This is a genomic window from Photorhabdus sp. RM96S (assembly GCF_042879335.1).
Lineage (GTDB): Bacteria > Pseudomonadota > Gammaproteobacteria > Enterobacterales > Enterobacteriaceae > Photorhabdus > Photorhabdus kayaii.
This window is the reverse complement of sequence record NZ_JBHFKT010000021.1, coordinates 1-56,168: the sequence shown is the minus strand read 5'-3', so window position 1 is coordinate 56,168 and position 56,168 is coordinate 1. Positions and strand designations below refer to the sequence as shown.

The 56,168-nt window shown below is 41.1% G+C and carries 64 protein-coding genes, 1 tRNA gene, 3 pseudogenes and 1 riboswitch (1 of these 69 running past the window's edge); of the genes and pseudogenes, 50 read left to right on the top strand and 18 right to left on the bottom strand.

Annotated features, from left to right (window positions below; genetic code table 11):
- On the bottom strand, positions 1-151 hold the 5' end (the start) of the coding sequence (locus ACGF49_RS14185; protein WP_112877528.1) for a Dabb family protein. It extends 215 nt beyond the left edge of the window; the window shows 151 of its 366 coding nt (coding positions 1-151); its start codon is at positions 149-151; the stop codon falls past the left edge of the window.
- A 670-nt stretch (positions 152-821) separates the two neighbouring features.
- Here ACGF49_RS14185 and ACGF49_RS14180 point away from each other — a divergent pair.
- The 18 genes from ACGF49_RS14180 to ACGF49_RS14095 all read left to right on the top strand — a co-directional run bounded on the left by ACGF49_RS14180 (position 822) and on the right by ACGF49_RS14095 (position 14,966).
- Positions 822-897: transfer RNA gene (locus ACGF49_RS14180), tRNA-Thr, on the top strand.
- A 1,285-nt stretch (positions 898-2,182) separates the two neighbouring features.
- Complete coding sequence (locus ACGF49_RS14175; RefSeq protein ID WP_113042570.1) at positions 2,183-2,602, top strand: antiterminator Q family protein; 420 nt, start codon at positions 2,183-2,185, stop codon at positions 2,600-2,602.
- Positions 2,603-2,752: 150 nt separating this feature from the next.
- Complete coding sequence (locus tag ACGF49_RS14170; protein WP_158536565.1) at positions 2,753-2,908, top strand: hypothetical protein; 156 nt, start codon at positions 2,753-2,755, stop codon at positions 2,906-2,908.
- A gap of 225 nt (positions 2,909-3,133) precedes the next feature.
- Positions 3,134-3,697 carry a hypothetical protein gene (locus ACGF49_RS14165; protein ID WP_387491526.1) on the top strand — a complete coding sequence of 188 codons (564 nt, stop codon included), beginning with the start codon at positions 3,134-3,136 and terminating at the stop codon, positions 3,695-3,697.
- Positions 3,698-3,700: 3 nt separating this feature from the next.
- Positions 3,701-5,170, top strand: a complete 1,470-nt coding sequence (locus ACGF49_RS14160; RefSeq protein ID WP_011147253.1) for a DUF3383 domain-containing protein — start codon at positions 3,701-3,703, stop codon at positions 5,168-5,170.
- A gap of 9 nt (positions 5,171-5,179) precedes the next feature.
- The gene (locus tag ACGF49_RS14155; protein WP_011147252.1) at positions 5,180-5,620 is read left to right on the top strand and encodes a DUF3277 family protein; all 441 of its coding nucleotides are present in this window, start codon (positions 5,180-5,182) and stop codon (positions 5,618-5,620) included.
- Between the two features lie 113 nt (positions 5,621-5,733).
- A complete protein-coding gene (locus ACGF49_RS14150; protein ID WP_228900499.1) occupies positions 5,734-6,144 on the top strand; it encodes a phage tail assembly chaperone in 411 nt (136 codons plus the stop codon).
- Between the two features lie 77 nt (positions 6,145-6,221).
- Positions 6,222-6,347, top strand: coding sequence for a DUF6889 family protein (locus ACGF49_RS14145; protein ID WP_255417038.1), 126 nt, complete (start codon positions 6,222-6,224; stop codon positions 6,345-6,347).
- The gene (locus ACGF49_RS14140) at positions 6,337-8,106 is read left to right on the top strand and encodes a hypothetical protein (protein ID WP_387491521.1); all 1,770 of its coding nucleotides are present in this window, start codon (positions 6,337-6,339) and stop codon (positions 8,104-8,106) included. The genes ACGF49_RS14145 and ACGF49_RS14140 overlap by 11 nt, the downstream gene beginning before the upstream one ends.
- Before the next feature lie 2 nt (positions 8,107-8,108).
- The gene (locus ACGF49_RS14135) at positions 8,109-8,714 is read left to right on the top strand and encodes a phage baseplate protein (RefSeq protein ID WP_387491518.1); all 606 of its coding nucleotides are present in this window, start codon (positions 8,109-8,111) and stop codon (positions 8,712-8,714) included.
- On the top strand, positions 8,699-9,004 hold the full coding sequence (locus ACGF49_RS14130) for a phage baseplate plug protein (protein ID WP_011147248.1): 306 nt from the start codon (positions 8,699-8,701) through the stop codon (positions 9,002-9,004). The genes ACGF49_RS14135 and ACGF49_RS14130 overlap by 16 nt, the downstream gene beginning before the upstream one ends.
- An 89-nt stretch (positions 9,005-9,093) precedes the next feature.
- Complete coding sequence (locus tag ACGF49_RS14125) at positions 9,094-10,050, top strand: phage protein (protein ID WP_387491515.1); 957 nt, start codon at positions 9,094-9,096, stop codon at positions 10,048-10,050.
- Positions 10,047-10,802, top strand: a complete 756-nt coding sequence (locus ACGF49_RS14120) for a phage baseplate assembly protein V (protein ID WP_113042577.1) — start codon at positions 10,047-10,049, stop codon at positions 10,800-10,802. The genes ACGF49_RS14125 and ACGF49_RS14120 overlap by 4 nt, the downstream gene beginning before the upstream one ends.
- Positions 10,799-11,146, top strand: coding sequence for a hypothetical protein (locus ACGF49_RS14115; protein WP_113042579.1), 348 nt, complete (start codon positions 10,799-10,801; stop codon positions 11,144-11,146). The genes ACGF49_RS14120 and ACGF49_RS14115 overlap by 4 nt, the downstream gene beginning before the upstream one ends.
- Positions 11,139-12,332: a baseplate J/gp47 family protein gene (locus tag ACGF49_RS14110; RefSeq protein WP_113042580.1), complete on the top strand. Its 1,194-nt coding sequence runs from the start codon at positions 11,139-11,141 to the stop codon at positions 12,330-12,332. Before ACGF49_RS14115 ends, ACGF49_RS14110 begins: the two co-directional genes overlap by 8 nt.
- A gap of 8 nt (positions 12,333-12,340) precedes the next feature.
- Positions 12,341-12,901 carry a DUF2612 domain-containing protein gene (locus tag ACGF49_RS14105; RefSeq protein WP_113042590.1) on the top strand — a complete coding sequence of 187 codons (561 nt, stop codon included), beginning with the start codon at positions 12,341-12,343 and terminating at the stop codon, positions 12,899-12,901.
- 2 nt (positions 12,902-12,903) lie between these two features.
- Complete coding sequence (locus ACGF49_RS14100; protein ID WP_387491510.1) at positions 12,904-14,340, top strand: phage tail protein; 1,437 nt, start codon at positions 12,904-12,906, stop codon at positions 14,338-14,340.
- On the top strand, positions 14,340-14,966 hold the full coding sequence (locus tag ACGF49_RS14095; RefSeq protein ID WP_113041981.1) for a tail fiber assembly protein: 627 nt from the start codon (positions 14,340-14,342) through the stop codon (positions 14,964-14,966). The genes ACGF49_RS14100 and ACGF49_RS14095 overlap by 1 nt, the downstream gene beginning before the upstream one ends.
- Before the next feature lie 44 nt (positions 14,967-15,010).
- On the opposite strand, the gene ACGF49_RS14090 is transcribed toward ACGF49_RS14095, so the two are convergent.
- Positions 15,011-15,433 (bottom strand): tail fiber assembly protein, encoded by a 423-nt coding sequence (locus tag ACGF49_RS14090; RefSeq protein WP_011147240.1) that lies wholly within the window; start codon positions 15,431-15,433, stop codon positions 15,011-15,013.
- A gap of 2 nt (positions 15,434-15,435) precedes the next feature.
- Positions 15,436-16,296 carry a pyocin knob domain-containing protein gene (locus tag ACGF49_RS14085; protein WP_113041980.1) on the bottom strand — a complete coding sequence of 287 codons (861 nt, stop codon included), beginning with the start codon at positions 16,294-16,296 and terminating at the stop codon, positions 15,436-15,438.
- A 500-nt stretch (positions 16,297-16,796) separates the two neighbouring features.
- Here ACGF49_RS14085 and ACGF49_RS14080 point away from each other — a divergent pair, with 500 nt between their 5' ends.
- From ACGF49_RS14080 to ACGF49_RS14070, 3 genes are all read left to right on the top strand, one after another.
- Complete coding sequence (locus ACGF49_RS14080; protein WP_228901333.1) at positions 16,797-17,150, top strand: type II toxin-antitoxin system HicB family antitoxin; 354 nt, start codon at positions 16,797-16,799, stop codon at positions 17,148-17,150.
- An 835-nt stretch (positions 17,151-17,985) separates the two neighbouring features.
- A complete protein-coding gene (locus ACGF49_RS14075) occupies positions 17,986-18,963 on the top strand; it encodes a glycosyltransferase family 2 protein (RefSeq protein ID WP_113041979.1) in 978 nt (325 codons plus the stop codon).
- 259 nt (positions 18,964-19,222) lie between these two features.
- Positions 19,223-19,381 (top strand): hypothetical protein, encoded by a 159-nt coding sequence (locus tag ACGF49_RS14070; RefSeq protein WP_158536537.1) that lies wholly within the window; start codon positions 19,223-19,225, stop codon positions 19,379-19,381.
- A 111-nt stretch (positions 19,382-19,492) separates the two neighbouring features.
- On the opposite strand, the gene ACGF49_RS14065 is transcribed toward ACGF49_RS14070, so the two are convergent.
- Entirely contained in the window at positions 19,493-19,621 is a 129-nt protein-coding gene (locus tag ACGF49_RS14065) for a hypothetical protein (protein ID WP_350388554.1), read from the bottom strand.
- 628 nt (positions 19,622-20,249) lie between these two features.
- On the opposite strand from ACGF49_RS14065, the gene ACGF49_RS14060 reads away from it, so the two are divergent.
- From ACGF49_RS14060 to ACGF49_RS14050, 3 genes are all read left to right on the top strand, one after another.
- Positions 20,250-21,332 carry a glycosyltransferase gene (locus ACGF49_RS14060; RefSeq protein WP_113041978.1) on the top strand — a complete coding sequence of 361 codons (1,083 nt, stop codon included), beginning with the start codon at positions 20,250-20,252 and terminating at the stop codon, positions 21,330-21,332.
- A gap of 304 nt (positions 21,333-21,636) precedes the next feature.
- A complete protein-coding gene (locus tag ACGF49_RS14055) occupies positions 21,637-22,410 on the top strand; it encodes a glycosyltransferase family 25 protein (protein WP_387491502.1) in 774 nt (257 codons plus the stop codon).
- Positions 22,411-22,569: 159 nt separating this feature from the next.
- Positions 22,570-23,340, top strand: a complete 771-nt coding sequence (locus ACGF49_RS14050; protein WP_011147237.1) for a glycosyltransferase family 2 protein — start codon at positions 22,570-22,572, stop codon at positions 23,338-23,340.
- Positions 23,341-23,790: 450 nt separating this feature from the next.
- Here ACGF49_RS14050 and ACGF49_RS14045 read toward each other — a convergent pair whose 3' ends face one another.
- Both ACGF49_RS14045 and ACGF49_RS14040 read right to left on the bottom strand, forming a co-directional pair.
- The gene (locus ACGF49_RS14045; RefSeq protein WP_113041977.1) at positions 23,791-24,219 is read right to left on the bottom strand and encodes a type II toxin-antitoxin system HicB family antitoxin; all 429 of its coding nucleotides are present in this window, start codon (positions 24,217-24,219) and stop codon (positions 23,791-23,793) included.
- A gap of 24 nt (positions 24,220-24,243) precedes the next feature.
- A pseudogene (locus tag ACGF49_RS14040) lies at positions 24,244-24,398 on the bottom strand (type II toxin-antitoxin system HicA family toxin).
- A gap of 269 nt (positions 24,399-24,667) precedes the next feature.
- On the opposite strand from ACGF49_RS14040, the gene ACGF49_RS14035 reads away from it, so the two are divergent.
- On the top strand, positions 24,668-25,240 hold the full coding sequence (locus ACGF49_RS14035; protein WP_113041976.1) for a phage baseplate protein: 573 nt from the start codon (positions 24,668-24,670) through the stop codon (positions 25,238-25,240).
- Between the two features lie 70 nt (positions 25,241-25,310).
- Here ACGF49_RS14035 and ACGF49_RS14030 read toward each other — a convergent pair whose 3' ends face one another.
- The 5 genes from ACGF49_RS14030 to ACGF49_RS14010 form a co-directional block, all read right to left on the bottom strand.
- Entirely contained in the window at positions 25,311-26,267 is a 957-nt protein-coding gene (locus ACGF49_RS14030) for a glycosyltransferase (RefSeq protein WP_113041975.1), read from the bottom strand.
- Between the two features lie 546 nt (positions 26,268-26,813).
- On the bottom strand, positions 26,814-27,440 hold the full coding sequence (locus ACGF49_RS14025; RefSeq protein WP_113041974.1) for a tail fiber assembly protein: 627 nt from the start codon (positions 27,438-27,440) through the stop codon (positions 26,814-26,816).
- Complete coding sequence (locus tag ACGF49_RS14020) at positions 27,440-28,258, bottom strand: phage tail protein (protein ID WP_387491495.1); 819 nt, start codon at positions 28,256-28,258, stop codon at positions 27,440-27,442. Before ACGF49_RS14020 ends, ACGF49_RS14025 begins: the two co-directional genes overlap by 1 nt.
- A gap of 464 nt (positions 28,259-28,722) precedes the next feature.
- Positions 28,723-29,295, bottom strand: coding sequence for a hypothetical protein (locus tag ACGF49_RS14015; protein WP_165577952.1), 573 nt, complete (start codon positions 29,293-29,295; stop codon positions 28,723-28,725).
- A gap of 325 nt (positions 29,296-29,620) precedes the next feature.
- Entirely contained in the window at positions 29,621-29,794 is a 174-nt protein-coding gene (locus ACGF49_RS14010) for a hypothetical protein (protein ID WP_158536536.1), read from the bottom strand.
- A gap of 86 nt (positions 29,795-29,880) precedes the next feature.
- Here ACGF49_RS14010 and ACGF49_RS14005 point away from each other — a divergent pair.
- A pseudogene (locus tag ACGF49_RS14005) lies at positions 29,881-30,042 on the top strand (IS4/IS5 family transposase); the annotation flags it as partial.
- Between the two features lie 85 nt (positions 30,043-30,127).
- Here ACGF49_RS14005 and ACGF49_RS14000 read toward each other — a convergent pair.
- Entirely contained in the window at positions 30,128-30,418 is a 291-nt protein-coding gene (locus ACGF49_RS14000) for a HigA family addiction module antitoxin (RefSeq protein WP_011147221.1), read from the bottom strand.
- Positions 30,415-30,696 (bottom strand): type II toxin-antitoxin system RelE/ParE family toxin, encoded by a 282-nt coding sequence (locus ACGF49_RS13995; protein ID WP_109791673.1) that lies wholly within the window; start codon positions 30,694-30,696, stop codon positions 30,415-30,417. The genes ACGF49_RS14000 and ACGF49_RS13995 overlap by 4 nt, the downstream gene beginning before the upstream one ends.
- Before the next feature lie 212 nt (positions 30,697-30,908).
- Here ACGF49_RS13995 and ACGF49_RS13990 point away from each other — a divergent pair, with 212 nt between their 5' ends.
- Positions 30,909-31,088, top strand: coding sequence for a hypothetical protein (locus tag ACGF49_RS13990; RefSeq protein ID WP_191214754.1), 180 nt, complete (start codon positions 30,909-30,911; stop codon positions 31,086-31,088).
- Between the two features lie 431 nt (positions 31,089-31,519).
- Here ACGF49_RS13990 and ACGF49_RS13985 read toward each other — a convergent pair whose 3' ends face one another.
- On the bottom strand, positions 31,520-33,046 hold the full coding sequence (locus ACGF49_RS13985; RefSeq protein WP_387491488.1) for a trypsin: 1,527 nt from the start codon (positions 33,044-33,046) through the stop codon (positions 31,520-31,522).
- A gap of 421 nt (positions 33,047-33,467) precedes the next feature.
- Positions 33,468-34,064: a molecular chaperone gene (locus ACGF49_RS13980; protein WP_113041970.1), complete on the bottom strand. Its 597-nt coding sequence runs from the start codon at positions 34,062-34,064 to the stop codon at positions 33,468-33,470.
- Between the two features lie 469 nt (positions 34,065-34,533).
- Positions 34,534-34,721: riboswitch (cobalamin riboswitch) on the top strand.
- 100 nt (positions 34,722-34,821) lie between these two features.
- Between ACGF49_RS13980 and ACGF49_RS13975 the strand changes: the two genes are divergently transcribed.
- The 22 genes from ACGF49_RS13975 (at position 34,822) to ACGF49_RS13870 (ending at position 52,667) form a co-directional block, all read left to right on the top strand.
- Positions 34,822-36,204 (top strand): cobyrinate a,c-diamide synthase, encoded by a 1,383-nt coding sequence (locus tag ACGF49_RS13975; RefSeq protein ID WP_113041969.1) that lies wholly within the window; start codon positions 34,822-34,824, stop codon positions 36,202-36,204.
- Positions 36,201-37,160 carry an adenosylcobinamide-phosphate synthase CbiB gene (gene cbiB / locus ACGF49_RS13970; protein ID WP_113041968.1) on the top strand — a complete coding sequence of 320 codons (960 nt, stop codon included), beginning with the start codon at positions 36,201-36,203 and terminating at the stop codon, positions 37,158-37,160. The genes ACGF49_RS13975 and cbiB overlap by 4 nt, the downstream gene beginning before the upstream one ends.
- A 14-nt stretch (positions 37,161-37,174) precedes the next feature.
- On the top strand, positions 37,175-37,807 hold the full coding sequence (locus ACGF49_RS13965) for a cobalt-precorrin-8 methylmutase (RefSeq protein ID WP_113041967.1): 633 nt from the start codon (positions 37,175-37,177) through the stop codon (positions 37,805-37,807).
- Positions 37,804-38,940, top strand: a complete 1,137-nt coding sequence (gene cbiD, locus ACGF49_RS13960) for a cobalt-precorrin-5B (C(1))-methyltransferase CbiD (RefSeq protein WP_113041966.1) — start codon at positions 37,804-37,806, stop codon at positions 38,938-38,940. Before ACGF49_RS13965 ends, cbiD begins: the two co-directional genes overlap by 4 nt.
- The gene (locus ACGF49_RS13955) at positions 38,937-39,539 is read left to right on the top strand and encodes a cobalt-precorrin-7 (C(5))-methyltransferase (protein ID WP_262977544.1); all 603 of its coding nucleotides are present in this window, start codon (positions 38,937-38,939) and stop codon (positions 39,537-39,539) included. Before cbiD ends, ACGF49_RS13955 begins: the two co-directional genes overlap by 4 nt.
- Positions 39,529-40,098, top strand: a complete 570-nt coding sequence (locus tag ACGF49_RS13950) for a decarboxylating cobalt-precorrin-6B (C(15))-methyltransferase (RefSeq protein WP_113041964.1) — start codon at positions 39,529-39,531, stop codon at positions 40,096-40,098. Before ACGF49_RS13955 ends, ACGF49_RS13950 begins: the two co-directional genes overlap by 11 nt.
- A complete protein-coding gene (locus ACGF49_RS13945) occupies positions 40,091-40,864 on the top strand; it encodes a cobalt-precorrin-4 methyltransferase (protein ID WP_165577944.1) in 774 nt (257 codons plus the stop codon). The genes ACGF49_RS13950 and ACGF49_RS13945 overlap by 8 nt, the downstream gene beginning before the upstream one ends.
- The gene (cbiG, locus tag ACGF49_RS13940) at positions 40,845-41,906 is read left to right on the top strand and encodes a cobalt-precorrin 5A hydrolase (protein ID WP_011147211.1); all 1,062 of its coding nucleotides are present in this window, start codon (positions 40,845-40,847) and stop codon (positions 41,904-41,906) included. Before ACGF49_RS13945 ends, cbiG begins: the two co-directional genes overlap by 20 nt.
- Positions 41,900-42,625 carry a precorrin-3B C(17)-methyltransferase gene (locus ACGF49_RS13935; protein WP_113041961.1) on the top strand — a complete coding sequence of 242 codons (726 nt, stop codon included), beginning with the start codon at positions 41,900-41,902 and terminating at the stop codon, positions 42,623-42,625. The genes cbiG and ACGF49_RS13935 overlap by 7 nt, the downstream gene beginning before the upstream one ends.
- The gene (locus tag ACGF49_RS13930; RefSeq protein ID WP_113041960.1) at positions 42,622-43,407 is read left to right on the top strand and encodes a cobalt-precorrin-6A reductase; all 786 of its coding nucleotides are present in this window, start codon (positions 42,622-42,624) and stop codon (positions 43,405-43,407) included. The genes ACGF49_RS13935 and ACGF49_RS13930 overlap by 4 nt, the downstream gene beginning before the upstream one ends.
- A gap of 13 nt (positions 43,408-43,420) precedes the next feature.
- Positions 43,421-44,215, top strand: coding sequence for a sirohydrochlorin cobaltochelatase (locus ACGF49_RS13925; RefSeq protein WP_113041959.1), 795 nt, complete (start codon positions 43,421-43,423; stop codon positions 44,213-44,215).
- A complete protein-coding gene (locus ACGF49_RS13920) occupies positions 44,215-44,928 on the top strand; it encodes a cobalt-factor II C(20)-methyltransferase (RefSeq protein ID WP_113041958.1) in 714 nt (237 codons plus the stop codon). The genes ACGF49_RS13925 and ACGF49_RS13920 overlap by 1 nt, the downstream gene beginning before the upstream one ends.
- A gap of 103 nt (positions 44,929-45,031) precedes the next feature.
- Positions 45,032-46,570 carry a cobyric acid synthase gene (locus tag ACGF49_RS13915; RefSeq protein WP_113041987.1) on the top strand — a complete coding sequence of 513 codons (1,539 nt, stop codon included), beginning with the start codon at positions 45,032-45,034 and terminating at the stop codon, positions 46,568-46,570.
- Positions 46,567-47,112, top strand: a complete 546-nt coding sequence (gene cobU / locus ACGF49_RS13910; RefSeq protein WP_113041957.1) for a bifunctional adenosylcobinamide kinase/adenosylcobinamide-phosphate guanylyltransferase — start codon at positions 46,567-46,569, stop codon at positions 47,110-47,112. The genes ACGF49_RS13915 and cobU overlap by 4 nt, the downstream gene beginning before the upstream one ends.
- The gene (cobS, locus tag ACGF49_RS13905; RefSeq protein ID WP_387491477.1) at positions 47,109-47,855 is read left to right on the top strand and encodes an adenosylcobinamide-GDP ribazoletransferase; all 747 of its coding nucleotides are present in this window, start codon (positions 47,109-47,111) and stop codon (positions 47,853-47,855) included. The genes cobU and cobS overlap by 4 nt, the downstream gene beginning before the upstream one ends.
- Positions 47,852-48,127, top strand: coding sequence for a hypothetical protein (locus ACGF49_RS13900; protein WP_228901306.1), 276 nt, complete (start codon positions 47,852-47,854; stop codon positions 48,125-48,127). Before cobS ends, ACGF49_RS13900 begins: the two co-directional genes overlap by 4 nt.
- Positions 48,128-48,527: 400 nt before the next feature.
- Entirely contained in the window at positions 48,528-49,148 is a 621-nt protein-coding gene (locus ACGF49_RS13895; protein WP_387491473.1) for an adenosylcobalamin/alpha-ribazole phosphatase, read from the top strand.
- 4 nt (positions 49,149-49,152) lie between these two features.
- Positions 49,153-50,202, top strand: a complete 1,050-nt coding sequence (cobT, locus tag ACGF49_RS13890; RefSeq protein WP_228901302.1) for a nicotinate-nucleotide--dimethylbenzimidazole phosphoribosyltransferase — start codon at positions 49,153-49,155, stop codon at positions 50,200-50,202.
- A gap of 352 nt (positions 50,203-50,554) precedes the next feature.
- Positions 50,555-50,869 (top strand): hypothetical protein, encoded by a 315-nt coding sequence (locus ACGF49_RS13885; protein ID WP_113041953.1) that lies wholly within the window; start codon positions 50,555-50,557, stop codon positions 50,867-50,869.
- Between the two features lie 400 nt (positions 50,870-51,269).
- Positions 51,270-51,443, top strand: a complete 174-nt coding sequence (locus tag ACGF49_RS13880) for a hypothetical protein (RefSeq protein ID WP_158536534.1) — start codon at positions 51,270-51,272, stop codon at positions 51,441-51,443.
- Positions 51,413-51,874, top strand: a complete 462-nt coding sequence (locus ACGF49_RS13875) for an Hcp family type VI secretion system effector (RefSeq protein ID WP_113041952.1) — start codon at positions 51,413-51,415, stop codon at positions 51,872-51,874. The genes ACGF49_RS13880 and ACGF49_RS13875 overlap by 31 nt, the downstream gene beginning before the upstream one ends.
- Before the next feature lie 7 nt (positions 51,875-51,881).
- Positions 51,882-52,667, top strand: coding sequence for a DUF4225 domain-containing protein (locus ACGF49_RS13870; protein ID WP_113041951.1), 786 nt, complete (start codon positions 51,882-51,884; stop codon positions 52,665-52,667).
- Here the strand turns inward: ACGF49_RS13870 and ACGF49_RS13865 are convergent.
- Positions 52,655-53,059, bottom strand: coding sequence for a hypothetical protein (locus tag ACGF49_RS13865; protein ID WP_113041950.1), 405 nt, complete (start codon positions 53,057-53,059; stop codon positions 52,655-52,657). The two genes, ACGF49_RS13870 and ACGF49_RS13865, sit on opposite strands and share 13 nt — an antisense overlap.
- 1,201 nt (positions 53,060-54,260) lie before the next feature.
- Positions 54,261-54,617, bottom strand: coding sequence for a hypothetical protein (locus tag ACGF49_RS13860; RefSeq protein WP_387491467.1), 357 nt, complete (start codon positions 54,615-54,617; stop codon positions 54,261-54,263).
- A gap of 689 nt (positions 54,618-55,306) precedes the next feature.
- Here ACGF49_RS13860 and ACGF49_RS13855 point away from each other — a divergent pair.
- The gene (locus ACGF49_RS13855) at positions 55,307-55,957 is read left to right on the top strand and encodes a hypothetical protein (RefSeq protein ID WP_387491464.1); all 651 of its coding nucleotides are present in this window, start codon (positions 55,307-55,309) and stop codon (positions 55,955-55,957) included.
- A gap of 105 nt (positions 55,958-56,062) precedes the next feature.
- On the opposite strand, the pseudogene ACGF49_RS13850 reads toward ACGF49_RS13855, so the two are convergent.
- Positions 56,063-56,168 (bottom strand): annotated as a pseudogene (locus ACGF49_RS13850) (IS5/IS1182 family transposase); the annotation flags it as partial.

Here is a 56,168-nt window from a genome sequence, read left to right as displayed (position 1 = left end):
GACCACAAAACCATCCTTTTATTTCACTTATCTCATTTATATGATTTAACGTCACCTTCTCTGCTAATATAGCCTTTTCACTATCCCAGCTTATTCCATCCTTGAAGGTAAATAAGACTTGATGTGCAATTAAGTTATTTTTGCCCAACATAATTTACCTCATAATTAATGATTTTAAGTTATAATAACATGTAGAAACGATCTGATTTATACCTAATATTAGCGCATGCCTGATTTAGTTTTTTTGATTTGCGTCTAATTTAAATAGCACATTGCATTTATAGCAGTCAACTATTTCCCTATGGTAATAATTTAAAAAAGAGTGGGAATATTGTGGTTCTGACAATGATAAGAAAGCTGTTATGGCTTGCCTTTGGCTTATAAAAAACAAGCTCAATTTGATTGCGCTTACGCCTTGAAAATATGTTTTGTCGTCTTGTGTTCTATCGTATTTTGAGTATTTGTTTTTTAACATGTTAACCGATCCTTATATTGTTTGGAGATAGGTTATTTTGGATACTTTATCTTCCACTGCCACCAGGCGATCAGGCTATTTTACGATCAATGGCTATTTTCTAATAGGTAACAGAGATAATAAAACATTTCGTTGTCATTTCTGATTTGTCAGTAAATAGCCAGTTTTTTGATGTTGAAAATAACTCGCTCATTGGCTGTATCATTCAAGCCATGGTATGTCGTTGAGCATGTCACTCATGATGAGTGTTTTGGTGATATTTTTAAATCATCTATCATTTATGCTTGATTGTTTGCAATGGGTTGTAATATACTGCGCTCGCTTTCGGGGGCTAGCCCTGAAACACGCCGGCTTAGCTCAGTTGGTAGAGCAACTGACTTGTAATCAGTAGGTCACCAGTTCGACTCCGGTAGCCGGCACCAAATCAAATAGGAAGCCGTTATCTTTTCAGAAGATGACGGCTTTTTTCTTGCTTGATAGTAGATGCTGCTGTTTATACCCGTCATCTTTCAAGTTGCCTCTTTGTTGGCTGCGCTCGCTCACCCCGGTCACATCGTTATCTATGCTCCCGGGGATTCACTCCCTTGCCGTCGCGATGCATCTTGAAATCCATAGGGTATATATATCCAGTTAATTCTGCTATTTTCCAGTACAATTTCCCGCAAAAACGAGTTTTTGAATTCATGGCATGGTTAGATTTACTGTCAGGCTGGTCGAAATAAAACCATGTAACTAGAAATATAGGATGGCAAATTTTTAGATAATACGGATTTATTTTCACTAGTAAAAACTAACAGAGAAAAATATTAGCATTTGGGATATCTGTTTTCCAGACATGAAAAAATATTTGCTATAGATGTGTATCCATCTATTCGTCTGGCGAGAGCTGAAAATAAAATGGGATAGGGTGAGTAGGAAATAGCATAGGTTTAAAAATCACATTGGTTAGAAGCGGATATATCTGACAGTGTTAAAATTTTTCACGTAGATATTTACCTGATAATCGGTAATTTATCGTTAGCAACATTAATTCTGTGGATATCTTAAATGTTTTGCCTGACCTGCTGGCGATATTTCGAATAGGGTTGTTGCGATCTCACATTTGTACCAGTTTCGTTGTCCATCACCCTGTAAACAGGCCGATTTCTGTGTCTTCGGCATAAGTGTGGATACCATTCTTAATCGGCATTTTATGACGGATTTCAACGTCGATCAAAAATATTTTTTACACTCAAATATCCATGAGATAAAAAATTTGTGCTATTTTTTATTTAATGAATTTTTTATCTCATAATAAAAAGGGGGTGTTATGTTGCTTGAAAACTTTTGATAAATAATAAAGAACATGCGTGTTGCTTTAGATGCTAAGCGTTTTAAAGGAAGGTACATTAGAGGATTAAATGAAGATTATAAATTTGTATAATAAATACGTAGATGAGGAAGAGAAGCACTTTATGATCATCCGTATTAATAACGATATTTATGTGTTTTCCTCTGAAACTAAGCTTGGTCAAGAATAGGGGTTATTTACTATTTGTATTTAATAGACTAAGTAAACAGGTGTATTTAAACGATGTAGTTACGTAACAGAGAAACACAAAAATAGAGAATGAGAAATTTGTTATAATGCCGAATGCATGGATGCATGAGACCATCATGAAAATAATTTTTACTACTATTTGTTACTAAAAGTTAAGGTCAAAATATATGCGCAATATTCAACAAGTTTTAGAGTGTTGGGGCGGTTGGGTTGATGATGCCACTGGTATTAATTGGCCACCGATCGCTGCTGGATTTAAAGGTCTGATTGCGTCAACTCGTTCATTACGTCCTTCCTGCTGTGATAACGATGGCTTGATCATTGATGCTTGTATCGCAAAGTTGCAGACGGTAGGTAAATCTGAAGAAATTGAAGTTTTATTTATGTACTACGCTTTAAGGCTTTCCAAACGGTCCATCGCGCGTTTAATTAAAGTACCTGATATTGAAGTACGTTCCCGGTTGCAAAAGGGAGAAAGTTTTGTCCAGGGATGTTTGGCTATGCTTGATATTAAGTTAGAAATGGATGATGAAATACAAAAACACAAAAAGCTTGCGCGTACGCAAAAAGCTATGGTAGTGTACTAATCAGTTAAAGTTGCGAATAAGCCCCGATAGAAATGAGCTATAGAAATAAACTATAGAAATATCGGGGCTTTTTTCATTCCGATATTGCAGGTAATGGGGGAAATTAGGATTTAAGCCATCAAATTCAATTTAAAAAATTCCTGTTATCCAATGAACTCTATTTATACCCTATGGATTTCAAGATGCATCGCGGCGGCAAGGGAGCGAATCCCCGGGAGCATAGCAAACTATGTGACCGGGGTGAGTGAGTGCAGCCAACAAAGAGGCAACTTGAAAGATGACGGGTATAGTACGAGTGAACTTTAAGTATCTTCTATTGTACTCTGATAAATAAGTGAAAATTTAAATCATTATTGTTGAAGGCCGCACTGTGTTGCGGCCTTTTTCGTATTTGCCGTCGCGAATCGCTTACGCATATTTTTTACCATTTTCGCGGTCGGTATCCCTATTAAATCAATCATAACTCGGTGTTGGGAACTAAGCCTTCAGCAAAGCTTGGTTTACCCATGGCGCATGGTGAGTTATTGCTGTTTGATGGAGGTATTTTTGATGAGCAACGGTAGTGATAAAGCGGGTTGGTTAACACCTACCACGCCTGGGCCTGAGTACGATGATGAGCTGGAAAATATATTAAGTCGTTGGCTAGGAGGTGTTTCTGGTTTGCCTGACGATAACGTGCGTTCTCGATGGATATCAGCACACCTGCCCCAGTTACCGGTAGATGATGACAGGTGTGATTTTGACATTACGGATTTTATTTCGGATGCCTCGCCTGCTTTTGAGAACCAGACTGATGAAGGAACCAAATTATGGCGTCATGAGGAAATTGTGTGCTTGATTTCCTTTTATGGCCCGAACAGCCAGCGGTACGGTGCCCGTTTTCGTGATGGCGTGGCGGTCAGTCAGAACAATGACGAATTAGAACGTTTCGGTCTTTCAGTCGACAAACTCAGCTGGCTGACTTCGTTACCGGAACTTATCAATAACCAGAGGGGGCGTCGTTATGACATGACGATCACCTTGCGGCGAAAAGTGGTGCGTGAATACGGTGTTAAATCACTGGTGGAAGCGCCTGTCAAATTCTTAGGAGATTAAATTATGCAGGGTTTACCTGTTTCAAACATTATCAATGTCACGTTGAATATGGCTCCTCATGCGGCTCAATCCCGGAACTTTGGGGCGTTACTGATCATCGGTGCAAGTAACGTGATCAACCCTCATGAACGTTTACGCCGGTATTCGGATATCGATGGTGTCGGTGCTGATTTTGGGCTGAGTTCACCAGAGTATCAGGCCGCGGCGCTTTATTATTCCCAGTCACCCCGTCCGGTTGATTTATATATTGGTCGGTGGGCTAAGGACAATGTGGTCTCCTCTTTACAAGGGGCGGTATTGACTAAACAGCAGCAAATGATGAGCAAATTTATTGCTGTCACCGATGGCTCTTTTAAATTGACGATTAACGGTAAAGAAACGGTATACAGCGGCGTCGATTTGAGTAAAGAGGCCAATCTTAATGGTGTGGCCCAACGGATAGCAGATAAGTTAAAAGATTGTTCAGTCGCATATGATAGTTCTTCCTCGCGTTTCGCTATTATGCCGAATTCTGTCGATGCGGTTGGCTATGTTTCACCGGCAACGACGGGAACTTATATTGGTGATTTATTAAAGCTGGACGAAATATCGGGTGCTACCGCTATCGAATCTACCAAAGCAGAAACCATTGCTGAGGCGGTGGCGGCACTGGGATCGGTATCCAGTGGCTGGTATGGGTTGGTTATCGCTGATGACTCTCTGACGGATAAAGATATTCTCTCTGTTGCTGATTACATTGAATCCGCATCTGTTCCCCGCATCTATGGACATACAGCGCAAAAAGCGGATGTCTTGGATGCTGATGTTAAAACTGATATCGGCTCAAAATTAAAAGAGAGAAACTATCAACGCACACTTTGGCAATATTCAACCGGTAAATCCTACACGGTTGCTTCGCTGTTGGGCCGTATGTTTACCGTCAATTTCAACGGCAATAACACCACTATCACCTTGAAATTTAAACAAGAGCCCGCGGTAACCGCAGAAAACCTCACTGCAACGCAAGCCAATGTGTTGAAAAGGATGAATGGCAACGTTTTTGTTAAATACAGCAATGATACGGCCATTATTCAGGAAGGTGTCATGGTGAATGGGGATTTCATTGATGAGCGCCACGGTCTGGATTGGTTGCAGAACTACGTTCAGAACAATCTTTATAACCTGCTTTACACCAGTACCAGCAAGATCCCACAGACTGATGAAGGTGTCACACGATTAATCACCAATGTTGAACAGTCACTGGCGCAAGCGGCGACAAATGGATTAATCGCTCATGGTGTATGGGGTGGCGATCCGATTGGTGCGTTGGATACGGGGGCAACATTAACCAAAGGTTACTACGTTTACGCACCGCCAATTGCGACACAGGCACAGGCTGATAGAGAAGCACGAAAAGCACCGGTTATTCAGTGTGCAATCAAATTAGCCGGTGCTGTCCACTACGCTGATGTCATCATTAATGTAAACAGATAAGGGTTGAAAATGGCTACATATTCTTTTCTTGATGTTTCCGCTTCTATTACCGGAGTTGGCGGCTCTTTTGATCTTGGTAACGGTGCCGCGCTCTCTGATGAGGGAATTACCGTCACCATGTCGGAGAGTAAAAACACCATGACCACCGGTGCAGACGGAGAAGTCATGCATTCATTGCATGCAACCAAGTCTGGAACTATCACCGTTAATTTACTTAAGACGAGCCCGGTAAACGCTAAATTGAACGCGATGCTCAGCACACAATCGCTTTCATCGGCGGCATGGGGTAATAACGTGATTGTTATTCGCAATAAACAAAGTAATGACATTGCTGTTGCTCGCTCTGTCGCCTTTCAGAAACAACCGGATTTGCAGAATAACAAAGCAGGCGGTACCGTTTCTTGGGTATTTGATTGCGGAAAAATCGACATCATGTTAGGCACATTCTAACCAGCTTACTTCACAACCATTTAAATCACCTTTAAATTTGCCGCAGCATTTGCCTCTATTTTTACGTCGGACTTATGCTGCGGTAGTTTGAGCGAGCTTGAGGATAAGTGATCATGGAATTTGAAATTGATGGCAAAAAATATCGCAGTGGTAAATTGAACGCTTTTCAGCAACAAGATTTAGCGGTGGCTTTGGCTCCGGCTATTCCGGCACTTGGACCGCTGATGAAAAAGATGGTGACAGCTAAAAGTGATGATGGAGTGACGGGCTTTGAAGAAGTGCTCCCTTATTTGGTGGAATCCATCAATGCATTAGGAAAATCCAACCGACATGAAATTAATGATATTTGCTTATCAGTGGTTTCTCGTGAACAGAATGGTATCTGGAACCGGATTTATGAACCTGATGGACAGGTATTGATGTTCGATGACATCAACGGCTTCGAACTGTTGAAAATTGTCGGATTTATTATTCGAGACGCATTGGGAAATTTTTTTCCCGCCCCATTAGAGAGTGCAGTGTAATCTCAGGACAAGCCAATTTAAATTTTGAAACCCTCCCGAAAGGGCGTGATTATCTGTTACGCCCGGTCATTGCGGGCATGTGCCGTTATGAATCATTGAAAAACAGCGTTCTTGATCTGGCTGATATTGCATTGATGAATGATGCCCTTGATGTTAAATCGGAAAATGAGGCCATGATAGAGAGGTGGCGAAATGAGCAATGACGTTGAAACAACTAAAGATTTCCTGATATCGCTGAGGTTTGATGTTGATGAAGTGGAACAGCGTAAATTTATGGCTGTTATCACCGAAGTCACGTCTGGCATTCTCAAAATGAGGGCGGAAATTGAAAACGCAACATCAGTTGTGGCCAGTTTTATCACCCAAATAGCTGGCGGATTGGATAAGTTATATGGGAAGTTGAAAGAAACAGACGCAGTGGTTGAAAAAATTAAATCTATCAATGAGGAAAGCGTCCGTCGGGCTGTGGGAAGTGTAGAGAGATTTCTGCCGAGCATTAATGTTCAATCCCATGATACAAATGGTCGCCATTTTAATACTGCCTCCTTGGTCGCATCGATGGATGAGCAGTTATTAAAAGCAACAACGGATTGTGCTAATCAAAATACCAGCATACTTGATAGTGATGACATATTTAATGCTATTGAGGAATTAGTTAAATGGTTAGACAAAGGAGAAATTTCTGCGAAAGGTTTATTGGCGACATTGAATGAATTATGGAAATTTACAGGAAGAAAAATTGTCCTGGGTGTATTATTTGATTTTAATAGTCGGTTAAATGCCTTACAGGAAGAAGCAAAGAAAAATCACGAAACAGTGGCTGAAACATTATCACGGCGGAAAAGAGAGTATGACAAAAATAAAAAACCACTTATAACATATGATCAACTCGATAATTGGATGTCAACACATGGGATTTATATTGCTTCTGGCTTGACTCCATTTTTCAGTAAAGATAAATATGAAAAATACCAAGAACAAATTGATGGTAAGAAAACGATAATCCACAAAGAATATAGCCAAAAAGTTGCTGATATTTCCAGTAAAGTATCAGAACGATCAAATAAAACGAAAAAGAAGCGCAAGACTAAGCGATTAAATAAAGATCATCTTAAGGCTGGTATTGTTGAACATCACGATGCGCCTAAGGAATTAAATACTCCAGTTAATCAACCAACGAATATTTTTAATAGTGAGCTTACAGCAGCAAAGCTAAAAAAATTAAAATCTTCGCGAGGAGTACGGAATAACAATCCATTAAATATGAACTTTGTACATCAGACCGGGGCGGTGCTTGAAGATAACCCAAAGCCCAGATTTGCTCAGTATCCAGATGCTTATAGTGGATTAAGAGCTACTGCTCATCAGTTGACGCGTTATTTTCGTGGTAAAACCACAGGAAAAAAGCTACAGACTATTGCAAGTATTGTCCCGACATGGGCACCAAAGAAAGATCATAATAAAACCAAACAGTACATTGCCAACGTGTCTAAAATGATGGGAGTTTCTAAGGATACGTTCCTTGATCTCACTGATCCTGATGTGATGCAACGGCTGATTGATAGCATGATGATAGAGGAAAGTGGTGGTAATCCCTATTCACCAGAATTTATCAGGAAGGCGATTATGGCAGAGCTACAGCCAGCGAATAAAGCGCCAAAGCAGGCTGGACATTTAAATCATGTAGCTCACTCTTTGCAGAATATTTCCATTGATCACCGAATGATCAATGGCGCGGTAACCAATATCAACGGTATGATGAATCATCAGGGATTGACTCCCTTTTTATTACATCGTGCGCCAATATTTGCCGGCAATAATATGCCGGGAATAGGAGAGGTCAATTATCATATTGAAGTCAACGGTGTTGAATCCCCCAGAGAAGCAGCAAGACTGACTGGAGAAACGGTAGAACGTACTCACAGTATGCTGCTTCGAAATATGCAAACACAGGTGAAATAACAATGGATATATTATCAGTCATGTTTTCTCAGCAAAAGAGAAAAATAGGTGTTATTGTACCGAGTGTCGTTATTTCAGAAACCCATACCGATGTATCGAATATCACCGATCATCCGGTCCAGCAGGGGGTGACATTCAGTGATCATGCTTATGACAGCCCATCGGAAGTAAGAATGGATTTAGGTTTTGCCGGTGGAGGTTCGCTGCTTGATATTATTGATACGACAAAAGTATTTGATATTTATACCGGGCTGAGCCTTGGAACCAGTCCGCGTGATATATATCAACAGTTACTTGACCTGAGGGCATCACATAAACCGTTTGATGTCGTAACGGGAAAGCGCTTATATAAAAATATGTTGATTAAAGATATCAGTGTCACAACAGATAGAACCAGTGAAAATGTTTTATCGGTGGCTTTAAACCTGCGTGAAATTGTTATTGTTGAAACATCACCGAATAAGGCCGCGCCGGCGGAAAATATGAAAAATCCTGAAGATACAGCACCTGTAGTTAATATGGGAGCTAAAGTCACGGTGAAGCCATCAATGCCAAAAATTATTCTTGATTTTATTATAGAGCGAGGTAAGAAATGGCTAGGGTTGTAGAAATTCCTTTATCACCTCAAAATCAGCAATTCGATATTCAGCTCAATGGCATTAACTATAAAATGAGATTAATGTGGCGTGATATCGCGGGTTGGATTTTGGATATTATGACGCCGGACAGTGAATTTATCGTTACAGGTTTGCCGTTGGTTTTTGGGATTGACTTACTGGAACAATATCGCCATCTTGGTTTTAACGGCTCATTAATTTTTTATGGTGATATAAATCAGGAGAAACCTTTCAGGAATAATCTTGGTAAAGAGGACAGGTTATACTTTGTAATAAGTTAACTTGATGAGAGTAAGGAAAAATATTTTTAATAATTTATTACATACGCCGCTTAATTGCGGTTCTTTTATTTCTATTAATTAGGTGAATTATGTCAAAACAATGGATAAGAGAATGCCACCTTATCGTTGTAGACAAAGATGGCGAAAAAGTAAATTTATCAGACCTGAAAATCACATTTAACATTAGCAGAACGGAATCTTCCAATCCTGCTAGCGGTATTTTTACTATATATAACCTCAATAACGAAACCAGTAATAAATTACGTAAAAATGAATTTAAAAAAATTAAATTTGTGGCGGGTTACAAGGAGAACTCAGGACAAATATTCTCAGGCCAAATTCAGTACACGTATGTAAAAAGAGACAACGCAACGGATACTTGTGTTGTGATTCATGCAGCGGACGGGGATGAAGCACACAATTACGCGACTGTGAATACCACCATTGCGGCTGGATATTCGCAAGCAGATTTAGATCATTTGCTAATGCGTGATATTGCCAAATATGGCATTACCGCCGGTCTACGCCCTGAATTCAGTAAATCAGCATCACCCAGGGGAAAAGTACTTTTTGGCATGCACCGCAATGAAGTTTCTAATTTGGCAAAACAATGTGATGCTAATTGGCGCTATGAAGATAACAAACTACATATTGTACCCAAAAATAAATACTTAACTGAAGCCATTGTCCTGACTTCAAAGACAGGTCTTATTGGTATGCCTGAACAAACTATTGGTTCAGGTATTAACGTTACATGCTTAATTAACCCGAATATCCGCCCCGGGACATTAATCCGACTGGATAACCGCTCAATCAAACCAGTTGATCCGGCGACTAAACAAGCTGCTCAATCTGGCGATCATAAGGATGCAAAAGCACAACCGGCAACGTTGGACGCTGATGGTGATTACATTGTCTTCAATGTGGAGTACTCCGGCGATACCCGCGAAACGGAGTGGTACATGACAATAATGTGTATCGCCAAGAGCGATCATACTTTGCTGAATCAATCAACTCACAATAAGGATAAGGCAGAGAGCGAATGATAAATACTGACGAACGACTCAATAGACCCGAAGCGGTCTTTTTTGCTATGCAAGAAGTCATTAGCGCCGGATTGTATGTCTCCTTGCCTTGCATTATTCAATCATTTAATGCTGATGCGGTAACCATCACCGCGCAACCGGCCATCAGATGGAAAATCAGGCAAAGAGACGGGGAACTGGAATCGGTATCCTTGCCACTATTAGTGGATGTGCCGGTTATATTCCCAAGGGGAGGTGGCGTGACGTTAACCTTCCCGGTAAGAGCCGGTGATGAATGCTTAGTCGTATTTGCTGATCGTTGCATCGATTATTGGTGGCAATCTGGCGGTGTACAAGAGCCGGTGGACCCCAGGCAGCATAACCTGTCCGATGGATTTGCGCTTATTGGCCCGCAATCTCAGCAACAAAAAATAGCGAATATCAGCACTCACACCGCGCAACTGAGAAGTGATGATGGCGCGGCGTATATTGAACTTGATCCCAGCAGCCATAACGTCACGATTATCACACCGGCAAAACTTATCGCGACAGCCAATGGCGGTACTGAAATCACTTCACCTGACATCATCCTAAACGGCAACGTCACCATTAACGGCAACTTATCACAGGGCATGGGCGTTGGTGGTGGCACCGCAACCCTGCAAGGCCCGGTCACGGTGAGTCATGATGTGACAGCGGCAGGGATTAGCCTTAAAAACCATGTACATAGTGGTGTGCAATCAGGTGGCGGTAAGACGGGGAAACCTCAATGAGATACAGAAGAGAAATTGACAACGACTATGTATTTGGGCGTGGAGAGGCGGGTTTTCTTATCAACTCACCGGAAGCCGTCGCACAAGCGGTGAAAACGCGCCTGATGTTGCACAGTGGCGAATGGTTTCTTGATAACCGAGAGGGGACAGATTACGACGACGTGTTGGGTAAAGGCACATCGAGTTTTTATGACCTGATTATTAGACAGCGAATACTGCAAACGCCGGGTGTAGAGAACATTACCCAATACCGTAGTGAAAGAAACCCGGAAACAAGAAAAATCACCATTACAGCCACGATAGACACGATTTATGGACAGACAGGAGTAACTGCTGATGTATGAAAGTATTATCAACACCATGTTACCTGCTATTGATAAAAACGGGATCAATGCTCCTGATTATCAAACCATCTTGAATAGCTGGAAGACGATATTCAGGGATATTTATGGGGACGATATTTACATTGAATCTGACAGTAAAGACGGTGTTTTTTTATCGCTGATAGCCTACGTTATTCACGGTTGTAACAACGCAACCATTGCTTCCTATAACTCATTTAGCCCGACAACGGCGGTGGGCGAAGGGCTTTCCCGCAATGTCAAAATCAACGGCATCACCAGAAAAAGCGCCAGCAACTCAACAGTGGATATTTTGGTTACTGGTCGAGCAGGCACGGTTATCCGCAACGCTTCTGTCCGGGATGATGCGGGCAACGCTTGGTCACTACCGGATGAAGTGATTATAGATACACACGGGCAGGCTATTGTGACCGCGCTTTGTCAAAAATCGGGTGCGATTGGCGCATTGCCCCACACGGTTAACCAAATTGCTACGCCAACATTGGGCTGGCAAACCGTGACAAACCCGGTTGCGGCGACACTTGGTCGGGGAATTGAAACCGATGTAGAACTGCGAATACGGCAAGCGGTTTCCGTTGCGCTGCCTTCGAGAACCATTATAGATGGACTGATGGGGGCCATTGCCAACCTGCATGGAGTTTCACGTTACCGGGGATATGACAACGACTCGGACAAAACGGATGAGAATGGCATACCTGCCCACAGCATATCGCTTGTCATTGATGGTGGAGACTCGAAAGAGATTGCCCGGACTATCCTGGTGAAGAAAACGCCGGGCATACCGACATTTGGCACCACCTCTGAAACGATTACCGATGATTATGGCAATAAAAAAACGATAAACTTCTATCGCCCTACACTGGTGCCAATTTACGTTGAAATACACATAAAACCCTTTATCGGATATACATCAGATATTGGCAATAATATTCGTAATGAAATATCTAACTATATAAAATCCCTTTATATTGGAGATGGAGTATATGTGACTCGTTTATTTGTACCGGCAAACTTATGCAATAAAAACGGTGGACAGACATATGAAGTATTATCTGTGATAGTGGGAAAATCAGCATCAACGACAGGAACGGCGAACATAGACATAGCATTTAATGAAGCGCCGACGTGCTCACCTGAAAATATTAAAATAGTAACGGTGCTTGAATGAACAGATATATGAAACTAATTCCTGCATATCACATGGAAGGTAAAAAATATGTCAGGATGCTTGAAGCTGTGACTGATATTTTCAACCAGAATGCGCTGACAACAGATTTACTGATTAGCCGTTTTGACCTTGATAAAGCGGTGGGCAAACAGCTTGACATTATTGGAGAATGGGTAGGAAGAAATCGAATGATCCAAACTCCAATTGAATCCTATTACTTCTCCTTTGATATTACTGACTTAGGATTTGATAGTGGTCAATGGAAAGGGCGGTTTGACAGTGATAAAAGTTATATCAAACTGGATGATGATAATTATCGGGTTGTCATTAAAGCTAAAATAGGCGCAAATAACTGGGATGGAACGGCTGAGTCATTTAATAACATCCTGAGTTTTATTCATTCAAATAATGGCCTATCGGTATCTTTTGAAGATAACTTGGATATGTCATTCACAGTAACGATTAAAGGAAAATCAATCAGTACAATTACTAAAGAAATCATCCATCAGGGTTATCTCTCGCTTAAACCTATGGGGATAACGGTTAATTACCATATAGTGGAGGGTTAGAAATGGCTAAAAATGATTTTAAAGCATTTGCCATTGGTGAAAACGCGAATACTTTGTCACAAGAAGAATATGAAAGTTCAGATTTTATTGGGGAGGGTTTTAAATCGGGAATAGCGAGGAGTGAGCGCTTAAATAAAGTTTGGCGCCAATCTTCGGTTATAGCCGCGGTGATAGGGAAATATATTGCGGAAAAAACCGGGGAAGACGTTATGGATGATGGAGACCTGGAGAAACTCGTAGCGCAATTGGATTTAGCATTAAAACATAAAATTACTACGGAAATCCCTGCTGCTTCACTGACGCAGAAAGGCATATCGCAACTCAACAGCGCGACAAATTCTGACAGAGAAGATCAAGCGGCGACACCGAAGTCGGTCCACGATGTTAGAAAAATCGCTGAGAGCAAATTGAGTGGTGTTTCTGATGCCTCATTGACTCAGAAGGGGATTGTACAACTGAGTAATGCAACAAATAGCACAAATGAAACCTTAGCGGCGACGCCAAAGGCAATTAAAGAAGCATATGATTTTGCAAATACAGCAAACGTAGCAGCTAAAAATGCTCATGATGAAGCAAACAGGGCTACAGATAATGCTAATAGCAGATTGGCAAAAAACCAAAATGGAGCAGATATCCCTAATAAAAGTGAGTTTATAAAAAACCTTGGTTTAACAGAAACCGTGGCATTGGCAAAAAGTGCTGTGCCGAACAGCCGGAGAATTAATGGCAAGGCGTTGAGTGGGGATGTCAGTTTGAATGCCGGGGATGTGGGGGCTTTACCGATTTCGAGTACATTAAGCGCTCAAACAGGCACCTTAAGAATAAACAATGGATCGAATTGGCCGAATATCGAATTCAGAGCAGCAAACAAGCATTTTATCGGTATTGAAGGAACAGCTGGAAATCGTTTGACAATATACGCTAATGATGAAAACAGCAATCGCAAATATACTTTAGCAACACCAGAAAAATCCGGCACGTTAGCAACACTTGATGATATCAACATATCTGTCGGCTCACCCATCCCATGGCCGTTACCAAATGTGCCTGCTGGCTATCTCGCATGCAACGGTCAATCATTTAATAAATCACTATATCCACAATTAGCTATAGCTTATCCATCAGGTGTGCTGCCTGATTTGCGCGGTGAATTTATTCGTGGCTGGGATGATGGGCGCGGTGTAGATCGTGGTCGTGGGGTTTTAACTCATCAGGGGGATGCAATTCGTAATATTACTGGTTATACCCCAGGTACAATTTTACGTGGAAATAATAATTATGGAGGATGTTTTTCTCTTTCAGGCGAAAAGGCTCCAGGAAATGAATATACAGATGTCTGGCAAAAACAGGTTCTCTTTGATGTTTCACGAGTTGTCCCTGTTGCTTCAGAGAACAGACCTCGCAACATTGCATTTAACTACATAGTGAGAGCAGCATAATGGATACACAAAAATACTCTTTAGAATATGAGATTGCCATATTGGGTAAAGATGGATTAGCAGAAAAAGCGGGCTGGCTGACAATCTACCATGCAGCGCCTAATTCAAGGGAATTTATTGGCACGACACCAGAATATCTGATGAAGGGAGTTGGCATACCGGCGAGTTCCTATATAGATGCCCCGACACTTCCTGACTCCGATTCTCTGGCTGTCAGGCGCACAGCAGACGGAGATCACTGGGAAATTGTCTCCGATTACCGGGGAAAAACAGCTTACAACACACAAACTCGCTTACCGCAAGAAATTACTGATCTGGGTGAACTACCCAAAACCCTGACATTCGAACAACCTGCTACTCATTTTGATAAATGGGATGGCTCAAAGTGGGTGGCGGATAAAGCGGCAATAAAGGACAGTGAGATTGAGCAGGCAGAACAACTACGCGGCACACTGTGTACACAAGCTAATGAAACCATTACGTTACTCCAATATGCCGTTGATACGGAATTGGCTTCGGAAGAGGAACAGGCATTGTTACTTGAATGGAAAAAATATCTGGTATTGCTGAACCGTGTTGACACTTCATTGGTCCCTGATATTAAGTGGCCTGAGATGCCAGAATGACAACAATAAGGGCTGCTTATGCAGCCCGATAACAAAAATACATATCAGTATGGTTTTTTAGGCCAGTTAATGTCCGGTGCTAATGTGACATCAATACGACTTAGTGATATTTGGTATTTTTTCCAAGCTACTAATTGTGCTTTTTCCTCATCATTTGCCATATTTAGATCAATAGCATCTTGTAATGGTGCGATTTGGTTTGTTGCTTCAGCTATTAATTGCTGTTTTTGAAATTTAGCCTGTTGCTGTAATTCTTCTTTTGTGGGGGGAGGAATATCTGCCCATTCTGGTAAGCCATTTTTACCCGCTATTCGGTATTTACCCTCTGGTGGAATACTGCCAGCAAACTCAATGAAAATAGCCTCATTAACTTCCACTGCATCATTTGGAAATGAACCTGCATTGATATAGTCTTGTTTCCATTCGGCTGGATAAAATGCGTTAGTTGTTGCACTGTAATAATACATAATTAATACCCCACTGCGAACCAATAATAACCTACACTAATACCAGTATTAGCATAGTCATTAGTCAATTTGAATGAAGATGGACTTAGAACAGCGGAGTAACCATTAGCTATACCACCACTGGCCCCTAGTCGATTCACTGTCAACATTACATTCACACATGCATTAGAGAACCTAACTGGTAGCTGAACTGTGATAATCTCTAGAGGCTCTAGAACTCGAGTTACGCCCCACTGATAAATCACTCCAGTATCGCCACATTTCCACCAACCATTTGTAGACTTTAAGGCCATATTTTTGCTGCCATATCGCCCATCACATTCACCTGTGGTATATGCGCCTAGCTCGCCCGGTGACGGTTTGTTTACAGCACTATAAACACGAATACTTGGGTATTCATACACACCTCTGCCGGAAATAGACCCTGTTGCATCCACATACCCATTCAAAACACCACCGGATTTTGGGTAAGCACTTTTCGCCAAATTCACCGTGTCTGTTAAACCAAGTTCACTCGCAATAGGTTTATTCTGCGTGTTATATTCTTGTGCCCAAGGTGTCCATCCCGGACCGCTCCACGGGTATAAAGCCCGTGTATATATCCGACTGCTATTATAGACAAAATAACGTTGAATAGTGCCAGCAGCCTGTAAAACAACAAGAGAACCAGCGGATGCTTCGGGGTAGTTTTTACCGGCTGTCGCTTGTACATTCAAACCCTGATAATAAAGCCCTGGCGTTTGATAATCATTTAAATCGGCTTTGTCAGGGATCGATATTGCTTGCCCATTAAAGATATCTTGAGAGGTAATATTGACATCCCCACTTAATGCTTTGCCATTAATTTTCCGGCTGTTCGGCACGGCACTTTTCGCCAATTCTACCGTTTCTGTTAAACCAAGGCTTTCTGTAGTTCATTAACTGACGGCAATCTTTGTCAAAGCAGCTTTTAAAGGCATTCAATGGGACTCAATATGGTAAAAATTGGGCAGATCTGAGTACCAATAAATAACCAAAATAATGATTGAGAAAGAAATGTATTAACTATGATGGAATTACGAACAATAATTGGGTGGAAAATATACAGAAAATTAGCATCACTTTGCGTTTTAACGCAAGTTCATTTGAGATAAATAGATTTACTTTGTGTGTATGCGTGCATATGCTTATGTCAGGTTGGGAGGATATGAAATCAACCAACCTGATAAAAGAGCTGATTGCTGTTGGACGCGAACTTAGAAGGAGTTACCAATAACCGGAAAGACATACTCGGTTCCGCATCCCAAAAAAGATTGCCATCGGTATTATCAAATCTATAAAGAAAATGGCGGGGATTTAATCCTCGCCGACTTTGGAGGTCATCATGTTTTTTTCAGTAGGTGTTGAGTTATCGAAAAATGAAAATACAGCGTATGGTTTGGTCATTCCTGCTCTGTGTGTCGAAGATTATGGCTGTTTTTCTGCCGCGGATAATAAAGAAGACATTGCGATAATGGCGTGTAAGGCTATCTTGTTAACAGTAGAAGATATGGTCGCGAATAATAGCGCAGTTGAACACATTCAGGATGCTGGCTATCTGGTTTATGCAAAAAACACAAAATATCAATACATTGATAACTGGTTTGTTATCAACGTTGATTTATCTGAGTTTTCTGGAAAGCAGCGGCATATTAATAATCGTGACAAAGAAAGTTTGGCACAATACGATATTGAATAACAAAAGAACTTTAAAAGATGAGCTAAATAAAAACACTATTTTGCAAATCATAGTTATACAACTCTTAATTGTGTCTATAATAATAAAAAATCATGGCCTGACTTTCTTCACCCATGAACGAACAAATACACGCAAAAACATCAAACGCAAAGTTGTTAAAATTTTATGTTTTCTTTTTGTATATCTAGCTCGTTTACTGTTGAATGAACTTCATTTCCTATCGATGAGTTGCGGGAATGCTCAGTGAGATTTATAACGATAAATATTTTCATTATATTTTTATTTTGTGTAATTAACTTTACATAGTGAAAAATAAATTTACTACGTAATTCCTATTGGTGAAAAATATACTGATTTTTTACCCGGGAAATTTTTTCGTTCTACTGTAAATCTAGATTCTGATAGTTTTTTTAATTTTGCGACAGTTACCAACCTATGAAAAATCACATTCTTAACTGTGTAAAACTAAGGCTAATTCGATATAACAGCAAAAACTCAGCTTAAAAGCTATAAAAAGATTCTGGAAGTGTGATGGTACAGGACTGATTTTATTAGTGAGCGAGTAATAATGTTACTAGATAGAGAACATTTTTCACAGTAAATCTTCACCTTAGTCATTAATTGATACAATTAATGGGAGGAAAGCAGTATAATACCCCATATCGATCATATTGATAATCAATTAAATGTCTTTAAATTTGACAATTAGGAGCAGGAATACTGATGTTGGTTCAATTCACACATGTACTTATATCAGAATATATATTTAGTATTGAAAGCTCTTTATTGAATAATTCTAAAGGATTCCTGTAGGTAACTAGCGGATTGTACTATTATGAATAATGATGTATTAGTTTCAATTATCATCCCGGCCTTTAATGTCGAAGATATTATAGAAAATGCTATTAATAGTGTTCTTAATCAGACATATAAAAACACTGAGATCATCATTGTCAACGATGGATCAACTGATGGCACAATGGATGTTCTTAACCGGCTGTCTGAACAATACTTCAATATTGCGATTTTTTCTCAAGAAAACAGAGGGATTTCCGCAGCAAGAAACATTGGCTTAAGTAAAGCCAAAGGAGATTATGTCACTTTCCTAGATAGTGATGACTCTTTTGAGCCTTCGTTTATTGAATCGGTGTTGCGAAAAAATAGTGAGACAAAGAGTGATATTACTTTTTGTTTGTTCAAGAATGTTTATACAGGCAAAGAGATTTATTCTAAAGATTATCGAGATTTAAATAACCTGGCATTCAATTTTTTGAACTTTGATTATTTTGGCATTTGTTGTATGTTAATTAAACGTGATTTTTTGCTAGGAAATAAAATTTGGTTTGATGAAAACCTAATTGTAGGAGAAGATATTTCATTTATTTTGTTATGTATCTGTAAAGCAAAATTTTCTTACATCCCAGAATATCTTTATAATTATATTTACCGAAGTGATTCCATCATGAATAAGAAGTGGGGTGTAAAGAATTATATAGATGAAATCCAAGCTTGGGACACGATTTATCAAGATATGGACATGCAATACCATAACGAAGATCGTGAAATCTTTATGAAGAAAGTTAAATCAAAAGCTTTAAGCCTAAAAGGCCAGCTAATGTGGAAAATGCTAGCATCCAAAAGATTTGATGAGCTTTCTTCTTTTTTATCCGATTTTTCTTATCAAAGACAAGATGCTGAATTTATTCGGAAGAGAAATAATTTTTTATTTAGGCTAAAAATAATTAATTCTAAAAATAAAATAATTTGGTTGTTGGCTAATTTATTACTGACTAAAAGGAAAGATAAAATTTAATTTTTATATAATCATGACAACAATCTAAATGGCCTGTAAAAACAGGCCATTTTAGACTGTTAATAAGCTTTATATTTTTACATTAACAATTTTTCATAGTATGAAATTCATTTAGAAATTTTATCTTTTTTTACTGGTCAATTGTTTGTGTTTTTTAATGTACTTTATTTTGGCGAGAAAATTGCTGAGATATAGCAATTGACGGCTTATCTTAGAAAATGCACAATTTAAATTACAGGCTAGATAATTCATTGGCTTGATGGAAACGGTGGAGTTGGAGAAAAATGCGGTATCAGCTAATGGTGGGAATTATCCAGGAGCATTTAATTTTTCAAAAATCACAACAATTGCAAAAGAGCGCAATTCTGTTCAACTTGTATCATGTGCGGAACAAATCTTTTTATTTTTACAGAGTTAATATTTTGCCAATTAGTTTTTGAAGTTTTTTCATCAATTTAGGTTCGAAAGCCCACTACGATTACGAAGTGTAGAGAATTCAAAGCTCTTGATCAAAGTTGGTTCATTTAACTCACACTCTCCTAGTATTATTAAGCCGTGTTGATGTTTCATTAGTACCAAACATTAACTGACCTGAAAAACTATCCCCGTCATCTTTCAAGTTGCCTCTTTGTTGGCTGCACTCACTCACCCCGGTCACATAGTTCTCTATGCTCCCGGGGATTCGCTCCCTTGCCGCCGCGATGCATCTTGAAATCCATAGGGTATATATTCACATGTCAATCGATAACCAAAACGACGATTTAAAGAAAAAGACATTAACCATTCAGGAATTACCAGCAAGTTCTGAGTGATAAATCAGCGAATTTACACGGTTTACTTTCGTAAATCATACAACTTTTTATCTTTTCAGTTCTTGGGATGATAAGCAGATATTACAACTGATGCTTTGATATTCCACTCTCCTTTGTGAGTTGTATATTAGTGTTATAGCTAATGCCTTCTAGTAACTCACAAGATAACTGGTGATAATAACAAGCTAGTAATATATTTTTTTAAATAAATTCATATACATTTCCCTATACCAGAAAATCATAGTTATATTTTTATACCATGTTAATTCTCTTTCGCTTTAAGTATTCAGGTTTTAAAAAATTCTTGAATATTCTGATTCACATTATGAAAATCATGTAGTATGGTGCTAGTGAATAGCTTGAATTTTGGTTCTTTTTTTCATAATACAAGCTACCTTTTACCGTTACATGAATATGTTATTGATATAGAGATATGAAATTCATAAAAACCCATATAAGAAGGTTAGATTAATTATGAAAGCTAAAAAAATCATTATCGTAGGCTATGACATGTCTGGTTTTGGAGGAAGGGAAACTGTATGCAAAAAATTAGTAGCTTTATTATCAGAAGATTGCCCAGCGTCAGACGTCAGTTTCTTCTTTATCAATGATATCCGCCAAGAATCTGTTGAAATAAATGATGATTGGTTAAATGGAATGTCATTTCATCGCATCCGTTCTAAGATATATAACACAAAAGCTCGCAGAGTACACTTTGCCTTTTTATTCTCTAAATTTATGAGAAGAGAAAATCCGGATATCATTATTGCGATAGATCCATTAAGTTGTTACATAACAAGTCTGGCAAAAAAATTAATCTTTTCTAAAACTCCTCTATTTTCATGGGTTCATACTTCTCTTGATCAATTGTATAAAAATATTTATGCAACAAAAGCTGATTATCACCTTTCTATTAGTTCAAGTATAACTCAACAATTTATTGATAGAGGTGTTAATCCAGATAAAATTTTTACTATCTTCAATCCTGTTTCTCAGAAAAGCGAAACAATCCCTCAACCAAACGGGAATATAACTAAATTTCTATATGTAGGCAGATTAGCCGACGGTCATAAAAACATTAGTGGTATGTTTAAGGCATTATCGCAAGTTCATGGTAATTGGGAATTAAATATTGTTGGTAGTGGTTGTGATGAGAAAATATTACGCAGTGTAGCGGATAATCTAAATATAACCAGTAATATAGTATGGCACGGGTGGCATAAAGAACCGTGGTATTATATTATGAATGAAATTAAAGAAATTACAGCACTGTTATTAACTTCAGATTTTGAGGGGTTTCCTATGGTATTAAGCGAAGCTAATGCTCAAGGTATATATTGCATAAGCTCTGACTGCAAAACTGGCCCTGCTGATATCATAAAGAATGAAATTAATGGTGAACTATATCCTGTTGATAAACCATCTGAATTAATAAGTAAATTGCAGGATATAGTTAGCGGAAAAAAACTATCTGACAGTAATACAATAAAAATGGCTATTTCCAATTTATTTGATTCAAATTATTTAAAAAGAGTGAAATCAGCACTTAATATTTGATGATATGCACTAATTAACACAAAAGAGATTATAATGCAAAGTTCACATTAAGGAGTATTCTACTCTGTCTATCGGATAGTAAAGAATCTTTCAACACTAATTTTTATATTAAATCATAGTGTTTTATTTTTTTTAAAAGAGTATTTATGAAGATAAGAAAAAATAGGATTTCAAAGAATGGAAAATATTTTAGCCTTTCATATGAGGGGATCTTGGTACTGTAGCTAAGTAAAATATCAATTTATATTATTTTAAAATTAAGTGGCTATAAATTCCATAGTTTATCTTTTACTTAAATCTTCTCATGATTTTACCAGAAAAAATGAAAATTTTTATAATTAACTTAGAATCAGATATCGAAAGAAAATACTCGATGTTACAGCAAGCATCATCCTTAGGATTAGATGTTGAAATAATCAAAGCGGTAAATGGCAAACAACTTTCCAAAGATGAGGTGATGAAGCTTAGCCGCGACTTTTACAGTAATGGAATGACTCTTGGTGAGTTAGGATGTTCGTTAAGCCATCTATCTGTTTACCAGAGAATTGTTGATGAAAACATCCCCTTAGCTCTTATCATGGAAGACGATGTAGAAATCAATAAAAATATCTTTTATGTACTGAGAGCATTGGATAAACTCAATGCAAAAAATCCGAATAAATCCAATGTCATTTTACTAAATAAGACCACTGAATATATTGACACTTTCAAGAAAAATATAACGGGTCAGTATTATTTAGTTAATGTGATTGAAGCAGCTTGTACTTATGGTTATGTAATTAATAATTACGCTGCACAATGTTTACTTGATTTTCTACAGCCCGTTTGGCTTGAAGCTGATAAGTGGCGTTTTCTCAATGAAAGACGGATCATAAAAGTGAAAGCAGTGGTACCTCCGGTCATCTCTACAACGCCGCTATATCTTCAATCAAACTTGGCGCTAGAAAGAAAAAAACAAAAGCAGAGTAGGCAAGAATTCTTCAGAATTCAAAGAAAAAGAAGGTCATTATACGTAAAATTATATACAATGTTTTGGCGGATATTTATCCGCTTATTGGTGAAACGGATAAAGCCATAAATATTATATTGAGGATATTGATAAGTTCAGGTTTAATATATGATCTTTTACTAAAAAATACTTAAAATTAAGTTATCGTTCTGACACTATGAAAGTAGTATTTTGTTTGTTATCATACCAAGTAATAGTGAATTTTATAAAAGTCAATGAGTAAATATTATGTTATTTTCTGATTCAAGTGATGTTACCCTGGTCATTACAAGTTGTGGCCGGTTTGATTTATTAAAGCAAACTATTGAGTCGTTTGATAAGTATAATTCTTATCCTATAAAAGAGGTTGTTGTAACGGAGGATTCTGGAGATAAGTCTATTCATTCTGTCATACCTGAGCACTGGCTACCATACTGTGAAATTATTTTAAACAATCCTAAACTAGGGCAAATTAAGTCAATTGATCTGGCATATAGTAAAGTAAAAACTGACTATATCTTCCATTGTGAAGACGATTGGCTTTTCTATAGAGATAGATTTATTGAGGATTCTTTTGTTGCTTTGAAGTCTGATAAAAACATACTCCAAGTCTGGCTCAGAGATTTAAAAGAGGATGTGATGCTTCATTATCCATTCCATTACCCTAGTAATTTTAGAGAATTAGAAGGTGTTTGCTTTTCTACTCTGGAAAGCAATGATTTCAGATGGAGGGGATTCAGTTTTAATCCAGGGCTTAGAAGAAAATCAGATTATGAATTATTCATGCCCTATAATCTAGCAGGTGATACAGAGATGACACTATCAAAGAAGTATGCAGAAATAGATAAATATGCAGTTATTTTAGATAAAAGCGCAGTTAGGCATATCGGTTGGGATGATCATATAAAAACAGATGAAGAGATAAGACAGAGGAAACGCGAAAATAGAAGGAAAATAAAGTATTTTACTTTTGGTGTAATTACAGGATGCTTTTTAATGTATTTTATTAAAGGATTTTAATTAATATCTATTTGATTTATGTGTATTAATGAGTGATCTAATGGTTTGCGGGGGCTTCATGCAAATTAAAGGGTTTTATATTTGGTTCCCGCAATATTTACGAGTTTTCCTCCTGATACTTTACTTTAGTAAATTTCAGTAAACTATCGGCTTCCTTAGTTGCATGATCATGATAGATAACTCTAAAACTGAAAGTGTAATACATCTCATAATGCGAGTAAAAGAGCACTATGTAAACTCGTTAATTTATCATCTAAAGCTTGTTCATGGTTTTTTCAAGATGAATGTATTTTTCTCCAAATAAGTCGTTATTTTGGTTGCTTTATGACCAACAAAGAAGGTGCGGCACCTATCATTCGGGTTTTGCGTTCATACGGCAGTGTAAAGGATTCACAAACATAGTATCAATTGAATGCTTTTTAAACTATGGCACACCCATGCACCATAGTGTTACCTAAGTTCATGTCTTGCTGCTTTAGCTAAAAAGTGACTTCTATTTCGATATTGTGTCGGACTTTCTTTGACGCGATTATCAATACGCTGAATGAGCGTATCGGGTAATGAGATATTAATACGCTGTTGCTTTCCGGAAAATTCAGATAAATCAACATCAATAACAAACCAACTATCAACATATTGATATTCTGTATTTTTTGCATAAACCAGATAGCCAAGGTCCTTAATTTGTTCAATGGCTCTACTGTTTGCAACCATATCTTCAACCGTTAACAAGATAGCTTCACGTGCCATTATCGCAATGTCTTCTTTATTATCAGCAGCAGAAAAACAGCCATAATCTTCGGTACACAGCGCAGGAATAGCTAGACCATACGCGGTGTTTTCATCTTTCGGCAACTCAACACCTACTGAAAAAAACATGATGACCTCCAAAGTCGTCGGGGATTAAACTCTCGCCATTTTCTTTATAGATTTGACAATACCGATAGGCAGATCTTTTTTGGGATGCGGAACTGGAAATGTCTTTCCGGTTATTGATAACTCCTTCTAAGTTCGCGTCCAACAGCAATCAGCTCTTTTATCAGGTTGGTTGATTTCATATCCTCCCAACCTGGCATAAGCATATGCACGCATACACACAAAGTAAATTTATTTATCTCAAATGAACTTGCGTTAAAATGCAAAGTGATGCTAATTTTTCTGTATGTTTTCCACCCAATTATTGTTCGTAATTCCATCATAGTTAATATATTTCTTTCTCAATCATTATTTTGGTTATTTATTGGTACTCAGATCTGCCCAATTTTTACCATATTGAGTCCCATTTAATGCCTTTAAAAGCTGCTTTGACAAAGATTGCTGTCAGTTAATGAACTACAGAAAGCCTGGTTTAACAGAAACCGTCAATTTGGCGAAAAGTGCAGCTAATATCAACACCATTTATCCTGTCGGAATCGTAGTTTGGTTTGCACAAAATAAAAACCCAAATACACTGTTTCCAGGTACTACATGGAAATATATTGGTGAAAATAAAACAATTCGTTTAGCTAGTACGAGTGGCTCAAACGTACTGAGTTCTGGCGGTTCTGATAGTGTTACGCTCTCAGCAACGCAGTTACCTGTACATAACCATTCATTTAGTGCAACAACTAGTTCATTTGATTATGGGACAAAGACAACAAACACAGCAGGAAACCATTACCATACTGTAAATGGTATGGGAAGGCCCGGAGATATACGTCCAAAAGTATCTACAACCTCAGGCGGGAGTTATACTTTCCAAAATCCAGATACTAACTCAGCAGGCAATCATAACCACATTGTAGCGATTGGTGCCCATAGCCACTTAGTAACTGGGACAACAAGAAACACAGGTAGTGGTTCAGTGATAAATGTAGCTAACGCCTATGTAATGTTAATGGGTTGGTATCGTTCTGCATGAGTTAATTGATGGTTTAATTCCTCTTTGTCATTTTAAAACAAGGAGGAAACCAATACGAAACTAGCAAGATTTAGTGAAATCCTACTTTATAAAGAGCAAACGCAATGAAACGGGAAAATGTTTTTACTCTTTGAGTGTCATTTATATTGTGAATTTTTTCTATTAAAGAAAACCATTTTTTTACTGTGGACTCTCTACCATATTGTTCAAATCTTTTTTTTCCATTAGATACCATTGATGTATATAAATCTGGTCGGTTTCGTAGTTGATCCACTGCCTCTATGAATTGCTCTGGTGTCTTGGCAATTAAATAATCTAATTCACTTATTCGTATAGCTCTCATAGAAGGTTCATTATCACAAATTAAAGGGCAACCAGCACTCCACGCATTGATAAGTTTGCTAGCCGGCTTTCTCATAAGGTCAGGGCTACATTCTTTCCTAAAACTTATAGCTATATCGATGTCACTATAATTAGTCCAGTCATCTGTTGATATTCTAAGTGCTATACCTCTTTTATTTAACTCGCTTATAAGATTTTTATCTGTAAAAAAATCAGGTAAAGCATCAACATGTCCAAAAAAACCAATAGTTTTTATTTCATTGCTATCTTTAGATCTGCATTTTAAGTTTGGTTGTGGCCAGTGTGGTAAAAAGATTTTTCTAGGTTCTGTTTGTAGTGGATTTTGTACAACGGTATAATCAGCTCCATAAACAGGGGGACGATCAGCTTGACAAACAATAGTGCATCCTATCCACGGCTTAGTTCTAAAGCTAAAATCATCGTAGTGTAATATATTAACTGCATCAGCACGGACTTGATTAGTTAATGTAATATCAAGATAATTACCGTAGTAATATTTGAGATTAATTAAAGTTTGAAAAACCCAGCAAGCTTTACCTTTACGATAAAATCTATCCGGAATAGAATCAGGATTGATTTTTTGATTAATTATCTCTTCAAAATCATAAGCATAGTTGTTTATGAATTTTTGGTTAGAAACACCGTTAACGATAATCTTTTTCATTGTTAAGCTACCTCCTAAGTTTTAAACTTTAAATAATATCATCTTTAATATTTAAGTTAACATAATTATAATACGTTATAAATTGTTTTTATAAATTATTTCGAACTGCACTATCCAATTATCCGGAACTCAATAATCATATCTAACTAGTTGAATTATAAATAAGTTTTCATTTGGTACTAAGGAAAAGTTTTACCTATTACTGAGCGATTAAAAGAGACGTAGCTTTAGAAACTAGATTGGCTGAATGGGAGGCGTTTTACAATTATCACTGGCCGCATGGTAGCTTGAAAGGTAAAATACCTCATGAAGCTCTTGTTGAAAAAAATGCTCTGTTAGGCGAGGTCGTAGATTTCACTCGGAACCAATTAAATAATCCCTCTCAGAATGAACTGCACTCCTAATTAATTACCTAAAGGATTATCCCAGAATGACAACAATAAGGGCTGCTTATGCAGCCCGATAACAATCGAAGTCAGAAATCTTTTTATCCATATCACCCAGAAGAACCCTTAAAATAGCAGTAAGGGCCGTTTGGCCCCATCATTACTTTGGCACTTCCGGCCACGGCACATCCGGCGCTTGATTCACATCTACACGAGTAAGCAATACTCTGTATTTTCTCCATTCGAGTAGAGCTTCTTTCTCTGAGTCTGTAGCGACTTCTAAGTCAACAGAGTCTTGTAGCAATGAGATTGTTTCATTTGCTTGTTGTAACAGTGCTGCCTGCTGTTGTTTTGCTTCATTGATTTGATGAGACTTGAGTAAGTCTTTATCAACTACCCACTTTTTGCCATCCCATTTGTCAAAGTCGGTGGGCGGTTTCTTGAATGTGAGCGTGTCGGGCAGCTCACCGATTTCCGTAATTTCAATAGCCGTACGAGTCAATGTGTCGTAAGCGATTTTTCCACGATAGTCAGGCAGGATTTCCCAGCATTTACTGTCTACACTGCGACAAACAGCCTCATCATGAGATTTAGGTAGCTCTGGCGCATCAGGATAAGCGCCGGCTGACAAACTGACACCGAGCATGACATATTCGATATCAGAATTTGTGAATTCTCGCGTGATTTGATTCGAGTGATAAACCTTTATCCAGCCTGCCTGAATTGCCAAACCATCTTTACCTAAGATTGCTGTTTCATGTTCTAAAGAGTATTTCTGTTCAGTCATTATGCTGCTCTCACTATGTAATTAAATGCGACGTTGCGCGGGCGGGTTTCGTTTGCTGTACGTGCGACGTGTGATGCGTCGAATGTAACGTCATCGGCACCCCGTTTGCCGGAGGGATAACTTGCATATAACCCACTGCTTGAATTTCGTGTCGCATTAAAGGCACCCGATAAACTTTCGAGCTGTGAATAGCCGTCCATCAATCTTACTGCGAAACCGCCAGTAATATTTTGAATTGCATCCCCCTGCCACGTACCACACACACGCCCCGGATCGACTCCCCGACTATCATCCCATCCTCGAATAAATTCGCCTCTTAAATCGGGCACTCTACCGGCAGGATAGGCTTCCGCTAGCTTCGGATATAAAGATTTATCAAATGTCTGACCGTTGCAAGTGAGGTAGCCTTGGGGTGTATAACGATGCGGATACGGAAGCGGGACGCCGACGGGGAGCGCCGGATTTGTTGTGCTATATTGAATAGTCCAAGGCAGGTATTGCTCCGGCCCATCCCAAGTTTGTCGTGTCGCAATATCTCCGTGATGAGAATAATATGTTTGATGAATTCTCTGATCATTACTCTTAAATACAGAAAGAAATCCATACGCGTAAATTTTACCGCCATTATAAACGGGTAAGTCAGTTACAGAATTAGGATTAGCGATAGTTACAAGATAGATACCCGTTTCGCGCATGTCCGAGAATCTGCCATTATCGCTCAGACCACCGCGAACATCTGGAAAAGCCCCCACATCCCCGGCATTCAAACTGACATCCCCACTCAACACCTTGCCATTAATTCTCCGGCTGTTCGGCACGGCACTTTTCGCCAAATTGACGGTTTCTGTTAAACCAAGGTTTTATAGAATTTATAAATTAACAATAAATCGTGTTGAAGCAGTGTGCTAGGGCATTAAATGGGGATTGAAAGGGTAAAAACTGGGTATATCTGTGTGTTAATAAATGACCAAAATGACGATTATGGGGAACAGAATTGCAAATGGTTTAATTGTGAACAGCTATTGTGCATAAAATAACCTAAAAATGGTCAAGGTAGAGCACATATATTGGCAAAATGCGTGCCTTTCCCAATCATGGTGGAAACAGATTGGCTATGATCTGTATTAGTCACTATTTTTTTCTGATTTGCGTATTCTGATTCTGGAGATTTGTTATAACGAAATAAACTGAGAGTTACCTGTAATCTTGTATGGGATCTGGTAACCATATCAAAACAGGTAACTCTCAATTTTAGATAAAGTTTCAACTAACACATCCAAATTTATTTAACGGAAAGCTCTATATTTACACTTCGATTTCTTACCCAAAAAGCCTGGCTGTTATAACAAATCTGTCCTCCGCAAATAGCATTTTCAACTATATCAGGACACCCTTTAATCAATGTATACCATTCAGGGCCAGATCCATCTGAATTTGCATGACCACGACCATGCCGAAATGTTAGTGTACAATTTTCTGTGTCGGTATTGGCAACATTAATATAACTAACACTCCAATCGACAGTTTTGGTTTCATTTGTACATCCATCTATCCAGTTATTATTATCCTGTAAATTTCCCAGATAGGTTTTACCTGCCTCTAAGCGTATTTTTTCATCTCCACTATCGTACATGCAATTAGATGATTGCGTAACAAGAGTAATACTCTTTGTCGCTGATGAGTTTTTAATTTGTAGTGCATATGTGGCTGATAAATTAGAAATTCTACTTTCTGAAACTTCTAATGTTGCCTCCTTATCGGTAATGTTTTCTTTTGTCTCAGCAGCTAAAGCTAATTGTGTTGATGAAGCTAGAATCACAATAGTTGTACCAATTAACGTTTTCAAAGTGATCATATTAATAAACTCCTTTGATGAAATTATTCGGAGCCTCATTAGGTGATTTTTGTGGGTCAATTTTCACCCGTTAAATAGCTTCCATAAGATATTAATAACTCATCCCATTAAAATTATTTTATTTGTACTTAAGCAAGTGTTGTTGGACGTTATTGATATCGTAATTATAAGTATAATTCATATTTTTATCTGTTGAATTGTTTTTTTAAATGCACATCCTGATGAAATGTTTGTGAATGCATCTTTTACGGATGTGGTTTATTATGTAAATAATAACAAATTGGTTTTATCTAATTTCAAAATAATTCCATCAATTATAAAAACATCATCTGTATGTTTGTTGTATTAATATGATTATATACCCGTCATCTTTCAAGTTGCTTCTTTGTTGGCTGCACTCGCTCACCCCGGTCACATCGTTATCTATGCTCCCGGGGATTCGCTTCCTTGCCGTCGCCATGCATCTTGAAATCCATAGGGTATAGGTGATGTTTATCATATTAAACTTGAAAAAACTGAGACGTTTTAATTGAATTGATATTTGTCAGTAAAAATGAAAAAATCAGCAAACGCTCTGAAAAATCCGTCCTGAGTTTATTAGCCACGCTGAGTACGATAATCCTTTGGTTAATAGTATTCAATGCTGAAAATAAAGGGCCTTCACTTGAGATATCAGGCAAATAGCCTTAAATCGAGACGAGTTATTTCTTATTTGATATTACGGAGAATGTCTTACGACATTCTCCGTCAGATTATTGACAAAGTGCTGGTTTTTTTATCCGGCGCTCTGTTTTAATTCAGCTCCGTTCACCAGACGGAGCTTGCCGCCATGTTAAGGTATTGGCGTAAACAGGGGAGTGAGACGAGTTAAATCTATTTCCTGTTTAACTTGTGCCAAGCTATACGCTTCCTGGAGTCTCAGCCACATTTCCGGCGTACTGCCGATCACGTTGGCTAAACGAACGGCCATTCCTGGCGTTACTGCCGCGCTACCTTCAACAACACGCCCAATAGTTGACGGTGAGACATCCAGTGCACGAGCAAGCGCTCTAAGACTAATATTTAAGTGCTCTATCTCGTCAGAGATATAGCGCCCCGGATGGGGTGGCATACGTTTAGTCATTTATGATAGTCCTCGTAGTTCAGTATATAAACATCACCATCGTTAAATTCGAAAGTTAACCTCCAGTTACCCGATACGCTTACCGCCCAAATACTCTTTCGATCTCCTGTAAGTGGGTGAAGTTGAAAACTCGGTAAACTTAAATCATTCAGGCCGCTTGCTAAATCTAATGCGTTTAACAGTAGGTCTAGCCTGTTAGCGTGGTGTGCAACAATTCCCGCCGTGGTTCCCTTCTCATAATACTTTCGTAGCCCTTTATGCTTCCAACTTTTAATCATTGTTTGAGTCCTGTTGCGTTACGAGAGACAGCATAACACGTGTCGATCATTGCGCAACAACATTTTTCTGATGAAATAATATCAGATTATTGACAAAGTGCTGGTTTTTTTATCCGGTACTCTGTTTTAATTAAGTTCCGTTCACTAAACGGGGCTTGCCACCTTGTTAAGAACACCCACTCTCCAGACTTTCCCGCCAGAAACACTCTCGCTTGACGAGCTGGTTCCTAAAAATCATTTATACCCTATGGATTTCGAGATGCATCGCGGCGGCAAGGGAGCGAATCCCCGGGAGCATAGATAACTATGTGACCGGGGTGAGTGAGTGCAGCCAACAAAGAGGCAACTTGAAAGATAACGGGTATAGTCCGTCAAGTCGATGCCGCTATTAATTTCGAATTTATCCGCGAATTAGTTGCCCCATTGTATTGCCACAATAATGGCTGTTCTGTTATCTATAGCCCAAAATATTAAGAAGATAGCCTTGCTGGTCGCAATGCTGTGTTGTTTTTATCTCAGGAGAGCGAGCATTTTATTGCAGGATAAGCGAAAATAACGCCTTGGTGGAGGATTACATCGGGTTAATGAGGAAAATGGATGGCATTATGATTCATAATAAAAGAAACAAACCCCGTTATTTTCAACGAGGTTTGTCAGCGGTATGGTGTCGAATATCTTTCGACATTCTCCGCTAATTTTACTAGTGATAGCTCTCGACAATGTATTAAACCATTTTGCCAAAATCTATCGAAATAGGGCTTTGATTTATTAGCGCTGAGTTTGTGGGGATTTTTCAGCGCAAATGCAGGCCCATTTTAAAAATTTATTTTTGTTCTCCAAAGTCCTCAAAAAATATTGCACTTATGTTGCCTGCTTGATCTAAGCCATACATACAAAAGCGTATTGGAGAGTCTTTCTTTTTAATCGTAATCGGTACTCTTCTATAAGTAGAGTAATTTTTATAATCATCGCATTTTGTCGATTTTCTTGGGCCTGCTTTATAACGTATGTCAACAACTTCCCAAGGTCTAAATCTGAGGTCGATAACCCAGCTATCATCTGTTTCAAAAAGTAATGTTGAATCCGGTCTTATTCCCGGAAGGGTGTTATCAATTTCACGTAATTTTATTGATGCGTTAGATGTACTCTGCCAGCGTTTATTTGCAGAATGTTGCCCAATGACACACATGGTATATATCCCTTCTTTGGAAGGAACGGTAAGTTTTTCCAGCGGTTGTGTCGTGACTGGAACAGGTTTGCTGTATCCTTTAGGATCGGTACAATCAACATTACTCGCAAGTCCTCTTTTATAGCGAATATTATCAAAACCTTTCTCTTCAAGGCGTAAATTCCAGGTGACAGGTTTGTTGTTAACGGTACCCTTTGTAATTAATGGGCCGCTGGCGTTAATAGTGATCCCTTTGCCATCATCAAATTTACTTAAATCCAGTTTTCCATCAGAAGTAAATGCACGTGCAATTTTATCAATAGGCATATAATAGCTGGCACCTGTACGTGAGAAACTGTGATCGATAATAAATTCACAAGGTCGGTTAAGACCGCAACCCCAGTAACTTCGATCGACGGTGGTATTTAATACACCAATTATCTTGGATTGATCTTTTAACATAACCGGTGAACCCGAAGTTCCTCCTGCAACACCGGCGCAATTAACCGCAGCGGCCGGAGACCAAGCCCATATGCCTTCATATACAAGCGAAGCTTTTCCAGTAATGTTGCAAGCCGAATAGCGCAGATAACGTTTATCACTCTCTATGCCATTGACCGGAATATGAGCAAGTTCAATCTGCTGGCTGGTTAATTCTAATGCCGATGGTTCATGATCTTTTTGTAAGGTTACCGGCAGTATTCCGCGCTTTGCCAACTCACCATACGTTGCTTTAAGTCTGAAAACCGCAAGGTCGCCGCCTTTCATTGTTGCGTATAAAACCCTATCAACATCAACAGGTTGGTGTTCATTAATTAAGTCAATAAAGTAGTTTGGCGTGTATGTCCAACCTGGGCCTACAGGTTGATCAATGATGACTTCATTCGTGTCTAATGAAGAATCAAAACAATGACCAGCAGAAAGAATAAGTGCTTGTTGATTGGCATCAGGGGTTTCTGAACCGGCAATAAGTGTCGCGGTACATTGGCCTCGACCGCTTAGTTTTCCCACATGCTTAAATCGTTCAGCGCCCGGATCGGTGGATTTTAATAGTGGAGCTTCGTTACTGGTATTGTCTTGTAGATCAGCAATATGCTCGCTGTTATTTTCGGGAAGTGCGTGTGCGAAATAACTTGTTGACACAATCCCTGTAATAAGTGTAGCTAAAAAAATTTTTCTCATGTTTTTACCTCATGTTGTTTACATTTTTAATCTTTCCATGTAATGGAAACAGACATTCAATGAAGAAAAAATTATCGCTAAGTGTTTTTAGAGCTTTAATAAATCCTCTATATGAGTATTTAATGTTTACTAATTTATGAATTAATAGACAGTTTTTTTAGCGCATAAGATCATTCTATTGGGTGCCTGTTATCCATAGCCAATAATAAATAACATAAAAATCAGCCAAATAGTTTTATATACTGCAATAGAGCTATAACGTTCAATGGAACGAGAACTGACTATAAAGGTTTTTCTGGTATAAATTCGTTGTTATAAAGGATGAGTTGATTAAATGAGAGTTGAACTCCGGGAGAGTGTATATTTATGAGTTGTTACTAAATTTATCACCCAGAGCATTTGTTGTGGAATAATAAAAGTGTTAGCAAAATAATTCTAGTCTTGCCGGAATGAGTTTTAATTCAGTTTGCAGTGTTTTTAAATAGTCAATAGCAATAGTGGCTAAAATGGGATAAAAATCATTTTCTAGTTTGGTTGTCTGCATCAATTCCAGATAACGGTAAGCCCAAGGTAGTAAGTGCTGTTCTAACAATGTACGTGCAGCAGGTTTATGCCCTTGTTCTAAAATATAAACTAAGGCCAGCAACATCAAACCGAATTGATCTTCGGGTTCCCGTTGTTTACTGGACATGACGATATTCTGTTTTGTCAGAAATTCCCGGTAAGCCAGCGTGCTTTCACCTGATAACGCGTTTTCTCTGTCCAGATAAACCGATCCCCAAGGTGGGGCTGGCATAACACCTTGCCCTTCGAACAAGATGGAGTAGTCATATTGTAGAGATTCGACTGAGAAGGTAGCGAGCTTTTTCGTCAGATTTTCTATTGTGCGGTTATTTGACCAGGGAAATAATTTATCAATATCGATAAGCAATGGAATTAGTGGGCGGACTTGTTCTGATTTCGGTGAGTAATAAAAACAGGCGCCAATAATGCGAGGTACAGCAGTATCTAATAACATGGAAAATTCTCATTATGATTTGGTTATACCAATGGTGTAAGCAGCATAAACACATCATAAGCTTATACGATATGAATAGATAGTTGATTATGATCAACGATTAATCTGTTGCGGTGTTGTTACTATCTTTATCACCAGATTGACGGCGATTTTTGTTATGAAACGCATAAGTTCATCACCGAAAATAATAAAATTAGCCGCTTTATTGGTATGGGAAATATATATTTGATCTACATTTTAATTCAATGCATTTAATAAGGTTATTATGGTGAAAATGAATATATATCATTAGTTATCTAATAATTTAATAATTTTAAAAGTAGACCACGTTAAAAATAAATAAACCCTATATACCCTATGGATTTCAAGATGCATCGCGACGGCAAGGGAGTGAATCCTCGGGAGCATAGATAACTATGTGACCGGGGTGAGCGAGTGCAGCCAACAAAGAGGCAACTTGAAAGATGACGGGTATAAACCGCCGTTAGGTTAATACCGCACCTTAATGGTGTGGTTGGGAAGGAGGTGAAAATCCTCCGCAGCCCCCGCTGCTGTGATGCTGACAACTCCGCTGATGCCACTGGTCGGAAAGACTGGGAAGGTTGCGGGGAAGGGTGACGCTAAGCCAGAAGACCGACCTGACAGGCACGAGACATTAACTCCTTCGGTGGGAAGCGAGTTGTCATCCAAGTGGTGTGCGCAGTGTTGGCACGTCTTATGGGCGCTCCTTTTCCGATCGACATATCGGGAATGTTCTATGCAATGGTCAGGTAGGAAGGCATTTGTTATCGCGGGTACGGGTAGTGGCTGTGGTAAGACTACGGTTACCCTTGGCATTTTGCGGGCATTGATGTTGAGAGGGTTGACTGTCCAGCCGTTTAAAGTGGGGCCGGATTATCTGGACAGCGGCTGGCACAGCTCTGTGTGTGGCGTAGCATCTCGTAATCTTGATGCATTTATGCTGCCAACAGCGACGCTTAATGGTCTTTATAATCAGCATATGCGTCATGCTGATGTCGCGGTCATTGAAGGTGTGATGGGGTTGTATGATGGTTATGGTACCAACCCAAACTATTGCAGTAGCGCTGCAATGGCTAAGCAGTTGGGATGCCCGGTGATTTTGTTGGTGGACGGTAAGGCAGTATCGACTTCTGTTGCCGCAACTGTTCTGGGTTTTTGCCGTTTTGATCCCTCTTTAACGATTGCGGGTGTCATTGTTAACCGCGTCAATTCTGAAAATCATTTCGAACTTATTCGTCATGCGATTGAACATTATTGTGGTGTGCCGGTGCTAGGACGTTTGCCCGTGATGAAGGATGTGTCGTTACCGTCTCGTCATCTTGGCCTGATTCCTGCCCAAGAGCAGGCTGACAATGATGCTCGCTGGCAGCGGCTGGCCCAGCAGGTAGAGGCGCATATCCATCTTGATCGTCTGTTGGCGCTTTGTGACTGTCCTACTTTACCCGAGGGTGAGGCACCATCATTGCCTGATCCCGCATTGGCTGATGGCTTGACGTTAGCGCTGGCAGATGATGAAGCCTTTAATTTTTATTACCCCGATAATCTGGAGATGTTGGAACAGGTGGGGGTACGTATTCACCGTTTTAGTCCACTGCATGATCGCCGTTTACCCGATTGTCAGATGATTTATCTCGGTGGGGGCTACCCGGAAATCTATGCCGCTAAGTTGGCCGCCAATAGTGCCATGCGGGAAGCTTTACAGGATGCGCATTGTCGTCAAGTTCCCATTTATGCTGAATGCGGTGGCCTGATGTACCTTGGTAAATCGTTGACCGATGGCGAGGGAGCGAGCCACCAGATGGCCGGTATTCTGCCGGGGGAAAGCCATATGGGTACGCGGTTGATGCGCTTTGGTTACTGTCAGGCACAGGCCCGTTTTGACACTTTGCTGGCCGCAGAAGGTGAGATTTTACGGGGCCACGAGTTTCATTATTCTGATTTTATCAGCTCAGTGCCTTCAGTTTTTGACTGTACTAAATGGCGTGACGGGATGGCAATACAGCAATGGGCCGGAGGCTATCAGGTACAGCAGACACTGGCTAGTTATCTTCATATCCATTTTGCTCAGCGCCCTAGTCTGCTTGATCGCTGGTTGAGGTCTGCAAGGAGGCTATTGTGACACTTGCTGCCTGGTTTGCTGCTTTCTTGCTCGATAGCTGGTTAGGTGATCCGCCGCATTGGCCTCATCCGGTGCGTTGGATTGGTAAGCTGATCTCTGTGGTACAGCGGGCGGTTCGGCGCTGTTGTCACAGTGAACGTGCATTGAAAGTTGGTGGAGCAGGGCTATGGATAGTGGTTGTGGGGCTGACTTGGTTGGTGAGTTGGGGGTGTCTGTGGCTGATGAACCTCATTCATCCTTGGGTCGGCTGGCTGGTTGAAGTGTGGATGATTTATACCCTGTTGGCTGGCCGTTGTCTGAGTGACGCCGCGCTAGAGGTACATGAGGTATTACAACAAGGCTCATTGGATGAGAGTCGTCAGCAATTGTCGCGGATTGTCGGGCGCGATACTTCCCAACTAGATGTACCGCAAATCACCCGCGCGGTGGTGGAGACGGTGGCGGAAAACAGCGTTGATGGGGTTATTGCTCCACTGTTTTTTCTAATGATTGGTGGTGCGCCATTGGCAATGGCTTATAAAGCGGTTAACACCCTTGACTCAATGGTGGGATACAAAACTCAGGAATACCGCGCGATTGGGTATGTTTCCGCTCGTATGGATGATTTAGCAAACTGGTTACCGGCGCGGTTGAGTTGGCTGTTGTTGAGTGCGTCTGCTTGCTTCATTCGACTTGATTTTCGTCAGGCACTACGTATTGGCTGGCGTGATCGCTATCAGCATAGCAGCCCTAACTGTGGCTGGCCGGAAGCGACGGTGGCGGGAGCGTTGGGTATCCGCCTTGGCGGCCCGAATTGTTATTTTGGTGAACGAGTAGATAAACCCTGGATGGGTGATGAACGCCGTAAAATCGCGCTGACGGATATCCCGCTCAGTATCCATTTGATGATGATAGCTTCGCAACTGGCCTTACTGTTGTTTGCGCTGTTGCGCTTACTGTTGGTCGGCATGGCTTAAAAAAGGGCAACAATATGAACTACCTCCAGAAACCTCAGCAAATTGAACAGAATAGCTTCGCAATCATTGGCGATATTATTGCTAGTGAGCGGCCCGATTACCGTTTTGTTGATGAAATGCAAGAAGCAGTGATTAAACGGGTGATCCACACCACCGCAGATTTTGACTGGTTGGATATTTTATGGTTCTCGCCGGGTGTGCTGGCCCGCATTACAGAAGCATTGAGTCGGGGATGCACTTTGTATACCGATACGACGATGGCTCAGTCCGGTATCAACAAAGCACTGTTACATCAGATGGGGTGTGAATGCCGTTGCTATATCAGTGATCCGCGTGTGGTCGCGATGGCGAAAGCGCAGGGTATCACGCGTTCTATGGCTGCGGTAGATGTCGCACTGGCGGAAGAAGGGGACAAAATCTTCGTGTTCGGTAACGCTCCAACCGCCTTGTTCCGTTTGTTGGAAAGGAAGGCTTCACCATTGGCGGTGGTTGGGGTGCCTGTCGGTTTTGTCGGTGCGGCGGAATCGAAAGCCGCTTTGATGCAAAGTGAACTGCCTTATATCGCCGCCGCAGGCCGTAAAGGGGGAAGTAATATCGCGGCGGCGATTATCAATGCCATTCTGTACCGATTGCAGGAGGCACAATGAGTGACACCATGCAACTAGACAGCATCTGGCATAACGGTAAGCAGTATCGCAAAGGTTATACCACGGGTTCCTGTGCTACCGCTGCCGCCAAGGTTGCCGCATTAATGGTGCTGCGTCAGCAAGTTATCGATCACGTTTCTATTGTTACCCCTTCTGGTGTGACATTACGCCTTAATGTTGAACAGCCGCTGATTGAAGGGCAGCAGGCGACTGCTGCTATTCGTAAAGACGGTGGCGACGATGTGGATGCCACTCATGGCATGTTGATTTTTGCTCGTGTCACCTTGTGCGATCACGGTGAGATCCATCTGCGGGGCGGGGAAGGCGTGGGTACGGTTACCCGCAAAGGTGTGGGATTGCCAGTAGGCAGCTCGGCCATTAATCGTACACCGCGTCAGACTATTGAGGCAGCGGTACGGGAGGCTATCGGTCCTTTACGGGGCGCGGAGGTGGAAATTTTCGCGCCGGAAGGTGAAGAGCGGGCAAAGAAAACTTACAACGGGAGATTGGGGATACTGGGCGGCATTTCCATCATTGGCACCACTGGTATCGTCACGCCAATGTCGGAAGAGAGTTGGAAACGTTCGTTGGCGATAGAACTGGAAATGAAACGTTCGGCGGGTGCTGAAAAGGTCATTCTGGTGCCGGGCAATCATGGTGAACGTTTTGTGCGTGAACAATTGGGGCTTGATGGTCAGCTAGTAGTAACCATGAGTAACTTCGTGGGTTACATGTTGCAGGAAGCGGTGCGGCTTGGGTTCCGCCATATCATGTTGGTGGGACACCCCGGCAAGCTGGTGAAAGTGGCCGCAGGAATTTTCCATACCCACAGTCATATTGCTGATGGCCGCATGGAAACGTTAATTGCTTATCTGGCACTGATGGGGGCGTCGCAGGAAATGCTGTTAGAGGTGAGTCGTTGCGATACCACAGAAGCCGCAATGGAACTGATTGCAGAACACGGCTTGCAAGCGGTTTATGACCGTATTGCCGAACGCATTTGTGAACGAATGAGTGAAATGTTGCGTTTTGCGGTTAACCCGCCGCGCTGTGATGCCATCATGTTCTCCTTTGATAATCAAATACTTGGCACCAGTCGCCCATTAAATGACATTTTGGAGGCAATGCGATGATCACCGTAGTGGGAATTGGTCCCGGCGATACTGCGTATCTGATACCGCAGGCACAGCACTCTATCACTGAGGCGGAGGTATTGGTTGGTGGTAGACGCCATCTGGAGATATTTAGCGGCGTTACTCATGAAACCCGCGTAGTGGATGCTGATCTTGCTGGTTTGCTTGCTTGGCTACAGAACAACAGTACACGCCGGATTGTGGTATTAGCGTCTGGTGACCCGCTGTTATATGGCATTGGCAAATTATTGTCTGAATATTTTACCGCAGAGGATCTGCGCATCATTCCGGGTATCAGTTCAATTCAGTATCTGTGTGCCAAAGCTGCACTGGATATGAACGATATTTATCTGACCAGCAGTCACGGGCGTACCCCGGATTTTGGCTGGCTTCTGCAACACGACAAAGTAGGCATGGTAACTGATGGGCGCGTCGGCCCGCGGGCAATTGCGCAGGCCATTATTGAGCGTGGCCTGAACCGTACATTGATTATTGGTGAAAACCTCTCTTTGCCTAATGAGCGTATTCACCGTCTGCGGCCGGAAGCGGTGGCGACTGACTATGACATGAATGTGGTGGTGATCCTAAATGAGAGATGATGAATTTTTACGCGGACAGAAAGTGCCGATGACCAAAGAACCTGTACGTGCATTGGCGCTGGAGCGGCTGGAACTGAATGATGCTAGCCAATTGATTGATGTGGGGGCGGGTACGGGCAGTGTGGCATTAGAGGCGGCGTTACGCTTCCCGGCGCTGACCGTTACTGCCATTGAACGCAACCCGGCAGCACTGGTCTTGATTGAGGAGAATCGCCAACGACTAGGTTGTCATAATGTGGAGATTATTGCAGGAGAGGCTCCGTTAGCATCGGATGTGATGGCGGATGCCGTATTTATTGGTGGCAGTGGCGGGCAATTGACCGCTTTGATCGATTGGGCACTGGATCACATGTACCCCGGTGGCCGCTTGGTACTGACTTTCATTTTGTTGAATAACCTAAATGATGCACTGGAACATTTGCGGACCTGTCAGATCAGTAACTTGGAGTGTATACAGCTACAAGCATCTACTCTGGCGTCCCTGGGTACTGGTCACTATTTCAAACCGAATAATCCGACTTATCTAATTTCCTGTTACAAGGAGAAGATCGATGTCTGAATATTTTGATCCGCGAAAAGTGTGGTTTGTCGGGGCCGGACCGGGTGACAAAGAGCTAATCACCCTGAAAGGTTACCGTTTGCTGCAACAGGCGCAGGTGGTGATTTATGCCGGTTCACTGATTAATACCGAACTGTTGGATTATTGCCCGCCGGAGGCTGAGTGTCATGACAGCGCCGGCCTGACGTTGGAACAGATTGTTGCACTGATGGTTGATGGTGTACGTGCGGGTAAATTGGTGGTGCGGCTGCAAACCGGCGATCTCTCGTTGTACGGTTCCATACGCGAACAAGGCGAAGTTTTGACCGAAGCGGGTATCAGTTTTGTCTCGATACCGGGTGTCAGTGCTTTCCTTGGGGCGGCAGCGCAATTAGGGGTGGAGTACACCGTACCGGAAGTGGCGCAAAGCTTGATCATTACCCGGATTGAAGGGCGTACACCGGTGCCGCCACTCGAACAACTGGAATCCTTCGCTGCTCATCAAACGTCAATGGCGATTTATCTTTCTGTACAGAAAATGAGACATGTGGCTGCGCGTCTTCAAGCTGGTGGCTATCCGGCAACGACGCCGGTCGCGGTGATCTACAAAGCGACTTGGGATGAAAGCTTAACCGTGCGCGGTACTTTGGCGGATATCGCTGAAAAAGTACAGGCAGCGGGTATTCGTAAAACCGCTTTGATTCTGGTTGGTGCTTTTTTGGGAGAGGAGTACCACTATTCCAAGCTTTATGATGCGGGGTTTAGCCATGAATATCGCCGGGCATGAATCGATTGCGGTGTTCTGTCTGACGCCGGGAGGGGTCAGACTGGTACATCGATTGAAAACTCATCTTCCTCTGACCTGTTTTACCAGCGAAAAGTTACTGGAGCCGGGATTTACGCCTTTTAATGGCAGCTTTGGCGACACGTTGCGTGAGGCATTTAAACACTATTCGGCGTTGGTGGTGGTGGCGGCGCTGGGCATCACGGTACGCCTGCTTGCGCCACTTATAAATGACAAGATGCATGATCCCGCTGTGGTGGTGATTGATGAAGGGGGTCAGCATGTTATTAGCCTGTTATCCGGTCATGTGGGTGGCGCTAATGCATTGACTCACCATTTGGCGGCGTTATTGGGGGCTGATCCGGTGATCACAACCGCCACCGATGTTAATGGCATGGCGGCGCTGGACACCCTTGCCACGCAATTAGATGCCGATATGCAGGATTTTCGCCACGTGGTGAAGGTGATAAATCAAATGCTGGTCAGTGGTCAAAAAGTGGGGTTGTGGTGGGATGAACCACTGCTTAGTGAACGTGAGCAGTGTGATATCCGGGGTTTTGTCTCGGTAGCGTGTCTGGAAGAATTGCCAGAACTGGATGCGCTGGTGTGTATCACATTGCGAGATGCATTGCCGGAATTGCCTCTACCGGTTTACAAACTGGTGCCGAAGCGTGTGGTGGCCGGGATCGGTTGTCGCCGGGATACGCCATTGCAAACAGTGATTGAGCTATTGCAGCAGCAGATGGCGGAAAACCATTTCGATCTGATGGCGTTACGTGCCATCGGCAGTGTTGTGATTAAAAAGGATGAACCGGCGTTAAATCAGCTAGCACAACGTTGGCGTGTACCGTTTCAGTTGTTCAGTGTTAATGAATTAAGTCTTCATGAGCAACGTTTTCCTGCATCCGATTTTGTCCGCCAGACGGTGGGGGTTGGCAGTGTTTCGCAGCCTGTCGCTTGGTTGATGAGTGAAGGAAAATTGGTTGGTCGGACCTTGCGTCAGCAGGGCGTTACTATCACTTTGGGGGTATCACAATCATGTTAACAGTAATCGGTATTGGACCAGGCAATGAATCCATGATGACACAGGAGGCCATTGAGGCGATCCGCGAAGCTGAAATTATTGTCGGCTATAAAACCTACACCCATTTAGTTAAACATCTAACGATGGATAAAGAAGTGATTAAGACCGGTATGTGCAAGGAGATTGAGCGCTGCCAGAAGGCGATCGATTTGGCATTGTCCGGCCGTAAAGTCGCTTTGATCAGCAGCGGTGATGCGGGAATCTATGGCATGGCGGGTTTAGTGCTGGAATTGGTTTGCCAGCAACAATGTGAGCTTGAAGTTAAGTTGGTCGCCGGGATCACCGCCAGTATTGCCGCGGCGTCGTTGTTGGGCGCACCGTTGATGCACGATTTTTGTCATATCAGTTTAAGTGATCTGTTAACGCCGTGGCCGATGATTGAAAAACGTATTATTGCCGCCGCACAAGCCGATTTTGTTATTTGTTTTTATAACCCACGTAGCCGTGGCCGGGAAGGGCATCTTGCCAAAGCATTTGACCTTATGCGGCCGTGGAAAGCAGCACAGACGCCGGTTGGCGTAGTAAAAGCGGCGGGACGTAAAAAACAGGATAAATGGATCACTACTTTCGGCGAGATGGATTTCTCCCCGGTAGATATGACCAGTCTGGTAATCGTTGGCAATCAAACAACCTATTGCCGTGATGGATTGATGATCACGCCACGGGGGTATGAATTATGAGCCATCCGGCTATCCATGTTTTCGGTGGTACCAGCGATGCCCGGTTGCTCTGTCAGGCACTAGACGCAGCAGGAGCGCGTTATCGTCTCTCTGTTGCTACGGATGCAGGGAAACAACTGGCGGGTGATATTCAAGGAGAGGTGGTGGTGGGGCGAATGGATGCCGAGGCTATGGTGGATTACTTTGATCAGCATAAGGTACGTTGGGTGATTGATGCTTCTCATCCTTATGCAGATGCACTAAGCCAAAATGTGCTCACAGCTTGTCGTCGCTTGTCACTGCGGCTTACTCGTTATCAGCGTCCCAGTGAGATTGATTTACTGAGCCATCCACTGTTGCACAAAGTAAATAGTATCGAGGCGGCTTGCGACGTTGCCCGGACACTAGGGCAACGGATCTTGCTCACCACCGGCAGTAAGCAATTGGAGTTGTATCAGCGTTTACTACCGGGAAAAACGTTGTTGGTGCGGGTATTGCCGACCGCTGAGGTATTGATTCAGTGCGAAGCGTTAGGATTGGGGGTCGATCATATTATCGCGTTGCGTGGGCCATTTACGGCTGAATTCAATCATGCAGTGTATGAATTTTGTCACCCTGATGTGGTGATCACAAAAGAGTCTGGGGCCGAGGGGGGATATCAACAGAAAGTGGCCCCCTGTCTGGCACTCAATATTCCCTGTATTGTGGTGTGCCGTCCTACACAGACTTTACAGGGGGATGAAGGAGAGCAGATTAGTTCGCTGGATGAGTTTGTCCAACACCTAGCCAGTTGGCAGGAATAATGAGGGCAATAAAATGAAAAAAGCATTATTAATCATTAGCTTTGGTACCAGCTATCATCAAACCCGGCAAAAGAATATTGATGTCTGTGAACAACAATTGGCAGCAGCTTACCGTGATCGCGATCTATATCGTGCATTCACCTCAGAGATGATCATCCGTAAATTAAAAAAACGTGATGGTTTACAGGTGGATAACCCACGTCAGGCGTTGGAGCGTTTGGTCAATGAAGGGTATCAGGATGTGGCTATTCAATCCCTCCATGTCATCAACGGTGATGAATATGAAAAGATTGTCAGTGAAGTGCGTACCTTCAGTGATCATTTCCAACGATTAGTCGTAGGCACACCGCTGCTTAATAGCTTTGCCGATTATCAACAACTGCTTATTGCCCTGAAAAGTCAGATGCCGCCATTAGCTGAAGATGAACGCGTGGTATTTATGGGGCACGGCGCCAGTCATCATGCTTTTTCTGCCTATGCGTGTCTTGATCACCTGATGAGTTCCCATAATTTCCCGGCATTGGTTGGCGCGGTGGAGAGCTACCCGGAAATCGACAATATCATTATCCGCTTGCGGCGACAGGCGGTACGTAAAGTGCATTTAATGCCGCTAATGCTGGTGGCCGGTGATCATGCGATTAACGATATGGCATCGGACGAGCCGGATTCGTGGCGTTCTCAACTGGAATCTGTTGGGATCAAAACGCAATCTTGGTTACAGGGATTAGGTGAAAATCCATTAATTCGCCAAATGTTCGTTCAACACTTGACAGATGCATTACAGGCAGATCAGCGGGAGGTGGTGTGATGAATGGAAAACTTTATGCTATAGGCGTTGGTCCGGGAGCGAGTGACTTGGTGACCGTGCGTGCAGCGCGAATACTCGCTGGCCTTGATGTGCTTTATGCCCCTGCCGGGCGTAAAGGAGGAGATAGTCTGGCGCTCTCCATTGTGCGTGAGTACCTGCTACCCCACACGGAAATTCGCACCTGCCATTTTCCGATGAACAGTAATGGCGAAGAGAAACAGGCGGTATGGGATGAAGTCGCGCAACAGTTACAAGATGAAGTAGCACAAGGGCGGCAAGTGGGTTTTATCACGTTGGGTGATGCCATGTTGTTCAGTACTTGGGTCTTTTTGCTGGCGAGAATTGGTCGGCAAGAGTGGTTGGAAATTGTCCCTGGCATCACCTCTTTTGCTGCGATTGCCGCGCGTACCGTATTACCACTGGCGATGGAACAGCAATCAATGGCGATAATGTCTTGTACTGCGCCGGAAGCCGAGCTGGAGCAGGCACTGCAAACGCATGATTGCGTGGTGTTGATGAAAATTTATAACCGTTTTACCACCGTGAGTGCGTTGTTGGCGCGTCTGAATTTGTTTGAACATGCTTTATTGATGGCGGATGCGACATTACCAAGTGAACAGTGCTGGCGCCGTTTGGATCAGATAGACGCCGATCAAAAATTACCTTATTTCTCCACCATTCTAGTGAATAAACAGTGGCATACTGAGAAATAAGTGCCGGAAAGGCAGCTAAAGCTGCATGGCGAATGGAATCGCGGCTGTAAAAACTGAGGAGCAGCTTTTTGCTCTGCTACACCAATATAAAGGAGATAGCATGATGGGCTTGTCTTTAATGTTGCAGGGTACAGCATCCGATGTTGGGAAAAGTGTACTGGTTGCAGGATTGTGCCGTATCTTTGTTCAGGATGGTTATCGCTGTGCGCCGTTTAAATCACAGAATATGGCGTTGAATTCTGGTATCACTAGTAACGGTGAAGAGATGGGCAGGGCGCAGATTTTTCAGGCAGAGGCGGCGGGTATCGAACCTGATGTACGGATGAACCCGGTATTGCTTAAACCCACCAGCGAGCGTAAGGCGCAAGTGGTGTTAATGGGAAAAGTGGCCTGTAGCATGAATGCGGTGGAGTATCACCAGTACAAGCCCAGTTTACAGCAGCAAATTTGTGAAGTTTTTCACAGTCTGGCTCGTGAATATGACGTCATTGTGCTGGAAGGGGCTGGCAGTCCGGCGGAGATTAACCTGCGAGATCGAGATATTGTTAACATGGGAATGGCGGAGATGGTGGATGCCCCTGTGTTGTTGGTAGCGGATATCGATCGCGGCGGCGTATTTGCGGCCATTTATGGCACATTGGCACTGTTACGCCCGGAGGAGAAAGCGCGGGTAAAAGGGGTGATCATCAATAAATTCCGAGGTGATGTCAGCCTGCTCCTGCCGGGTATTAAACAGATTGAAGCTTTAACTGGAGTGCCTGTATTGGGTGTCATGCCTTGGTTGAATATTGATCTGGAAGATGAAGACGGCGTAGCGCTACAAACCGGCAAATATGATGGCGCAACAGAAAAAGCGCTGGATATTGCCGTGATTCGTTTGCCTCATATTGCTAATTTTACTGACTTTAACGCGCTGGCGGTGCAGCCGGATGTTCGCTTGCGCTATGTGACTCAACCATCCGCGTTACAGCCGTCGGATCTGATTATCTTGCCCGGTAGCAAAAACACATTGGGAGATTTGCAATGGCTGAGACAGAACGGGTTAGCGGATGCCTTGTTAACGGCACATCAGGCTGGTGTTCCTGTTATCGGTATCTGCGGTGGTTATCAAATGCTGGGGAAACGGATCATTGATGGTGTGGAATCGGGGATTGAACAGATGGATGGTCTTGGATTGCTGGATATGGAAACCCGATTTGCCCATGAAAAAGTGACAACCAGAATAAATGGTCATTGCTTGTTGGCATTGCCGGGCTTGTTGTCAGATTGCATTGAACAGCCTATTCGCGGTTATGAAATTCATATGGGCAGCTCGTTACTGGGAGCGGATGCCACCCCGTTTGCCTGTATTACCGAGCGTAACGGCCAATCTGGTGGTTGGTGTGATGGCGCGGTTAATCGAGAGGGCAATGTGATGGGCAGTTATATTCATGGCTTGTTTGATAGTGCTAATTTTACCCGTGCGCTGCTTAATACTTTGCGTTGGCGTAAAGGATTGGCGGCTTATCAAGGGGAAACATTGGATTATACTCACTACAAACAGACGCAGTTTGACCTTCTGGCGAAAGCCATGCGTGAACATCTGGATATAGAACGGATTTATCAGTGTATGAAAACTCATCGACAAGGTTCGGCTCCGTGATCTTAATCACTGGGGGGGCTAGAAGTGGTAAAAGTGCGCTGGCAGAGAGGCTGGTGGCACAAGCGAGTGAACAGGTATTGTATATTGCGACTGCCGTAGTGACAGACAGTGAAATGGCCGAACGTATACAACTGCACCGCGAAAATCGGCCGGCTCATTGGCGTACATGGGAAGGTTATCGCGATCTCGGTGCAGTTATCACGACACAAACCCGACCGGGAGAAGCGGTTATCTTGGAATGTATCACCACCTTAATTACCAACCTATTATTTGAGCAAGCTGGAGAGATACCACCTGAACAAATGGACTTTGCTGTATTAGAGGTGGGGATTCAGCAGCAAATTAGCGATCTGTTAGCGGCTTGTACTTGCATGACTTCCCCGATATATCTGGTTACTAATGAACTGGGAATGGGCATTGTGCCGGAGAACCGTCTGGCTCGCCATTTCCGCGACATTGCTGGAAGGGTTAACCAGCGGCTGGCGGCGGCTGCCAGTGAAGTATTTCTGATGATATCGGGGATTGAGGTAAAAGTTAAATGAGCCTGCGTCTGTTTCTTGCCACCTTACAATTTATGACTCGCATTCCGGTACCATCGCGCTGGACACAGGGATTAGAAATCGATCAGTACGTGCGTGGCATAGCGAGTTTCCCATTGGTTGGATTAATTGTCGGTGTGCTTGCAGCGGCGGTTTTTACCTTGCTGGCTCCTTGGAGTGGCACGCCCTTGGCGGCGCTGGGTTACGTATTAGCGCTGGCGTTGTTAACCGGGGCTCTTCATCTTGATGGTTTAGCGGATACCTGTGATGGCGTGTTTTCTGCCCGTAAGCGGGAAAGGATGCTAGAGATTATGCGTGATAGCCGTTTGGGAACAAATGGTGGGTTGGCATTGATCTTGCTTATTTTGGCGAAAGTGCTGGTGGTGAGTGAATTATCTCTGCGTGGTGCTCCTATGCTGATGGTTTTGACTGCCGCATCTGTTGCCGGCAGGAGTGCGATTATCTTATTAATGTACCGCCAGCGTTGTGCTCGTGAAGGGAGTGGCTTGGGGAATCTCTATATCGGTCGGGTTAACGGTTATCAGACACTGTTGACATTATTAGGTGGGGCAATATTGATTGCTCTACTGATGCGGTGGTCTGGCATGTTGGCGTTGGTGATCACATTGCTGGTTATTGGGTTGCTGGCACTGTATCTGCACCGCCGTTTAGGCGGTCAGACCGGTGATACCCTTGGCGCGTCAGTGGAAATCGGGGAGTTGGTGTTTTTACTGGCGCTATTGTGAGTAATTTCCTGGCAAAATACCCAACCCCTATTCTCGCTAAGTGCAGCCAACAAAGAGGCAACTTGAAAGATAACGGGTATAGTACTAAACGTAAAGGGGGTGATGATATGGATACTACCCGTAATGATGGCGGTGATGGCGGCAGTTTAGAGCCAAGAGTGGCGCGTCTTGAATCAGATGTCATGCAAATAAAGATAGAGTTAACCAAGCTAACAACTCGATCTGAAGAGTTTGCGACAAAAGGCGATCTACATAAAGAAATCAGTGCATAGACGAAGTGGTTAGCTGCAACCATAATTGGTACTGCTGGGTTAGCATTAGCTGTGGCTCGTTATTTGTTTGGGTGAAATTTCTGGTAGACATTTTGTGAGTGTATCCAAACTGGATAGCGGGCAAGTACCTTGCTGATGTTCGCCCGCAAGGGCAAGCATATTCGTAAGTGCTTCGGCACAAAGTCCGAAGCGCAACAGTATGAACGTTGGGTAATCGCTACCCAAAACGGTATTAAATCAATGATTCCCAATCTAGCAAAAAGGCTGGCGAGACATGTACTACGATACACATTCGCAAGTCATTTTATGATGAATGGGGGTAACATGCTAAAAAACGAGTCTTAATCTACGTGTTTCTGAATTAACTGCTCTAAAAAACATCTGAGGTAGAGTAACGATAATGCGACTATTTTTGGTTCGGCATGGTCAAACAGAAGCGAATCTGAGCGGTGTTTTCTGTGGGATGACGGATGTGGCGTTGACTGAAACGGGGATAAATCAGGCTCGGCAAGTTGCTCGCTATCTATCGGCAGTGACATTTTCGCAAGCGATAAGCAGCGCGTTACGGCGGGCGCGTCATACTGCGGAGATTATTCTGGCCGGTCATTCGCTGTCAGCTACCATTGATACTCAACTCAATGAGATGCATTTTGGCGCATGGGAAATGCGTCACCACCGCGATTTGCAGCATGAAGACGCTGAAGCTTGGGCTGCCTGGTTAGCGGATTGGCAACAGTCATCCCCGACCGAAGGTGAAACCTTTCCGACATTTGCGGCTCGGATAGAAAATGTGGTTCAGCAACTACTGATACAAGAAAGTCAGGGTAATCTGTTATTCGTCGCGCATCAGGGGGTATTGGGCTTGTTACTGGCGCGTCTGCTAGCTATGCCGCCTGCTGCTATGTGGCACTTTCATTTTGAACAGGGAACATACAGTGTAGTGGAAATCCAACATGGATTTACTACCTTGCGCACATTTAATCACCGGGCTGACTGGCAGTCGCCTGAGACGCGGGAATAACATCATGCAAACACTTTCATCGATCATTAATGCTATTGTGCCGCTGGATAACGTTGCGATGGCGCGTACCGCAACTCGATTGGATGGGCTGGTTAAACCAACAGGCAGTTTCGGACGTTTGGAACATTTGGCGATTCAACTTGCCGGAATGCGGGGATTATCGGACCATCATATTGATCGTAAGCAGATTATTGTGATGGTTGCTGATCATGGGGTTTATGACGAAGGCGTGACCATATCGCCTAAGTCAGCGACGGCTATTCATGCGCAGAACATGATGAAAGGGATCACCGGAGTTTGCGTGCTGGCGGTGAATGCGGGCGCGGATATTAAAGTTGTGGATGTGGGCATTGACAGTGATCCTGTGCCGGGATTAGTGAATATGAAGATGGGGCGTGGCAGTGGCAACATTGCTCATGGACCGGCGATGAGCCGCCAGCAAGCCGAAGATTTGTTATTGGCAAGCGCACGTTTAACGCTGGAACAGGTTACAAATGGCGTGAAACTGTTTGGTGTGGGCGAATTGGGTATGGCGAATACCACACCGGCGGCGGCGGTAGTCAGCGTTCTTACGAACAATGATCCACAACTGATCGTAGGCGTTGGGGCTAACTTCCCTAGAGAACGCTTGCATCACAAAGTGGCGGTTGTGCAACAGGCGATTGAAATCAATCGGCCTGATGCCAGAGATAGCATTGATGTATTGGCAAAGGTTGGTGGTTATGATTTGGTGGGTATGGCGGGCGTAATGCTTGGCGCCGCCTCTACCGGATTGCCGGTGATTTTGGATGGATTCCCTTCTTACGCGGCGGCGCTGGCCGCTTGTCGAATTGCTCCTGATGTGCGTCATTACCTAATTCCTTCGCATTTATCGGCAGAGAAAGGCTCAATTATTGCGTTGCAACACCTGCAACTAGCGCCTTACCTGCATTTGGACATGCGCTTAGGGGAAGGTAGCGGCGCTGCGTTGGCTATGCATTTGGTGGATGCGGCTTGTGCTGTGTATAACAATATGGGACTACTCGCTGAAAGTAATATTGTGTTGCCGCGTTAATTATCAGGATAATTTGATAACCCATATTGATTGCTAGCAAATATGAAACTCCTCCGTTCTGTTGAGTGAAATCTCGTATACGATGAATTCGTATATCGTATTTCCTTTACTTCACTGATAAATTTCAATATTTAACTGTTCATGGAAAGTGTTAAGTTAAATTTTACAGGTAAAATTACCTGATTATACCCTATAGATTTCAAGATACATCGCGACGGCAAGGGAGCGAATCCCCGGGAGCATAGCTAACGATGTGACCGGGGTGAGTGAGTGCAGCCAACAAAGAGGCAACTTGAAAGATGACGGGTATATATATGCCAACAAATAACAGCTATAATAAGGAAGAAATAAAATGTCATCGAAAATTATATATATAAACCCTAATCAATCTTTTGAAATCTTTAAGCACGGAAATATAATATTTCCCAATAGCTATCCTGAGGCAATTATAAAAAACAATGGCCCGGCACCCATTAGGGTGATAAATTACTGGGCTCCTCCGATTGGCGATTATAATCAATATAACTATATTGATGTTTACCCCGGTGAGACGAAAACGCTTCTCGCACCTGTTAACGCTGTTTATTTCTATAAAATTATAGTCACCAATCTTAGTCCTATTTACAACACGGAAATTGAAGTGACATCGCAGTTTTGGAATTGGTAGTTGAACTTTCATGGAGCATATTTTAAGAGTTTCACTATTTACCAAACTAAGCAGGAGGCAGGTTTTAACCTGCCATCCTCTATTTTACTTGATACTGAATTTCGCTCTTTTTGATTTTTTTATTCTTGAATAATAACTTTAAGTATTTCAGGTAAATATATCTCGTAATATTTTCTTGTCAATGACTTTCATCATACGTAGTTGTTTTGGATTTCAAGGTTGATTTAAGTAGAATATTTACAGTAGTTGAATTCTATTCCTAACACAAAATGGTTAACAAAATTTTTATTGCCATGAGATTTATCACATTCTTCGAAAATAGAATCAATACTTATATTATATTTCTTCTCAAGATAATATATATTCATGTTTTTGAATGTTGACTAATTGATGGTTTTCTATGGCGAATATAATCTATACCCTATGGATTTCAAGATGCATCGCGGCGGCAAGGGAGCGAATCCCCGGGAGCATAGATAACTATGAGACCGGGGTGAGTGAGTGCAGCCAACAAAGAGGCAACTTGAAAGATGACGGGTATATTTGGAAATTAAGGGTGATAAGCAAGGTTTGATATCACAAGGATGTTCAACGGTTGATTCTATTGGTAATACATGTCAGCTTGGTCATGAAGACCATATATTTGTTTATGAATTGACTTCCAATATAACCAGAGGTCAACATGTTAACCATCAGCCGGTTGAGATAAGAAAGCCAATAGATAAATCTTCTCCTCTGCTGGGGTTGGCTATAACGAATAAAGAATCGCTGCAATGTATTTTTTATTTTTACAGAACATCAACTAAAGGTGGTTTAGAGCTCTATTATAAAATAAAACTCACTGGCGCATATATCTGTGCATTGAATGGCTTTTATCCAAATTCATCTACGCATAATGAATGCCAGCCACAAGAGAGTTTATCTTTGATGTATAAATCAATAACGTGGGAACATATTATGTCCGGCACCAGTGCATATAGCATATGGGAAGACAACGTTTACTGAGGATTTTATGAAAGGGATATCTCATCTTTCTTATGATTTAAATAATTACGCTTCGTCATTGAAGCGTAAAGCACACTTGGCTGCCAGCTTTTTTATAGAAGATAGCCAATTGCGAATGTCATATTTAAAAGAAGTTGATGACTTTGTTAATATAAAAACACGTGAATTTAAAAATACATTTGATGTAAATGAAAAAAAGAGATTGGTTTATGAAGTAAAAGATGAATATGAAATAACGGAAAAAGAATATCAGGCTTTAAGGCGTAAGGATTATACCAAATATATTGTAACCGATATATTTGAAGATCAGGGCGTAGTTAAATACGCAAAAATAGGCGGTGGGGTTGTTGCTGGTATTGTTCAGTCAGTTGCTGGCTTTGCAGTTTTTAATTCAGGTAAGTTGCGAAGATCTAAAACGGTCCAGTCAATGGGGGCTGTTTTGTTCGCTCATGGACTTAATAATGCTTATGAATCTGTTACTCCAATTCTTTATGAAAATCAAGATATAGGTTGGGTCAGAGAAGGCTATCAATATATTTCTCATGTTTTGGGTTATGATGATGATATAGCTGATATTGCTTATAGTTCAGTTGATTTAGTGGCGAGTGCATATGGAACATATGGAATGTTTAAACTTAAACCGGGAGCAGGGAAATTGTTCAGATATATTAATTCGGATTTTTCCAGAAAATGGCGGTTAACACCAAATCCTATTTTAACCATTCAAATATCTGGTAGTATATATAAAGTCAAACTTTTGATAGATGATATAAATAAACTTCATGACGATTGAAATTTATTTTTTATTTTAAAACGAATATAAAAGGCTGCTAATTTTAACCCTGTGATGGGATTACAGCTAACGGAAAGGCTATAATAAATTGAGAATGAGATAAAAAAGAGTAAGTAAATAAATGACATTAATGGAATACTATATTCCTTTTCACTGAAAAACATACCTGATATTATAAATAAACAAACTGAGGTTAACATTATTAATGGTGCAGCAACTTCTTCAGCTATAAATAGTAGATAATGACAAAAACAATCTGTTTTTCTTTGATATTTATCATAAATGTGCGGGTCATCTTTATGCAGGACAAGAAAGCTTCTCTTTATCTTAAGTAATTCTTTTAAGGTGAATCCACTATTTAATATTAATTTTCTTAAGTCGGTTAGGTTCATTTTTTTTGGCTCTATTTATTTGATTGTATGGTTATTTTTATCATATTTAATTTATTGTTTCAACGATTTAATTTGTGTTTTATTTTAAAATGAATATAGAAAATTAACAATTTTGAGCCTGTGATTAAATTACAGCTAACGGAGAGGCTATAGTAAATAAAAGCAGAAATGGCAAAGAATAAGTAAATAAATGACATCAATGAAATGCTATATGTTTTTTCGCTGAAAAACATGCCTGTTATTATAAATAAACTGGGGTTAAATATAGTAATGGTATGGCGATTTCTTCAGCTATAAATAACAGATAATGACAAAAACAATCTGTTTTGCTTTGATATTTATCATAAATATCAGGGTCGTCTTTGTGTAGAATAATAAAGCTTCTCTTTATCTTAAGTAATTCTTTTAAGGTGAATCCACTATTTAATATTAGCTTTCTTAAGTCAATTAGGTTCATTTCTTTAAACTCATTTTTCTAACTCTATAAATTGCTTACCGTAAAATACTTATTCTTTATAACTGTTTGAAGTTTTCTTTTATTTTGAGACGAATATAGAAAATAACTAATTTTATGCATGTGAAAAAATTATAACGATAGCGGTGATAAAAAGATTTATAGCATATGCATATTATTGTTAAAATGATATAAATGATCGATATTAATGATAAATAGGATATTGAATTTTCGTCATAGAGGAAAATCTCCATTATTATGCAACCTACATACATGAGAGCAAAAAATAATACGGGATCGCCGGCATCTTCAGCAAGCACTATTATAACGTTGTAAATATTATCGCTTTTTGTATAATACTTTATTACATATTTTCTTTCGTCATCGTCAAGATTTTTAAAGGTCCTTTGCAGCATAAGAAGCTCTTTAAATGTGAATCCACTACTGAGGGTTAATTTTCTTAATTTCTCCAGATCCATTTATTTAACCTAATAATATTTATTCGATATAATGACTTATTATAACATAACTATTGTTTTGTGATGCTTAATAAATGCTTTATTTAGGCATGTTTTTCGAAGGTTAGTTGTTCTTGCAAATTTTCCAGCTTGTATTAACAGCCGGAACGATAAATTATCACCAAAAAATGAGTAAATTTTTAATAAAATGATAGGAAATTTTTTCCTCTATAGGATTAAAAATTATGTTTTTATGTTATATGGTTTGACTTTTGTTTTGATTTTTTAATTAAATATAGGGCTTGAAAATATATTTTATATATCCGGTTTTTATTTTAAAACGAATATAGCATGTTGCTAATTTTAATCCTGTTATGAAATTACAGTTAACGGAGTGGCTGAAATAGAATAAAGCTGATGTTGTTATTGATAAGTAAACAAAAAACATCAATGGAATTCCATATGCTTTTCCACTGAAAAACATTCCGGATATTATAAATAAGTTAATTAGTGTTGAATATATCAATGGTATAGCGACTTCTTCAGCTATAAATAGTAGATACTGACAAAAACAATCTGTTTTGCTTTTATACCTGTTATCTTTCAAGTTGCCTCTTTGTTGGCTGCACTCACTCACCCCGGTCACATAGTTATCTATGCTCCCGGGGATTCGCTCCCTTGCCGTCGCGATGCATCTTGAAATCTATTGGGTATATATTTATCATAAATATCAGGATCGTCTTTGTGTAGAATAATAAAGTTTCTCTTTATCTTAAGCAATTCTTTTAAGGTAAATCAGCTATTTAATATTAATTTTCTTAAGTCAATTAAATCCATTTTTTAAACTCGTTTTCTAACTATATGAATTTTTTACCGTAACATGCTTAATTTCTTATATACCCGTCATCTTTCAAGTTGCCTCTTTGTTGGCTGCGTTCACTCACCCCGGTCACATAGTTATCTATGCTCCCGGGGATTCGCTCCCTTGCCGTCGCGATCCATCTTGAAATCCATTGGGTATAATAAATGCTTTATTTAAATCTGTTTTTCGAAAGTTTGTTGTACTTAGTAGTATGGCGCTGCCGTCGTAATAGAAATGAGAGAAAAAAGTGTTATCATAATAAATAAAGCGGAAAAAACATTATCTGATTTCGGTTATTATTTATTACATGATGAATGACAAATTATATATAATGAATTCGTTGACTGTATTTTTTTCACTGTGCTGACAAATTTCAACATTTAACTGTTCGTGGGAAGTGTTAAGTTAAATTTTACAGGTAAAACTACCTATTATATATATTACTAAACAACAGAAATAATAAGGAAAAAATAATGTCATTGAAAAAAACTATCTCTATAGCTCCTCTTGGAACCGTTGAGATTTATAGTAATAGCGATATTGTAATGCCAAGTGTTGCCCCAACGGCAATTATAAAAAACAAGAGTATGGTACCAATTAGGGCTATCAATTACTGGGCTGGTTTGATTGGAGATTATCAGCAGTATAGTCATGTTGATGTTTATCCTGGCGAACTTAAAATATTCGTAGGACCAAAGAACCTTTTTTACCGCTATAAAATTGTAGTCTCCAATCTTAGCAATACCGAAAATGCAGAAATTGAATTTGTAATGGACCCTTTGTGGAACAAATATGGAATGCCATCAAAAAAGGTATATATGAACTCTAACGAGCCATTTGAATTTTATAGTAATGGTAATGCAATACTCCCCACTGATTTCGCTGACGCAATTATAAAAAACAATAGCGTGGCATATATTAGGGCTGTAAATTTTTGGGCTGGTCCACTTGGGAATTATAATATGTATAGCTATGTTGATATTTCCCCCGGTAAGACTGAAATACTTGCATCACCTCCTAATATTATTAATTACTATAAAATTGTATTCACCAACATAAGTAACTATGTTCAAAATGTAGAACTTGAAGTTATATCGCATTTATTGTTGGGCTATGATGAATAAATCAGGGGGCAGGTTCTGGCCTGCCATCCTATTTTTTATCTTTATATTGATGATTTTCTTAACGAGGTAAAAGGGGTATATACCCTTCCATCAACGACTAAGAGCCTATCCCAATAGGGTTTTGTTCCAAACTATAATCCCGCACGCAAAATGTAACATAGCTTCATAGTTTTCGACCTTCTTTTCCCATCGGATCAGTATCCGGCGAAAG

Bases quoted from the DNA above. Each gene is read 5' to 3' on its own strand.
- ACGF49_RS14175 (WP_113042570.1), top strand. From the start codon at position 2,183: ATGCGCAATATTCAACAAGTTTTAGAGTGTTGGGGCGGTTGGGTTGAT.
- ACGF49_RS14170 (WP_158536565.1), top strand. From the start codon at position 2,753: ATGAACTCTATTTATACCCTATGGATTTCAAGATGCATCGCGGCGGCA.
- ACGF49_RS14160 (WP_011147253.1), top strand. From the start codon at position 3,701: ATGCAGGGTTTACCTGTTTCAAACATTATCAATGTCACGTTGAATATG.
- ACGF49_RS14155 (WP_011147252.1), top strand. From the start codon at position 5,180: ATGGCTACATATTCTTTTCTTGATGTTTCCGCTTCTATTACCGGAGTT.
- ACGF49_RS14150 (WP_228900499.1), top strand. From the start codon at position 5,734: ATGGAATTTGAAATTGATGGCAAAAAATATCGCAGTGGTAAATTGAAC.
- ACGF49_RS14145 (WP_255417038.1), top strand. From the start codon at position 6,222: ATGTGCCGTTATGAATCATTGAAAAACAGCGTTCTTGATCTGGCTGAT.
- ACGF49_RS14140 (WP_387491521.1), top strand. From the start codon at position 6,337: ATGAGCAATGACGTTGAAACAACTAAAGATTTCCTGATATCGCTGAGG.
- ACGF49_RS14135 (WP_387491518.1), top strand. From the start codon at position 8,109: ATGGATATATTATCAGTCATGTTTTCTCAGCAAAAGAGAAAAATAGGT.
- ACGF49_RS14130 (WP_011147248.1), top strand. From the start codon at position 8,699: ATGGCTAGGGTTGTAGAAATTCCTTTATCACCTCAAAATCAGCAATTC.
- ACGF49_RS14125 (WP_387491515.1), top strand. From the start codon at position 9,094: ATGTCAAAACAATGGATAAGAGAATGCCACCTTATCGTTGTAGACAAA.
- ACGF49_RS14120 (WP_113042577.1), top strand. From the start codon at position 10,047: ATGATAAATACTGACGAACGACTCAATAGACCCGAAGCGGTCTTTTTT.
- ACGF49_RS14115 (WP_113042579.1), top strand. From the start codon at position 10,799: ATGAGATACAGAAGAGAAATTGACAACGACTATGTATTTGGGCGTGGA.
- ACGF49_RS14110 (WP_113042580.1), top strand. From the start codon at position 11,139: ATGTATGAAAGTATTATCAACACCATGTTACCTGCTATTGATAAAAAC.
- ACGF49_RS14105 (WP_113042590.1), top strand. From the start codon at position 12,341: ATGAAACTAATTCCTGCATATCACATGGAAGGTAAAAAATATGTCAGG.
- ACGF49_RS14100 (WP_387491510.1), top strand. From the start codon at position 12,904: ATGGCTAAAAATGATTTTAAAGCATTTGCCATTGGTGAAAACGCGAAT.
- ACGF49_RS14095 (WP_113041981.1), top strand. From the start codon at position 14,340: ATGGATACACAAAAATACTCTTTAGAATATGAGATTGCCATATTGGGT.
- ACGF49_RS14090 (WP_011147240.1), bottom strand. From the start codon at position 15,433: ATGTATTATTACAGTGCAACAACTAACGCATTTTATCCAGCCGAATGG.
- ACGF49_RS14080 (WP_228901333.1), top strand. From the start codon at position 16,797: ATGTTTTTTTCAGTAGGTGTTGAGTTATCGAAAAATGAAAATACAGCG.
- ACGF49_RS14075 (WP_113041979.1), top strand. From the start codon at position 17,986: ATGAATAATGATGTATTAGTTTCAATTATCATCCCGGCCTTTAATGTC.
- ACGF49_RS14070 (WP_158536537.1), top strand. From the start codon at position 19,223: ATGGAAACGGTGGAGTTGGAGAAAAATGCGGTATCAGCTAATGGTGGG.
- ACGF49_RS14060 (WP_113041978.1), top strand. From the start codon at position 20,250: ATGAAAGCTAAAAAAATCATTATCGTAGGCTATGACATGTCTGGTTTT.
- ACGF49_RS14055 (WP_387491502.1), top strand. From the start codon at position 21,637: ATGATTTTACCAGAAAAAATGAAAATTTTTATAATTAACTTAGAATCA.
- ACGF49_RS14050 (WP_011147237.1), top strand. From the start codon at position 22,570: ATGTTATTTTCTGATTCAAGTGATGTTACCCTGGTCATTACAAGTTGT.
- ACGF49_RS14045 (WP_113041977.1), bottom strand. From the start codon at position 24,219: ATGTTTTTTTCAGTAGGTGTTGAGTTGCCGAAAGATGAAAACACCGCG.
- ACGF49_RS14035 (WP_113041976.1), top strand. From the start codon at position 24,668: ATGAACTACAGAAAGCCTGGTTTAACAGAAACCGTCAATTTGGCGAAA.
- ACGF49_RS14030 (WP_113041975.1), bottom strand. From the start codon at position 26,267: ATGAAAAAGATTATCGTTAACGGTGTTTCTAACCAAAAATTCATAAAC.
- ACGF49_RS14025 (WP_113041974.1), bottom strand. From the start codon at position 27,440: ATGACTGAACAGAAATACTCTTTAGAACATGAAACAGCAATCTTAGGT.
- ACGF49_RS14015 (WP_165577952.1), bottom strand. From the start codon at position 29,295: ATGATCACTTTGAAAACGTTAATTGGTACAACTATTGTGATTCTAGCT.
- ACGF49_RS14010 (WP_158536536.1), bottom strand. From the start codon at position 29,794: ATGATAAACATCACCTATACCCTATGGATTTCAAGATGCATGGCGACG.
- ACGF49_RS14000 (WP_011147221.1), bottom strand. From the start codon at position 30,418: ATGACTAAACGTATGCCACCCCATCCGGGGCGCTATATCTCTGACGAG.
- ACGF49_RS13995 (WP_109791673.1), bottom strand. From the start codon at position 30,696: ATGATTAAAAGTTGGAAGCATAAAGGGCTACGAAAGTATTATGAGAAG.
- ACGF49_RS13985 (WP_387491488.1), bottom strand. From the start codon at position 33,046: ATGAGAAAAATTTTTTTAGCTACACTTATTACAGGGATTGTGTCAACA.
- ACGF49_RS13980 (WP_113041970.1), bottom strand. From the start codon at position 34,064: ATGTTATTAGATACTGCTGTACCTCGCATTATTGGCGCCTGTTTTTAT.
- ACGF49_RS13975 (WP_113041969.1), top strand. From the start codon at position 34,822: ATGCAATGGTCAGGTAGGAAGGCATTTGTTATCGCGGGTACGGGTAGT.
- ACGF49_RS13965 (WP_113041967.1), top strand. From the start codon at position 37,175: ATGAACTACCTCCAGAAACCTCAGCAAATTGAACAGAATAGCTTCGCA.
- cbiD (WP_113041966.1), top strand. From the start codon at position 37,804: ATGAGTGACACCATGCAACTAGACAGCATCTGGCATAACGGTAAGCAG.
- ACGF49_RS13955 (WP_262977544.1), top strand. From the start codon at position 38,937: ATGATCACCGTAGTGGGAATTGGTCCCGGCGATACTGCGTATCTGATA.
- ACGF49_RS13950 (WP_113041964.1), top strand. From the start codon at position 39,529: ATGAGAGATGATGAATTTTTACGCGGACAGAAAGTGCCGATGACCAAA.
- ACGF49_RS13945 (WP_165577944.1), top strand. From the start codon at position 40,091: ATGTCTGAATATTTTGATCCGCGAAAAGTGTGGTTTGTCGGGGCCGGA.
- cbiG (WP_011147211.1), top strand. From the start codon at position 40,845: ATGAATATCGCCGGGCATGAATCGATTGCGGTGTTCTGTCTGACGCCG.
- ACGF49_RS13935 (WP_113041961.1), top strand. From the start codon at position 41,900: ATGTTAACAGTAATCGGTATTGGACCAGGCAATGAATCCATGATGACA.
- ACGF49_RS13930 (WP_113041960.1), top strand. From the start codon at position 42,622: ATGAGCCATCCGGCTATCCATGTTTTCGGTGGTACCAGCGATGCCCGG.
- ACGF49_RS13925 (WP_113041959.1), top strand. From the start codon at position 43,421: ATGAAAAAAGCATTATTAATCATTAGCTTTGGTACCAGCTATCATCAA.
- ACGF49_RS13920 (WP_113041958.1), top strand. From the start codon at position 44,215: ATGAATGGAAAACTTTATGCTATAGGCGTTGGTCCGGGAGCGAGTGAC.
- ACGF49_RS13915 (WP_113041987.1), top strand. From the start codon at position 45,032: ATGGGCTTGTCTTTAATGTTGCAGGGTACAGCATCCGATGTTGGGAAA.
- cobS (WP_387491477.1), top strand. From the start codon at position 47,109: ATGAGCCTGCGTCTGTTTCTTGCCACCTTACAATTTATGACTCGCATT.
- ACGF49_RS13895 (WP_387491473.1), top strand. From the start codon at position 48,528: ATGCGACTATTTTTGGTTCGGCATGGTCAAACAGAAGCGAATCTGAGC.
- cobT (WP_228901302.1), top strand. From the start codon at position 49,153: ATGCAAACACTTTCATCGATCATTAATGCTATTGTGCCGCTGGATAAC.
- ACGF49_RS13885 (WP_113041953.1), top strand. From the start codon at position 50,555: ATGTCATCGAAAATTATATATATAAACCCTAATCAATCTTTTGAAATC.
- ACGF49_RS13880 (WP_158536534.1), top strand. From the start codon at position 51,270: ATGGCGAATATAATCTATACCCTATGGATTTCAAGATGCATCGCGGCG.
- ACGF49_RS13870 (WP_113041951.1), top strand. From the start codon at position 51,882: ATGAAAGGGATATCTCATCTTTCTTATGATTTAAATAATTACGCTTCG.
- ACGF49_RS13865 (WP_113041950.1), bottom strand. From the start codon at position 53,059: ATGAACCTAACCGACTTAAGAAAATTAATATTAAATAGTGGATTCACC.
- ACGF49_RS13855 (WP_387491464.1), top strand. From the start codon at position 55,307: ATGTCATTGAAAAAAACTATCTCTATAGCTCCTCTTGGAACCGTTGAG.